We start from the raw sequence: 54352 nt of genomic DNA on the forward strand, positions 1-54352 counted from the left end.
GCCAACCAACGATGAGCCGGTGGGAAAATGCGCCGACCACACGCGAGTTGGCCAGGATGATGTCCGCGATGATCGACATCTACTGCGCCAGTTACGATTGCAAGCGCCTACAGATACAGGCGGTTGTAGAGGTGATGAACACTTCGACCGTACCTTTCGCGCTCGCGGTCGATGACGTCCCGATCATCCTGATGGACATGACGCTGATCCTGGAGGACGCCGGCTTTCGCTGTCATGAGGCGATGGACGGCGATACCGCGATCGTGCTGCTGGAGGAGCAGGCCGACAACACCATCCTGCTGTTCTCCGATGTCGAGATGCCGGGATCGATCAACGGCTTTGCGCTGGCGCGTCATGTCGCACAGCACTGGCCCTGGATCGAGATCGTGATCGCCAGCGGCAATATCCGTCCCAATCCGGGTGACATGCCCGAGAAGGCGACGTTCATCCCGAAGCCCTTCTCGGCTGCGATCGTCCACGAGCACCTCCGCAGGACGCTGCCTGACGGCAAGAAGCCCGCGCCGCTGAAGAATGCGGTGACGACGCCGGTTCAGCCGGGAGCCTGAGCCACCCCTGCCGAGGCGAGCAACTGCGCGTCGGTCGCGTCGCGGTTGTCGATCCACCATTTGGCGTCCGCGATGCCGAGCAGCGCCGCGCCGGTTTCGACGCTATCGAGAGGTTGATCCTTGCGCAGCAAGGCGATCCGTTTCGCGCGAATGGTCGTTGCCCAGCTGACCTGTCGTTCCGAGCCGTTGAGCGGCGCCAGCGACAGATGGGCAACGGCTTGTTGCGAGGCCGCGGCGTCGCGCTCGTTCTCTTCCTGGCGCTGCTTGCGGTAGCACGCGCCGCAGACCGTCGTGCGCAGCCAGGTGGCCTTGCGCTCCTGCTGCGACGCGAACCCGGCAATGAAATGGGTTTGCTCATGGCCGCAGGTGTGGGTGATGCGATGGTCCATGACGTTCAGCCTGTCATATGGGCCGGATTTGTTCCAGCGGGATTGAGTCGAGCCGTTCGGTTCCGGCGACCGATGCTCGCGGCATGAAGATGGCGATCACGACCCGAGTGGGCTGCTCATCACCAGCACGGTCGCGCGCGCGATCGGCGCCGGCGCTACGCCGGCTCTGAAGGGGGCGACCGCCCCCCACCGCAGCGACTTGGCGACGGGGCGATAGCTGACCGGATGGATGCCATCCCGGCTCGGTTGCGCCCGCAGCGGGATGACGGTGTCGCCGAAACGTGCCGCGATCGACGTGACAATGGATGACGCGCGCAGGTCGTAGGGGGCAAGCCAGGCCACCTTGACGGCGGTGGTTCGCCGCCTGAGCGCAAGAAGGTTGGTTGGGAGCGCCGGACTGGCGGCATCGTTCGACCCGAGTGCGATGAGGGCGACGGTGGCGGCCGAAGCGCCCCTCACCCGCCGCTCGATCTCGGCCGAACCGGCACCCACGCGCGCATGAACCTCGCAGCGTATGCCCTGTGCTGCCAATGCCTGCGCCGTGCCGACCGCGGTGCTGTCGCCCAGGATCAGGCAGAAGGGAATCATGGCCGACCAGCCTGATGGGCAAGCGGTTTTCGTGGAGTGGTCATGTCGCCGTAGGCAAGTAGCCCGAAGATGGCGACAGCACAGCCGGCGATGCCGAACGCTGCGCGTGCCAGCCCGATCAGCCGCGCCTTGCGACCCTTGCGAAGGTGGTTCCACCCTCGATCGAGCGAGGTACGCCAGGACAGCCAGCCATCGCCGATATCGCTCGCGCCGAACATCGCGATGGGGATCGCGACGGCCAGCATGATATGCCGGATGTCGGCGCGGGCGATCACGATGGCGAGAAAGGTCGCGACCAGAATGAACAGCGCGATGGCGTTGATGACGCTGTAGAGCGGGCGCAGCCGAAAGATCCGACGCGAGGGCGCAGCGAGGTAGCGCACGATCGGACGGCGGCAGGTGTCGCAGACCAGCATGTGCTGCCCCAGCGGCCAGCGGCGCATCGCCTCATGGCAATACGGGCATTCGGGCCGGGGCAGGCTGATCATATTCATGCGACGTGGCCGACCCTGATCGCATCGGGAAGTGCAGCCCGGATCACGTCGGCGACGTCGGGCACGCAGATCCAGTTGGAGAATCTCGGGTTCCAGATCGCCTTGCCCTTGCACAACGCGGAAAGAACCTCCCTGCCGATCTCATCGTCGCGCGCGGCCCTGAATGCGATGCGGCCATCTGGCAGTGTCCGCTCGACGATCCCGGCGCATACCTCGATAGGTGCGCCCGCCTTGACGGGAACCGCCTTGGCAGGGGGCGATACCTCCAAAACGGTGCATTCAACCGCTACCGATGTGGAGGGACTTTGCGCCGGATGAACAGTGACAGGCTCTGCCTCGACGTACGGCGGCAATTCCGGCACAGACGCGGCCTGGACGATGGGCATGTTGATCGGCCCAGACGGGTCGCCGGTATGAGACGTATCGGCGGCGTCCGTGCTGTCAGGAACGATGCCGAGGCGGGTATAGATATCGCCCTCCTGGACATGGTCGGCGATGAGCTGGTCGGCGATCTCGACCATCTGCGCGGCGGTGACGCCGGTCGAAAACATTCGTCCCAGGGGCGATGACCCGCCGAACGGCACCCAGGCTTTGTAAAGGTTGTCGCATTTGTAGATCGGCTCGTCGCTGCCGATTTTGGAACGGTCGATCATCGCGGTGGGCGGAACGGACACGAATACGCCGACCTCCGCGAACGCCCTGTCATGCCCTTTTCGCTTCAGCCACGCCTGCAGCACCTTGCGTTGTCGTTTGGCCTGTTCGACCGGATTGGGGATGTTCTGCGGCTGACGTTGCGAGCGATACCAGACCATCCATTCGCCATGCTCGTTCTTCGAGATCCGGCCAGAGTAGTTCTTGGATTCGAAGATCGAGGCGGTGCGCGACGCCCGCGACAGCAGGATATGATCGAACTGCGCGAACCCGCCCTGCCCGTCCGGCAGGCGCAGATCGTGGATAAGCAGGTTGCGGTCGTTGTCAGGCCCGAATTGGTGATCGAGCATATAGGCGGTCTCGCGCTCGCCCCGCATCCCCTGGCGATGGTTCCGCACCGTCGATCGCACGCGCTCGGGGAGAGCCGCGAACTCGTCGGACGCCATCACTTCGTCGGCAAATGCGATCTCGGCCGCGCGGGTCGATTTCTTGCGGATCATCGTTTCGGCGTTCCCGGATTTGGCTGCGGCAGCGGTTGAACCGCCTGCGCCGGTAGCGGCGCGGAGGCGGGAGGCACCATTGCGGGCGGCTTGGCCGGCACCAGCCTCGCCTCGAGCCGTGGCCGTGCATCCTCGATCAGCTTGCGGAACGCATCGAGCGTCGCCAGCGTGGTGATCTTGCCGATGTCGGTCGAGGCGTAGCTTCCACCGAGCGCACCCACGCCAAGGCCGAGCAACAGCCCACCGCCCACGACGCCGATATCCTTCTTGCGCGCCGACCCGCTGGCGACCGCTTCCTGGATGCCGGTGTTCACGTCGACCAGCGTCATCAGCACCTGGCTTTCGAGTGTCTTCGACTTGAGCCCGACCGCCCCGCCGAACACACCGCCGACCCCGCCCCCGCTCTCACGCGACTTGGCGTCGGAATAGACCACCTTCACCTCGATCAGATAATCCGCCTTGGTGACAGGCCGGGTTGTGGCAGTCCCGCCATTGATCGCGCGTTCGCGTTCGAGCGCGCTGAACGCCTCGCCGCGATCGGCGACGCGGAAGCAATTGGATCGCGCGATCATCAGCTTGACCAGTGGCAGCGCGTCGACGCGCGCGGTCGAACCGCCGTTCTGCATCTCCGCCATGCGCATGAGCGCCTGCAGTTGCGGCGACAGGCCATCGGCCGGGTTGGCGGCCTTCTCCTCAACCAGCGCGGCAACGCCGAGCGGCACCTGGCATTGCGGCACGGCGGTCGTCTCGTCGACGCCGGTGCCGCCCTGCCCCAGCTTCTGGGCGTGGGCCATTGAAGGTGTGACGGCCGCGAGCGCGGCCGTCACGACGAGCATGCGGGTGCGATCAAGCACCGGCGCCCGCCTTCTTCGCATGCGCTGCGGGATCGCAGATCCCGGCACGCTCCTCGTCCGCCGCAACTTTCTTCGCGGCTTCGTCACAGTCCTTGCAGTCGGGACAGTCCGCGCAGTCCTTGCATTTGCCGTTGTGAAGCGCGTGCGCGCGATAGCGCGCCTTCTTCGCCTCGACCTCGCGCGCGGCATCGGTGCCGGCATGACTTCCGGCGAAGCTCGCCATCGCGAGCAGGACCGGCGCCGACGACTGCGCGCTGGCGGCCGACGGCAAGGCCACGGAGAGGGCGGCAAGCCCCAGCGCGGCGATCATCTTCAGTTTCATCGTGTGTACTCCTTCCCTGGCCGTTTTCAGAAGAAACCGTTGCGTCGGCCGTCGCGACGGTCATCGTGGCGGGCGCTGCTGTCGCCCAGCGCCGAGCGCCGGACCTCCAGCTCAACCCCGTCCCCCTTGCGGCGAATGCGGACATCCTGCGGGGCGATGTTGTTGCGCTTCGCCCAGCGGTCTGCGTCGGCATCCGAGCCGAACTCGCCCATTTCCTCGAAATCCCAGTTGCTCATGTCTCCTGTCCCGGTTGATCGCCGTGCCGGCGCGCGGGGGCCGGTCCTGGCGGTGCGATGCGAAATCCCCGCGCGTGGATGAAGGACAGTGTCACTGGATCGAGGCCGGTTTGGCGGCGATGCGCCGGACCACGAGATTGCTGTCGGCCCCCAGACGAAGATCGAGCGTGTGCCCGACCCGTCGCGTGAACAGCATCACGCCGGCAACCTCGTCGTGCAGCGTGCCCTTGCCGAAGAAGGTCCGAGAATCTGCCCATTCGCGGCCGTGGATGAAGCGGACGCGATATTGGCCGAGCGGGGCTGGCACGGTGACACGCTCGAAGGCGCGGACATAGACCGACAGCCGGTTCTTCGCCGTCGCCGGATCGAGCAGCTGGACGATGCTATTGTCTGCCGCACCCTGAATGGTCAGGTGGCTTCTGACGGTTCGCAGGTCGACGCTGGAGGAGACGGCGACCGTTCCCGATTCCGGAAAACCGGTGTTCGTCCCCACGATTGACGCGAACAGGCTGGAGGTTGCGCGCTTGATCTGGCCCTGCCCGGCCCAGGCCGCAAGGACCAGTGCGATGGCAACACCGACGCCCAGCGCCTGCCAGTAAGGGGCCGGCGTGAAGCGCGGGCGGGGCCGCCATCGACCGCGCTGATAATCGTGGCCCCTGTTCCTGGCTTCGAACCACGACCCTTTCGATCCGCCAGATATCCAGCTCGCGCTCCCCAGCGGCACCGATTTCCTGAACCCGAAGCGGTTCAGCTCGACCCGTGCCTTGCGATCGTTCCATTGCGTCGCACCGGGATCGAGCCCCTGCCGCTTGCGGTAGCGATCGCGCATATAGTCGCGATCATCGATGCCCATCGACCACCTCCATCGACTGCGAGGGGAGAGCCAGGGGAAACACGTCCATTCTGGACAGCATCGCGTGATCGCGCAGCGAGGCCTCGACGGCGACAACCTCGCTCGAAGTCAGTCCAGGTTCGCGTCGTACGAACAGGATGGTCGACGCCGATCCTGCCAGCCAGCGCGCGATGGAGATCCTGGGCATCAGCCGGTCGTGGTCGGCGAAAGCGTGGGTCGCTCGTCGCACGCCGGCCAGCACGGTCATTCCCCAACGCAGGGCGTGACCGTTTCCAGAATCGTGTCCCGCCGCCTCTGCGACGGCTTCCGGCGGGAGATCCCGTATCAGATCGCGGACGGCCGAAAGGGTCGCACCAGGTTCATCGCCGGCATGCTGGATCGCGCGGAGCAGCACATAGCGCGAAGCGCAGGTGTAGCCCGAGCAAACGTCAGGATCGTCGGGAAGGAACGCTTCGATCGCGGACGAGCGTGCATAGTCGCTCGGATGGTCTGCGAAGAAGTCCCAGTTGCCGCGCGCGGGGTCGATCAGCTGGTCGCGGACCTGGTCGGCGAGTTCGGCGATCGCGTCGCCATCGCCGAATACCGCGAGCCGGCCCCCGTCACCGGCGCGGACCGCTTCAAGCGCCGCTGCCGTCAGATCCGCGGTTTCGGCGATCGTGAGGGTCGCGTGCGTCGGCTCGGGTTGGCGCCGGAAGCGAAAAGGGAAACTACCGTCCACCGGGCGTACCTTGGGTTGCGGGCGGAACGAAAATTCCACCATCGGTGTGAAGCGACGCGCTGACGATTCCGCATCCGACCGCCCAGGCGAAGGTGAAAGCCGCCACCGCGGCCGCCAGGAGTCCCGCCTGACGCAACCGGCGCGTCAGCGGGACGATCATGCGTGGTGCGGTTGACCGTGGCTCCACGGGCTTCCTGCGGGCCTGATGGCCATACTCGGCCGTTCCCTCGATCGCGTCGCAGGGCGGCGTGTCGAGCCGCGAGGTCCGACCGATGCGGGGAGGCCCGTGCATATAGTCGCGGTCGGCGAGGCTCATCGTGCTGGCTCGGACCGGACCCGGAGGGCACGCAGCGCGCGGGTGAGCGGCAGGAGTAAGACGTAGGTCAGGCCGAAAATCGCGGCCATCGCAAGCGTTTCGCCGCCCCAGTCGAGCGCATCGTCGCGCCGCGCGAGCTGGCTGCATTGCGTGAGCGTATGAGTGTCGAGGTCGCAGGCGTGCCAGTGCTTGGTGGCGATCACCTGGTCCCAGGTCGGTGATGATGTGGTCATGCTCATAGCTCCAGTCCGATGTCCTTTTCGGGGTAGGGAAGTTCAGGCCCTTTGGGCTCGACCGGGACGCTGAACCGGGAGAGGTCGAGCGAGGGATCGGTGCGGATGTCGATTTTCCCGCGCGGCTCGGATCGGTCCGTACTGGGGGTGGCTTCGCCGCCAGTCTTCTCGGGTGCGCGATCGAGGTCGGGCGGCAGGGTCGGATTGAAGGTCTCGCCCGCGCCGGCTTTCGTGGCTGCGCCGGCAGCGCCGCGATCGGGGTCGATCGACAGCGCGCCGGTGGTCTCGAGCGCCGAGGTCTTGTTGCCCTCGTTGCGCTCGATCGCGGCGGTCAGCTTCTCGCGGTCGTCGGTGAACAGCTGGATGTCGTCGCGGACGCGCGTGACGGTGACGTTGAACAGCCGCTGGTTGGAGAGGTTCGATTCCCTGTGGCTCATCACCGCGATCGCGGTGTCGGTGGTGATGCCCTGCGCCGCGTGCATGTTGAGCGCGTAGGCGAGGCTGATCCGCTCCATCATCGGATCGCCCGCCTTCAGCTCGTGGAGGGTGCCGTCGCTCGCCTCCACCTTGATCCCCGACGGGTCGGCCGAGACGACGCGGGCGATATCGTTGTTGTTGAGGCCGCGGTCCTTGTCGTTCTGGGTCCAGCGGATCTTGTCGCCCTCATGCAGCTTGATCTGCTCGCGCTGGGCGAGCTGCATCGCGTCGGTCTTGTCGACCGGCGATATCTTCTGCGGATCGAAGGTCCGTACCCGGTTGCCGATCTGGACCTGAACGCGCCCCTTCGCGTCGACGCCGAGCACGTCATAGGTGCCGGGGCTGAGGCCGAGCTCGCGCATGGCATGGCGCAGGTCGATCACCTGGCCGGGCTTATAGGTATGCGCGTAGCGGAGTTCCTCGCGCGTGACGTTGACCTTGTCGAGGACCGGGGTGACGACGCCGTCCCCTTTCAACGTGCCCTCCGCGGCGAGGCCGTCCTGGATGCGCACGTTGAGCTCTGCGCGCGCGACGCGGCCCGACGAGAACATCGCGGTGGTCTCGCGCTGTTCGGGGGTTAGGCCCAGCCAGTGTTCGGCCGCGGCCTTCACATGCTCGGGGTTGGCGGTGACCTTGTCGCCGAGCATCGCCATCGCCTCGCGCACCTCGCCGCGGTTGGTCAGCGCGGCGACGGTGCGCAGCTGCTCGGTGCGCTGGCGCAGATTCTCGTCCATCCGCGCCAGCGTGATCCCGCCGGCCTGCGCGAGCGCGAACGCCTTGCCGGCGTCGACCGCGGTGATCTGCTGGCGATCGCCGATCATCAGGAAGCGATCGACGCCGAGCGCATTGGCGATGCCGACCAGGTGCTTCATCTGCTCCGAGCCGACCATCGAGGCTTCGTCGAGGATGAGCGTGGTGCCGGCGAGCGCGTCTCGCGCGCCGTCATAGCCCGCGCCCTTCCCAGCGAGCGCGTGGCGGGCATAGCTGTGGACGAACGAGGACACGGTGCGGCTCTCGATGCCGGCTTCGGCGCCGAGACGATCGGCGGTCGCCTTCATGAGCGCGAGACCGACCACCTTGCCGCCTTCCTGCTCGACATTGCGCGCGACGCTCGCCAGCATGGTCGACTTGCCGGCGCCCGAGACGCCCTGGACCGCGACGATGCGATCGGCGGAAGTGAGCGCCATCGTCGCGGCCGCCATCTGCCCTGCATTGAGTTCCTTGTCGCCCGATGCGGCGTTGATCCGCTCGATAACGGTGTCGGCGGAGACGATCACCCGCCCCTCCCCCTTGCCGCGCTCGATCTCTGCAAGGATGCCGCGCTCCGTCGCGAGCGCCTCGGGCGTCGTGACATGGGTGACGACGCTGTCGATCCGGTCATCCTTGCCCGGAATCAGCTTCTCGTTGCGGATGAGCTCGGAGACGCGCGCGTCGACATGCGCGGCGGTGACACCCTTCAGCCCGAGGTCGAGCGCGGTCCTGGTGATGTCCGGCACCGCGAACGCGGCTTCGCGTTGGGCATGGATGCGGATCGCGGAGGCGACGGCGTGCTGGGCGCGCAGATCCACCGGCGCGATGCGCAGCCGGTCGAGGCCGCTGGCGACGAGCGGATCGGCGGGTCGGAATAACTCGCCCAGGCTTTCGCGGAGATTGGCCAGGACGTCACCGAGGCGCTCCATCGGTCGTGGCTGGGCATCGAGGCCGCTGGCGCCAGCACGCTCGCGCGCGGCATCGACCAGCGCCTTGCCGTCGAACCCGAGCGCGGCCGCCCGGTCGCGCCACTTCTGACGCAGGGCATCGCGATCCTCGACGTCCAGCTTGGCGTCGCGGGTATTGTTGGTCACCTTGCGCAACGCCTCGGCGGAGGTGACACCGAGTTCGCCGGCTTTCGCCAGGATATCGGCGCGCCGCTGGCTGAAGGTGTCGATCACCTGCTTGGGCACGCCGGCGATCTCGAACTGGCCGTGCTTGCCGGTGACGCTGGTCTCGTAGCCGATCTTCGCCAGCTCGGCGCGAAACTGCGCGTGGTAGGCCGCGCCGATGGTCGTGTTGTTCTTCCACAGCTGCTGGTTGTGGAGCGCCTGCCATGCCCCGTTCGCCATCTTGGTCATGTTGGCGATCAGGACATGGATGTGGCCCTGTGGATCGAGCGCGCGACTCGTGTCGTGCTGGAACAGCGCATAGACGAGGTTGCCGGTTCGCACCGCATCCCCTGACCTGGACTGATCGTAGGTGCGGCCTTCGGCGAAGGTCTTCTCGACCCATCCCATCGTCGCCTTTACGGCGTTCATATGCGCGGTGAGGACACGGGTGTCGCCAGCGACATAGGCCATTACGCTGGCGGACTTCGGCATCGAGAAGGTCAGGTCGACACCGAGCCTGCGACCCTCGACCTGCCCGACCTTTTCGCCATCGGGCATCTCGCCGTTGAGGATCTTCTCGAAGTCTTCCTTGGTCACCTCGCCCTTGAGGCCAAGGTCGGCCGCGCCCACCCCGCCCCAGGCGGTCGCCTCGGACGAATGCTCGGCGGTGTAGTAATCGTCCTTGGCGAAATACTGCGCCGCGCCGGAGGCGGACTTGACGGAAGCGACCGACAGCATCGGCTACATCCCCATGTCCATGTCGTCATCGATCTCCGGCGAATGATCCGGGCCGTGATGACGATGGTGGTGATCGGGGTCGCGCTGCGTCGCAAACCCATCGCGCAATTCGCGGGTCGCCTGGTCCTCGTGGCGATCGGCATCACCGCGATCGGACCGGCTTTCCGGGGCATGGCGTGACGCCTCGCCGCGCGTCGGATCCACCCCGCTCTGCGGACCCGCACGGTTCTCGATCAGGGACATGCCCATGCCGCCGAGTTGGGCATCCAGACTGGATGAACCTCCCGTCACAGGCTTGGAAGGTTCGCCCCCGACCCTCGTTGCGGCATCCGACGCGCGGACGGCATCGACGCCGGTCGGGCTGCTGGCGACGCCCTTGCCGGTTATCTGATCGATCACCACCGGCAGCGACCCGGTGACCTCCATCGCCGCAGCCGCCTTTTCAGCCTCGCTACGCGGCTTCTCGGGCTGCGAGGCGGTCAGGTCCGGCTCTTGCCTTTCCTTCGCCTCCACGCCCCCCACAGGCCGTGTGGGGGTATGCTCGCGGCCACCCTCACCCCCCTCATCCGCGCCATTGTTCCGGGTGTTCTGACGACGCCGGTCTTCCGGCGAGACGTATTCGGTAGGCTTGAAGTTCTTGCGGGGCACCGCCCCCGGCGCGACCTCGGCATAGGAGCGGTATTTGAGTTCGATCCGCGCAGCAGGAAATCCATCGGGAAACTTCACGAAGCCGTGGAGCGACGGCAGGTTGTTGATGTCGTCGGGGATGACCAGCGGCTCGATCGCCGTGCGAGGCGTGAGGGTCGAGGCGTCGCGGGTGTTGTTGTAGCCGTAGCTGTAGGCCTCATCCATCTGGCGGACCTCGCGGCTGCCGATGAACTCGGAGCACTTTTCGGCTGTGGTTCGATCGGCGGTGGCGAGGATCAGCTTGGTGCGCGCAAGTCCGGTGAGCGCGGTCGCGTTCTGCAAGCCATAGGTCGCGACCAGCTTGTCGAACGAGTGGATCCCAAGGACGAACGCACCGCCGAAGTTGCGGGCCGACTGGAGGCCATGCTCGATACCAGGAAGCGCGTGAAGCGCATGGACTTCGTCAAACAGATACCAGGTCCGCAGGTCACGGGTCTTGGGCAGGCGCATGAGGTTGTTGACGGCCAGATCGATCCACAGCGTGAACAGACCGCGGGTCATCTCGAGGTCGTTGTACGAGCCGGTGATGAACATGATCGAGCCGTCGCGATTGTCGGTCGCGATCCAGTCGCGGATCGAGAAGGCGGGCGGGCCGCCCGGGACAGGGTCCGGCATGAAGCGTAGCGCCTGTCCGTTGACGTTCAGAACCGAGCGGATCGATTCCGCCATGCGGGCGGCTTTCTCGGTCGTCAGCGGGGCGGCGATGGTGTCATCGAGCTTGGCGTTGATCGACTTCAGATCGGCCTGCATCAGGTGGTGCGCGATCGCGGCGTTGTTCGCCTCACCCATCTCTTGAAGCTTCAGGCACATCTCGATGAAGAGCATCCGCGCGGCGTTCTGCCAGAACGGTTCCTTGTCGTCGGGATGCGAGGGAATGAGGGCCGATGCGGCCGAAACGAAGTCGGCATAGTTGCGGCATTCGTCGAACAGCGTCCACGGCGCGCAACGCTCGTCCATAGGGTTGAGAATGACGTCCGTTTCTGGGTTGTAGAACGTCTCCACGAACACGCCGGTCAGGTCAAAGATGACCGCGCGATGACCGCGCGCGCGAAGCTGCGAGACGTGGCTGCGCAGCTGGGTCGTCTTGCCGGTGCCGGTGGTGCCGATGAGCATGGTATGGCTCTGTTCGAGCCGCCACGGATAGGGGATGCCGGCGATCGTGTATGGAACGTGGATGCCCCGGTCGATCCGATCGAGGATCGGAGCCTTGGCGACGAGTTCGGGGACGTACGGCGGATCGTGTTCGGCGCACTCGGTGCGGAACTTGCGCCGGTTGTGGCCGCTGACAGTTTTGACGAGCACGTCACGCTCGACCAACAGGGCGCCGCGGTTGTGGCGTTCCTGGAGCATGTCGCTGCCGCGCTTGTTTGCCCACATGATGAACCACATGATGATCGGTGCTGCGATGAAGGCCGACATGACGAGTGTCGTCAGGAAGATCTTGACCGTCTTCGCCCAGGCATGAACGACATGGGGTTCGTAGGGGACGTAGCCGATCGGAACCTTGGTCACGATGCCGTTTCGCAAGGTCAGGTTGATGAGGTGGAATTTGTCCCCGCCGACCCACGTCCAGATGGCGGAATAGAGCTTCATCAGGTCGAGCTGGAACTCATGCTCGGCGAGGCCCAGCCAGACGAAGATATTGAACAGGACGATGAACGTCCCCAGCCATATCCAGATGGGCACCTGGAGGCCCGCCCAGGTCATCTTGTACTGACTGGCGAGAAGCTGCGAACCGCGGGTGAAATTGCCCGAGTTGCGGGTGATTCGCCCCCGCGCGGAATGGTGCTTTACGGTCGCCGCCTGACCGTTGAACCGGATGTCGCCGCTACGCATGGAACGTCGCCAGGCGCTCCTTCGCGGCTTCGCGAAGCTGGGGTACGACGTCGCCGTGATCGCGTGTGATAATCACGTCGATCGCCGCCTGCATGTACTCGAGAACGAGGACCGCACGGGTGATGTTGAAAGTATGCTCGGCCTCAGCGAAACGGATACCGAACATAAGCGCAGTGCGCGCGGCCTCAGACCGGGAGCACGACCGTTTCGCGGCTACACGATCAAGTGCCGCAATCTCTTCAGACGAAAGTCTGAAGGCTATCGTCGAGTTAGACATTCACCACCCACTTGAAAGTGGCTGGTGGGGTTTTCGGAGAGTGGAAAATACTACAGCCTGGTCCCGAGGTATAGAGTGAAAACGCATTCACTCTGCAAACAGGGATTTTCGCGCGTTCTCAAGCGCTTAGGGGAGAACCACCAAGGCGTTTGCAGGGGCAAACATGTTTGCCCCTGCAAACACCGGCAATTACAGACACTTAACCTGCGGCGTGCCGCGTACGGTGTGCAAATCCTTAGGGACTGTCGCGGTGGTGGTGGCATCATGGCTGGATGTCCGATCATTGGACTGGGTTCCGGGAGAGTAAGCGCCGCAGGCAGGCGACCACCGGACTGGACCGAAGGGTATTGGGCGGAGCAATCCCGCCCCACGACGGACCTGGCCGAAGGGCAGTGTCCGTCGCCTCATGCTGGTCCGGTAAAGCCGGACCAGCGAGCGATTATGAGTGTCGCTATTGTGCCGGTGGAGCGGTGCTGGCATCGTGGGAAATGGAGGCCGATCCACGATCAGAAAAGGCAGGTCATATGGCACGGAGTATCGAGCAGGAACGGGCACAGCTTGAGGCGGACGAACAGCGGCTCAACGAACGCCGCAAGCAACTGGCCGATCGTGAGCGTTCGGAGCTGCTGAAGGAGGTGGAACGGTCGGGGTTGATGAAGGCCGATCCTGCCCAGTTCAGCGCGATCATTGGAGCGATCAAGAAACTCGGGATCGCCGAGACCGTGAAGCGCCTGACCGCGTAAGCGGGTCAGCGCGAAAGCGGGCTCAAGCCCATCATGCAAATAGAAGGGGAGCTGCCGTTAGGCGCTCCCCTTTTCAATGCTTGGGCCGAGTTGGCGAAGCTTCGGTCCATTCAGGCATAAGAATGGGGAGCATCGAGGCGAAGCCCGATGCTCCCCGACGCGATGGCGACTGGAGGGAGGCTATCCCCAGACCATGCGTATCCCTTCACTGGTGTCGGCCTGAGCAGCGAGGGTGTCGAAGCGTTCGAGGTAACGACCATCGAGGCGACCAAGGTCGCGGCGAACATAGGGCTGGCCGAGTGTTTCGCGTAGTTGCCCGATGGGCATGCTGCCGCAATTATCGTCCGAAAGTCGTAGCGCGTCGAGGACGTGGAAGGCGTTGCCGTTCGCGAGATTGATCTCCGCTGCGCCGTCCGGGGTGCTGGCGACGCGCATCGTGATCGTGCGGGTCGCGTCATCGTGCCAGAAGCGCACGTTGAGGCCACGGAACTGGGCTTCCTCGACCACGGCGATGACACCCACATCGTGATCGAAGATCGCGCAGATCGACGCGAGCGACCAGGGGCAGACGCGAGCTTCGAACGAGCACGACACGAGCGGGTCATCATCCTCGTCTTCGAGCAGCTGGCCACGTTCGCGGGCGAAGGCGCGGAACGCGGCAAGCTGGCGGGCGGTGATGACGGCGGGCGCGGCGTCGGCTTTGCGATCGACGCTGAGGAAGAAGGTGATCGACATGGTCTGTCTCCCATTGGAACCATCATCTCCGGTTCCCCTCCCCCTTCCGATCCGTCAGGATCGGCATGGTCGATCATCCTGCCACGGGGTCGGTCCGCAGGACCGGGTGCCCGAGCGATGCGTAGCTGGTGCTCGCAATGCGCAGGCATTGCGGCACCGCGAGCGAGCCGGGCTTCGGTCGGACCGCGCCGGTCGATGCGTAGCGAGCGCGACACGCGGAGGCGTGGCCGCGATGCGAGCGAGACGGGCGCGGTCGATAAGCTAGCGCGATCGCCACCGCGATGCGTAGCGAACCGGCGATCCGAAGGGATCGCCGTGAAGCGAGCGAGCCGTGCCGGTCAGCTCCTGCGCGATGGCATCGGCACGGTGCGATGCGCAGCGGCAGCGCAGGCGATGCGACGGCATCGCCGCGCCCGCCAGCGAGCCGTGCCGATGCGGCAAGCGACATGCCGGGTGAGACGCGCCGGTCGATGCGTAGCGAGCGCGACATGCGCAGGCGTGGCCGCGATGCGAGCGAGACGGCGTGGCCGATCAATGGGTGCGATCGGCACGGCGCGATGCGCAGCGGCAGTGCAGGCGATGCGACGGCATCGCCGCGCCCGCCAGCGAGCCGTGCTGATGCCGCAAGCGTGACGCCGGTTGAACCGCGCCGGTCGATGCGTAGCGAGCGTGACACGCGCAGGCGTGGCCGCGATGCGAGCGAGACGGCGCGGTCGATAAGCCAACGCGATCGGCACGGCGATGCGTAGCGAACCGGCGATCCGAAGGGATCGCCGTGAAGCAAGCGAGGCGTGCCGATTGGTGTTCAACGACGATCGCCAGTCGTATCGGCCGAGGCGTAGCGCGCTGGTCATCGCATTCAGCGATGACCGCAAAGCGAGCGAGGCGATGCGACGGGTGTCGGTATCGACCCCGGCACCGGCGAGGCGTAGCTGGCAGTGGCAATGCGACGGCATTGCCCTGCCGCGAGCGAGCCGTGCCGAGCGGGCAACGTGGCGTGATCGACCGATAGGTCAGTCCCACGCGGCGCGATGGGGCTCGATGCCCCGGAGCGCCGCCCAGGGCGACGTAAAAAAGGGGAAGGACTCCGGTTGCCCGGAGCCCTTCCGTGGGTGCGTCAGGCGCGGCGGCTGCGCTGGCTCGGCTGCACCGGTGCCTGTCCGTCCTTGCGGAAGACGTGGAGCGGTACGCCGGCGGTACGCAACTTGCGAGCGAAGTCGATCTGGACGCCCGATCCTTCGCAGACGATCGCTTCGACGGGACGCAGCGAGGCGATGCGGTCGTTGCGGAGGAACCCGCCCCGGTTGCCGTGGCGCTTGTCGAGGAACATGCGCACCAGCTTGACCTCGCGCGAGGCCGCCCACGACGCTGCGATGGCGTCGGCACCCTTGTTCATGGCGGTGGTCATCAGGACCATCGACGGGATGCGACGCTTGATCTGGTCGAGGCGTTCGAAGAGCTGCTCGTGGTCGTGCCATTCCATGCCGCCCGAGAAGGCGACAATCGGGCCGCTCGGGTTGTGCTCGTCCCGACGCTTTGCCGCGCGTGCCGCCAGATAGTCGGCACCGTCGATCATCGAGGCGGTCAGCTTGGACGACACCCTGCTGCCGCGGACGGTCGAGAAGGGCCGTCCGGTCTCGACGCGATACACGTTCCCGGCGTGGTCCCGCATGCAGCGCATCGCCTCGGCGCAATTCTCGAGGGTCTGGCAGAGCAGCTGGGTCTCTTCGAGCTCCACCGCGTAGATCTCCGAGGGGTCGTAGCTGCGCACCAGGTCGCCAAGTTTCTTGGCGGCGTCATCCTCACGGCCCTCGATGCGCTTGGCCACCATGTGGAAGCTGTTGACGAAGCCCCATGCGAGGTCGGCGGCGAACTCCTCCATGCGAGTGTCGCGGAACACGTCGAACATCGTCGCCAGCATCTGCTCGACGGCGTGTGCGGCCTGCTCCGGGTCGGGCATGTCCAGCTTCTCGGCTTCGCTGACGATGGAAAGCTTCGCCATCTCGCTCGCCTCGATGAACGCCCCCTGATAGGTCTCGGTGGTGTGCTCGTCGGCGCGGCGCTCGTTGATCGCGCGGCCCATGTCGTTGAAGTTGCTGTACTTGGTCATGATAGCCTCCATGAGTTGAAAATCTCACCTTCTCTCGGTGAGGAATCTCATCCGGCATGCGGCGGTCAGGGCGGTCAGGGACGTTAACCGGGAAGCCGCGGCCCGCAGGGTCGCGGACCCCGGTTAACGCTCGCGCGCGGGGGAGCCGATTTTCTCGTGCCCTGGAGGCGGAGCGAAGCGGAGACGGAAGGGTGCGTGAAAATTGGGGGGACCGCGCGTCCTTGACGGCCCGCCAACCCCGCATGCCAGACTTCCTCATCACAGAGAGAGAAAATATTATGTTGTGGTGGGCACGCCGGGTCGGACCGAGCACGGGCGGCGGTGATGCGCCGGCACGGCGCAGCGCCGTAGAGGCAGCGCCAGTGAGCCCGAGAGGGCGAACCAGCTGCCGTCGCCCGCGCGCAGGACGCCCGGCGCCGGCATAGGGATCGTCACCCGCAGGGCGGAGACCCCGCCAGGGGGCTCCGTGAGGCCCGCCAGGGCCGAATAGAGCCCGGTGCCGCCCACAAGGCGGGACGCCCCGCCCTGCTCTCCTACGACGCTCTCGCAGCCATCACAGCAGGCACAGCAGCACAGCAGCACAGCAGGATCAGTCCCAATCATACTGACCGCCGTCATCCCCGATATCATAATCCGGCATTTCCTGGATTCCCGGATCATCCGGGTCGCGGTTGGCATCGGCGTCATCGCCGTGCGGGTCGGTGATTTCCGGCTCGACCGCGCTGTCATCGTCTAGCCAGCAGGAACGCGGACACTGGAGCAGCTGGTGACCACGATGGACGAAGGGCTGGCCGTTCATCAGGATGGGTCGCTCGGCGAGACGCCGGCAGGGTTCATTGCGACGGTTGCGGAAGCCGCACGGCACCGCCAGCGGGGCGAGCGCGACGGCATTGCCGTCGTGGTCGCCGCCGGCGGGTGCCGGCTCGTCGACCCGAGCGACCGGGTCCGGTGCCGCAGGTATCGGCTCGGGCGCGAACGGGTCGCCGTCGAACATGTCGCGCTGGACGGTCATGGTGCCGGACCTTTCAGGTGAGCGCGCGCTGGCGCAAGGCCGCGGTGCGAAGCACCGTGGGCGAGGCGTCCTGCGCGGGCGATGATGAAGCATGCGCGAAGGGCGACGCCCGCAGGCGCCGCCCGGTTCGCTGGCCGGTCAGTAGAACTCGGCGCGATCGGCGATGATCTCGCAGCCGTAGCGGTCGTTGCCGTCGCTGTCCTGCCAGCGGGTGTAGTGCAGGCGTCCCTCGATGGCGATGAGGTCGCCCTTCTTGCGGTTGCCGGCGATCGCCTTGGCGAGGCCGTTGAAGCAGGTGACCTTGTGGTATTCGGTCTCCTTGACGGTGAAGCCGTCGTCGCCTTTGTAGGTGTGGCCGTCCTTGTTGAGCTTCGGGCGATCGGTCGCCACGAAGATGGTCGCGACGCTGGTGGCGCGATTGACTTCGCGCAGTTCGGGGGTGCGGGTCAGGCGGCCGACGAGGTTCACGTTGTTCATGGCATTGCCTCCTTGGGTTGGTCGGCGGTCCGTCCGCCGGTGTCACCTGAAGGGCGTCGCGGTTCGGGGCGTCGCACCGGAGGGCGAGCTGGGCCGGCGCGCAGGCGGCGGGCCTGGTCGACCGGAGGGGAACCCCTTTTGCAGGGGTGGTGCGGGCAGCCGCGCGAAGCGCGGCAACACGGCCCTGCCAAAGGGGTTGCGAGGCCCCGGGGCGCGGCGCAGGTGACACGAAACGGCGGATGGGCCGTCGATCAGCCCAAGGTTCCCGCAGGCATTGCCATGGACAAACCTCGTGAACCGCTCATGTCGGTCGCCTGACCCGTACCCCCGAACGACCCGGCGCGAAGGCAGGCGTGCCGCCAGCGTCGCTCGCTGACCGACGTGGTGCCGCTCCGAAGCTCGACAAGGACGGCCGCGCCCGGGCGACGACGCACCGGCAAGGAGACCGGATGCCGCAAGGTCGCCCGACGGCCGACCCTCGCCAGGGCGATCGCCGGCAACCGCATCGGACCTGGGCGTCCTCATCGCCATCGGGGTTAAACGCCTGCCGATACCCGCTGGCAGGACAGCGACGGCTTTACGCGCCGCCCGGCTGCGAGATCATCGCCGATTGTGATGATCTATCCGTCCGGTCAGCGAATCGGGCGGCGTCTGCGGGCGTCGTCCTTCGGGTTGGCGAGGATCGATCGCCTACTCGGTTCGCCGGGTGGGGGTGATCCGATGCTCGACGATCAGCGCCGCGACACGTTGTACGATGCGGCTCGGCACCTCGGCGATGATGGTGCTACCGTCGTTACCGGCGCGAACGTCGGGTCCGACCCATGCGAAATCGTTCACGTCGTCCCACACGATGCGTGATCGGTCATCGAGGCCGAAGGCCTCAATGAATCGCGGCGGCAGAGGGACGGATGCAGCCGGTGAATAATCGCGCGTCGTCAGTGGCACCATCAGGACACGGAGCCTTCCGGCTGAGCGATAGCTGCCAACCACCATGCAGGGGCGGAGTTTCGAGCCGTCCTCGTCGCCCCGGTTATGTTCATGCCGCCAGAGGTAGAAATACCAGATCAGGTCACCGGCTTGCGGTTCAATCGACGTACTGATCGTTCTGGACGGACCCGGCGCTGGGCGTCGCGGTCCTGATGGCGTGGATGGCTTCATCGCTCAACTCCTGCGGCGAGAGCGCGAGGTGATCGAGGCGGGACAAGCGTTCGAACTCGGAGGCGGGTAGCATGACCACGCGGGCAGCGCCGTTGCGCTCGATCGCGATCGGATGCGTCATCGCCTCGTCGTAATAGAAGCCGAACCGCTTCGACACGTCGGTCGATCTGGCCTTTTCGATTGTAGGGGTCATGGTTTCCCTCATCTTTCGTTACGCGGCCGGGGATCGATTAAGCCCTGCGTCCGTCCAGGATGGGACCCTCATCTGGTCCTGCCAATGTTGTAACGGCCATCTTTCTGTTACATGGGAATCCGTATCTTCCGTAAAACGGAAGATAATCCGTACACCACGGACCGCGCGGCTGCAACAGGCACTAACGGCAACAGGGACCGCTTCGGCGATGAAGCGATCCCCGTCGAGGTGGCGATACGGGCGACGCGTCAGCGCCGCCCGATGCCGGTCAGACCCTCTCGTCGACCGGCGCGGTGCTGGCACCCAGCCCGTCTCCGGTGTCATCGCCTGCGCCCGAGGTCGCCACGTCACGGCCATCGGCGGTGAAAGGCAGCGCGGGTTCGCCATCGTCCGCCTTGACCCCGAGCGCGGCACCGACGTCGCGGCGCTTCTGGGCGCGCTGCCACACGACGTTGTACGAGCCGTCGTCCTGGCGGAAGGCCGAGACCTGGAGCGGCGCGGCGAGCGACGGATCGTCGATGCGGCCGTTGAGGAACGCCTCGCCGGTGTTGTTGGAGGTGAGTTCGAAGAACGCCCCGACCTGCACCCACGTCCGGCCCGGGGTGAGCGCATGGATCTCGTAGCGCGGGGCGCGCGGATTGGACGACTGGACCGGCTTCAGCGCGATCGTCATCGCGACCGCGAGGGTGGAAATGCGGCCCATGAAGATGCCCGCGTCGTTCTGCTTGATCTGACCGATGTTCATGACGTGTCTCCTGATGTCGTGCTGGACCCCATGTCCTCGACACCGATCTTCAATCCTCCTCCCCTCCCCGGCCCTTCGGCCGGGCAGGGCGCGATGAGCGCCCCTCACCGACCGCGTTCTTCACGCGGACGGTGGTGCGTGCGGGACGCGGATCGGGCTAGGTCAGGAGGATGCGCCGATGGCGCTGTTAGCTATCGGTCTCAGGCTTTCCCGGGACGATGGAGAGCGCAGGCGGTTTGAAGCCACCCAACCGGAAGTGCTCACCGATCGCGGCGAGGTCACCTAGAGCATTGTATTCCTGAAGCGTCAGCACGACGCTTTCGTTGTCGTCGGCCGAGAATATCGCGCGCGGACCATGACCTGGCCAGACCCGAACTTCGGGCGAGAACGACCCGGGCGAGCCTCCCGACCACGTCCTGAACGGAAGGTCGTTGGTGCAGCAGAAGTCCTCGATATCCTCGATATTGCCGTCCTGGACCTCGTGAGCATGGAGGCGCAGGGGTTCGCCGGATGTAACGGATTCAAGCGGTTCTCCCCCCCATTCGGTCGAGAGGCCGTAGAAATCGGCGAGTTTGTACAGTTCGGGCAGTCGATCGGCGGGAAGTTTCCCTCCGATCGTAATGGAGACGGAAACGCGGTCGGCCATGTCGGGACCTCGGGATGAAGTGGACGAGCCGGTCCCGCGAGCGGTGTCATCACCATTCGCCCGGCTATCCATTCAGCACCCCCTTCCCTTGAGCGTGGCCCAGGTTCGAACTGCGATAACCTGTGCTTATAGGGCGATAAAGCGAAGGAATAGCTAAATTATCGATCCGATACGGTGTTGAATCGGGACTGGAGCCCATGAAGCAAAAAAAGGGCGACGCCGTGTGCCGGCGTCGCCCCGAGTTTCGGCGTGCGGGAGCGAAAGGGGGCGCGCCCGTGCGCCATGCGGTGCCGTGAGGGAGTGCACGGCACCGGGGGTGGATCAGGCGTCCTCGGCGACGCGCTGGCGGCGACCGCGGCCCTTGCCGACCGGCTCCTCGACCGGGGCGGTGGTTTCGCCCAGTCCGGTGTCGGTGGCGGCCGCATCGGGGCCGGGACCGTTGTCGACCGGGCCGCCATCGGCGCCGAACGGCGGCGACAGATCGTCATCCGCCTTGACGCCGAGCGCGGCACCGACGTCGCGGCGCTTCTGGGCGCGCTGCCAGACGACGTTGTACGAGCCGTCGTCCTGGCGGAAGGCCGAGACCTGCAGCGGCGCGGCGAGCGACGGATCGTCGATGCGACCGTTGAGGAACGCCTCGCCGGTGTTGTTCGAGGTGAGTTCGAAGAACGCCCCGACCTGCACCCACGTCCGGCCCGGGGTGAGCGCGTGGATCTCGTAGCGCGGCGCGCGCGGGTTGGACGACTGGACGGGCTTCAGTGCGATCGTCATCGCGACGGCGAGTGTGGAAATGCGGCCCATGAAAATGCCCGCGTCGTTCTGCTTGATCTGACCGATGTTCATCGTAACGTCTCCTGATGTCGTGCTGGACCCGATGTCCTCGACACCGATCTTCAATCCTCCTCCCCTCCCCGGCCCTTCGGCCGGGCAGGGCGCGATGAGCGCCCCTCACCGACCGCGTCTTCACGCGGACGGTGGATCGTGCGGGACGCGGACCGGGCCTGCCGATCATCGGCCGATCTTGTCGGTCAGGGCGGTGCCGATATCGGCGTGTGCCGCGGCGAGCGCGCCGATCGCGCGGCTGACGACGTCGGTCGCCTCGTCGCTCGGATCGATGCACCAGCATTTGCCGGCGTGGCGGATGTCGATCAGCCGGTCGGATTTGTTGTCGATCCCGAAGGTGTAGCCGTGACGCTGGTCTAAGCCGGCGACGGTGACGTCGGTCGTTTTGGCCTTGATCGTGACGACGGGCGCGACCGCGGGGGTCAGCAGCACGGTATCGCGCGGCGTTTGCGCCTGTGGGACCAGCGCGGGTGCGGGCGGCTTGCCGAGCGACGGCATCTTCGGGATCGGCACGAGGCCGTTCACGGCGTCCTGCGCCATGTCGGCCGCCATCGCGGTCGCCATGAAGATGGCGGTGCGCGCCAGATCCTGGGCGATGGCCTCGCGGTGCGGCTCGGTCAGCGTGGGGAGGAGGTGGCAGAGTTTGGTGTCGAGCGCGAAGGCGACGGGCTCGGCGTTGGGATCGATGCACATGATCGTGACCTTTCGGCAAAATGCCCGGACCCCATGTCCAGGATGCCGATCCGGTCCCTCTCTCCTTCCGGCGCAGCCGGTGCCGGCATCGTCGCGAGGCGATGCCGTGCCGTTCAGCGAGGCGGTCGCGGATGTCGCATGAGGCGCTTCCGGGCGGCCGACAGATGATCGATCGAGCGTTGCAGGAAGAAGGCGTGCGCGCTGTCGGATTCGAGTGTCCCCAACCGGCGTTCGAGCGCCGTGATACGGTGGTCGATCGCATCGATCGTCAGCATGATATCGTCGAACGAGAGCGCGACGACGGTCTGCGGATAGGGATAGGGCAGCGCCGGCGCGACGAAGGCGAGGAAATGCGGCTGCACGGGCAGGTGGTGTAGCAGGGCGATCGCGACCGCGCGGCGGATCTGGCAGGCGTCGTGAACGAGTTCCGTCAGTAGCGTGTCCATCGCCATCGGGCGGACAATCCTCAGCGCGCCGGGGTCGAGGGTAACGGCGATCGGATCGGTCGAGGCGAGGCCGATCACGCCTTCCGACAGGATGGCGAGAACGTCTCCTTTCTCGATGCAGGGACCGTCATCGAGACAGGCGTCATGCGCGGCCTCGCTGGTGTCGAAATAATGGACGCGATACATGGGCTGGTCCCTTTCTGCTGGGTCAGGAATATTCCGGGCGACGTGCGGGAAACCGCGTGGGCGGGAGGCCGGAGAAGCTGAAGGCGCGGAAGCGTCCGCCGGTGTAGGCAGCCGAATCCACCGGCGGGCGATGCCGCTGCAGGCGCTCGAGCAGCCGGTTGGCGCGGCGCATCGCCGCGATCGCGGCCTCGTCGTGGTAATGGAGGGCGATCACGCGGACGAAGGTGCCGGTGTCGTACCACCATCCCCCTTCCTCGGGGCCGCCCCAGGCACGGTCGATTTCGTAGAAGGCGAGGATGCTGCGCATGGGGTCGGCTCCGGTTGTCACCGGGTCGGATGATCCTCCCGGTTCATAACAGCCGGTCCCCCTTCCCCTTCCTCAGACGTCCGGTGCTTCGTCGGGACGCTGGTGGCGCAGCGCACGCGCGAGCGCCCGCTTGCGGGCGGTCGCCGCGGCGCGCGACGGATAGGCGCCCGAGAGGCGAGAGGGGTGTGACAAGCTGTTGTCGAACACGACCCAGCCCGTTGCGGTATGGGCGACGTGCATCCCGTCGCTGCGCGAGGGGGTGGTCATGACGGGCGCGCCCGCCTGATCGCGGCCTCGGCGATGAGCTGGCCGGCAAGCGTGTTGCGATGCGACGCGATCCGGCTGTCGGGCGCAGCCACGACTTCGGCCGCGCGTGTCAGCAGCGCAGCGAGGTCAATGTCCGACATCGGCGCCGGGTTGGTCGCGGATCGCGCGGGTTCTTCCCCGGCCTTGTCGAGCATCAGCACGAGGATCGAGGGCTTGATCTCTTCGTCGAGCGGTCGACTGTCGGCGACGAACTTGCCGCCACGCGTGATCGCGAACGCGTTGAAGGTGGGTGATACCCCGTTATCGGCGTTGGGGATCGTGGTGCCGCGGTCGTGGAACTGGATGTCGATGAAGCGGGGCGGGCCACCATAAGTGGATTCGAGAAAGCAGAAGGTGACGCGGCGACCCTCGCTGGTCTTCGCCGTGATCGTGAACGCGCCGTCGGGCACGTCGATTGGTTTGTGCGGCACGTCGTTGTAGCCGGCGAAGCCCGCGGCGATCGCGTCGGCGCGCGTCATGACGGGGAGATCGGTGATATCGGGCATGATGAAAGCTCCTTGCTCTGGATCAGGCGGCACGCTTCAGCGCGATCAGGTCGGAAAAGCGGTCTCGCACCGCGCCGGCATTGGGATAGAGATCGGCGAGACCGTGCCGCGAGAGGATCGGTGCGCGGGACGCGGCGATGATGCCGGCCTCCTCGATGGTGGGAATGCGCGGCGGCCAGCCTTTGACGTAGCGCAGGTCGGGCGGCATCGCGGCTTCGAGCCGTCGCCGCTCGGCGGCATCGGCCTTGGCGAGGGAAATCCGGTTCCTCAAATTACCCGGTATGTGACGCGGTGCGACGTCGGCGAGCCAGCGTGCGGGCTGGAACGAGAAGGTTGAGGTCGCCTCGAGGCCGACCAGGTGGAGCAGCGCGGGACGGTTCGCCGGTGCCGAAGCCGATGCCTGGGCGTCGCCGAGCGATTGAAGGACGCAAAAGCGGCACGACAGTCGTGACGATTGGTAGCAGGTGTAGGCGACGTGCAGCGGGATGCCGAGCGTATCGTGCGCGGCGAAGACCTGCGGCGTCGTCCAGTGTGCGATCGGGTTCCACAGCATCATCGCGGTCCCGTGGGGATTGCCGGCGGCGGCGTAGCGGGTGTCCGCTTTCCATTCGGGGGTGCTCGCTCGCGCGATGCTCTCGTCGCGGCGCAGCCCCAGCACGTTGATGACAATCTGACCGCGCAGCAGCCGCGCCAGATGCGGCCCGATCACATGGGCCTTCATCTCCGACGTGCAAAAGCGCAGCGCGGAGGATGACCAGGGGCCGATCAGATTGTAGGTTTCGAGCGCCTCGTAGCGCGCCTTGCCGTTGGCGAAGCGCGTGGCCCAGCGGTCGAACAGGTCCCCGGCGCTGCGCCGGACGATCGTCAGCGGCACGCCGGCGCGGGTCGCGAGATCCTCGACCGTGGCGGGCGTTTCGTCCCATTCGGCACGGCCGAGGTCGGCGTGAATGGCGATACGCCGCTCGCGCGGATGGCCGAGCGCATCGAGGATCAGGTTGACCGCGAACATCGCGGCCGAGCTGTCCTTGCCGCCCGAGAGGTTGAAGACGATCCATGCGCCGCGTTCGACCGCGTCGAGGATGGCGGGCGGCAGGGCGAGGGCCGGAAGGCCGGCGACCAGGCCGCGTCCGATGTCGATGAACATGGCCGTTCAGGCCGCGAGCGGCGCTGGCAGCGCCAGCCACTCGGGTTCGTCGTTGGCGATGACCGGATCGTGTGCGCGGGCCTCGGCTTTCGAGAACACGGTCGCGCTGGCGAGTGCCCCGAAGCCGTCGTCGTTGTTCCAGAAGACGGCGTGGCCGTTCTGGTCGCGCGAGGCGAGCACGAAACCGAAGCGACCCTCGTGACCATGGGTGTCGGGATCGGCTGCGGCGCTGCGCGCGGCGCGATCGAGGATGTCCTGGGTGCTGTGGAACGTCAGCCCCGCGTCGGTAATGATGACGCAGCCGCCTCCGAACTCGCCGGGGCGCAGCCGGTCGCAGTCGGAGATCCATGCGAACCCGCAGGGGAGCGCGGACTTGCAAGCGCGGAAGATGAGCTGGGCGACCTGTTCGACGCCGAATTGATCGCCGCTGAAGAATACGCGCGCGTTCCCGTCTTCGCCTTTCCAGTCGATGTCGATCGCGCAGTCGAGATAAGGGAAATGCCAATCGTCGAATATCTCGAGGAAGCTTTCGAACTTCATCGGCCCCTTCGCCGGGAACACGGCGTGAAACGCGGGATCGAGCGCGTCATATTCGTGGGCGAGGTCGGCATCGTCGCCGTTGGTGTCGAGGATATCGACTGCCTGTTCGGCAATGGTTAGCAACGCCGCGTCGGCGTGGCTCATGGTCAGCGTGAACGCGGCCTTGGTGTAGGTGTTCGCCATGGGAATGCTCCGAAATGATGGGAAATCGCTCTGTGCGGTCGCGCTCAGGCGTCCGCGGCCTCGGCGAGACGCGCGTTGGCGGCCGCGGCCTCGGCGGGGTAAGCCTGCGTGAGATTGCCGTGCAGGACCGCGAAATCCGGGATCGGGAAAAGACCGTTCGGCCCGGGCCGGGTAATCAGCAGCGCGCTGATGACGGCATCGGCCGGATCGGCATGGACGATGGTGGGCGTCTCGCCGTTATACTCGACCGGCGCGGTGAAGCCCGCCTCGCGCCAGGTGGCGAGTCCCTCCTCGACGCGTGTCGCATAGTCGGCGACGGCCTCGTCGAGCTCGTTCTCGATATGGAGGACGAGTTCGACATAGCGACCGAAATCGTGTTGGTTGGACAGGCCGGCGAGGCGGCATCCCGGGGGCGGCGGGCCGTAGCGTGCGATCAGCGCGGACTTGTAGACCGCGATTTCGAGGCGGTTGAGGCTGTCGAAGTTGGGCGACTGGCCGAGTTGCGCGCAATCCTCCTCGGCGGGACCGGCACCGAGATCGATAAAATATGGCATGGGGCTCTCCGTCGATCGTCATTGATCGACGCGCCCCATCCCCCTCCCCTTTCTTGTCGGGTACTCAGTCGCCGAAGAAGCGGCGCTTGATGGCGATCTGCGCCTCGCCATCGGACTGGCCGAGGGTCATCAGCCGGTCGGTCTCGAGCGTGATCGCGAGATCGGCGGGAAGATCGGCCCAGCGTGAGGCGATGGTGACCGCGGCGGCCGCTGTGGTCAGCTCGCCGGGGTGCGCGCCATGCCATGCGACGGTTTCGTCCTCACCCGTGAGATGCGGGTGCGGGCGCAGCACCTGGACGAAGAAGGTGCCAAGCGGGCGGTCCCACCCGATGCTGACGCTGGTGCCGGGTTCGATACCGGGAAACTGGTGGCGGCTCATGGCGATCCTTTCAGGGTCAGTGCAGCGAGATCCACTCGGCGTGCCAGGGGCGCGGGTGCGGGTAGAAGCGAAGAACGCCTGGAACATCGGTTTCGCCGCTGGCGAGGCGTTCTTCCAGCCAGAGGATGTAGAGCGTGGCGTCGGCGAGATCGCCGGCGAGCAGATCGTCGAGCATCGCGGCCTCGCGCGCGGTCTGTTCGTCGAGCGCGGACCAGTCCAGCGCATCGAGGAAACGGTCGCGTCGATCGGTGTAGCGCGCGATGCGGGCAGCGTCGGCCTGGACGCTGGCGATGGCGAGATGGATATCCACGGGCGGTGCTCCTTCCGGCATGTCGGTGACATGCCGCCCGCTCCCGCTCCCCTTCCCTCGCGCCGCTGGCGCGGGGATCATGCCGCGAGGATTTCGCGGATCGCGTCGCTCCGGCGCGGATAGGCAAGCCGGGGCAGATCGCGCGCGGTGCGCCGGGCGTCGCGCGTCAGCTCGAAGCAATAGGTGAACAGCGGGCTTTGCCGGTGCGGGCGGAGCAGATTGTCGGCACGGAGCCGCGCGAGCCAGTCGGCGGGGTGTTCGTGCGCCTCCGGCCTCGGCGCACCGAGCCGCACCAGCTGGTCGATCGCCCCGGCATGGCCGGATTCGAGGTTGCGGATCTTCGACAGCGTTCTCTCCGAGATCGTCTCGCCGGCGATGCGCAGCACCGTCCGCGGCCTCGTGCGGCCGCGATAGGCGCCCGACAGCGCGGCATAGACGACGCCGCAATGGCCGAAGGCGGGATCGGAGAAGCTGACGACAGCGTCGATCCGGGGCTTGGCGAGGCGCAAGAGGCGGAAGGCGCGCGACGTGAAGAAGCTTTCGCCGTTCGCGGCGACCGAGGGCAGGCAGATGAGCCGTTGCAGTACGCAGCCCCGAGCGGGATCGGCATAGCCGGTGTGCCGGGTGATGACCGCGCCGGTCGCCGGCACGCCGAACACGATGAGACCGACCAACGCGGATCTGCCCGGGTCGCCCGGACCGAACAGCCCGCAGGCGAGCTGGGCGGCGGGATAGCGCGGGAGGTAATGATGGTCGGCGAGGAATGCGCGGGCAGTATCATGGGCGACGACATCGACGGCGTAGCGGCGCGGGTCGATCACGCTGTCGCCGGCAACGAACAAGCTGCGCCGGTCGCGCCAGCGCTGGGAGCGGTCGGTGAGCATGGTTACCTCCGTCAGGCCGCGTCGGCGTAGATCTCGGCCGCCCAGGTCTCGATCCATCCGGTGGTGATCTCATCGTGATCAAGATCGCCGCTCTCGATCAGGGCGCGGATCTCGGCGCGAGCCTGCGCGATCGCGCGTTCCCAGGGGTCGGCGGTTGGTGGCGGTGGAGTAGACGCCGCGGCCTCGGGCAGGTGTCGCGGTGTTTCGAGCGTTCGCGCGCATTGCGTGCGATACCAGCGTTCCATGAAGTCGGCGCCGAGCGCGTCCGTCTTGGCGATGCGATGCCTGAGCGCGTGCTGTCGCACGCCTACGCCCCATCCCTGGCTGTCTATCGAGGCGATCCAGCGTGCGAACGGCGTGAGGTACGGCAGGGCATCGCCTTTCACCCCGAAGAGGTGCGCCTTGACGCCGATCGGCAGGATGCGGGTCAGCCGCTCGACGACGGCGATCAGCCCTTCGGGACCGTGGATCGGTCGCCGGCACATGCTGCCGATGCCGACGACGGTGCCGGGCAGGATCAGACCGCCGATCGCGTCGAGTGAACGGACGTAGTCGTCGGGCACGCGGCCCTGCAGCACGGGCATCAGCCGGTCGCGGATGGCCAAGTCGTCGGCGCGGGCAAAGCATTCTCGGTTGGTGGCGGTGGTGCGCGCGATGCGGTCGAGCACTTCCTCGCGGTCGTGGGCAACGCCCTCTTCGCAGCAGTAATCGGCCGACGAGATGCGCCGGAACGGCCATGACGCGGCGAGTGCCATGTAATCGGCGATGCTCCAGGGAAGTCCGCGATAGCGGACCATCATGGTGTAACCGGCGGAATCTAGGTCGACACTGGCGAGCGGTGCCGCATTGGCAAGCGTGCCGGTGCGCCATCCCGACCACTCGCGCCAGCCATCGGCCTTGCGCCAGCGCGACAGACAATTGGCCGAGATCAGCACCGGCGCTTGCAGCATGACCGCGCGCTGAAGGATAGGCCCGTTTGCGAGATGCGGCAGGCCGAGGATGATTTGGATCGCCATCGTCTAGCTGCCAGCTAGCGGATAGCTGGCGGTCATCCTGACAGCAGACATCACATATCCTCGTGCAGCATGAGCGTGAGAACGCGGCGCGTGATGCTGGCGTCGGCGGGGTCTTCCGATCCCCATTCCAGCGCCACGTCATAATAATCGATACGGAAGTGTATCGTCTCCCCCGACACTTCGAACTGGCCGCGATCTCGCTCGGGGCAGTCGGCCGGGAAAGTGTAGCGGCGCAGCGCCTGCAGGACATGCGCCTGAGCAACGGCTTCCGAGGCAAGTGTACCGTTCGACAGCGCGCCGAGGCACGCGCGCGTCATGACGATCTTCGCGGTGCGGTCGAACCCCTGGCGGCAACGGTCGTTGAGCCGGGCCACGGCTTCGAGGCGCGTTTCGGTGGCGGTCGAAATCATGTGATGATCCTCCGTTTGGTCGATAGCGATGGTGGCGGGGACTTCAGGCGGCGAGCGCGTCGCTTCGTCCCCGGCCTCGTTCGGGAAAGGCCGCATGGAAGCGGTCGAGCCAGTCGCCCATCGTCGGGCGCTCGCCGAGCGGGATGACGGCCGCGACATCCTGGAACCGGATGAGGTCGAGCGGCGCATCGCGGATGATCCGGTCGATCTCGTCAGCCGGCAGGAGGTGCTCGTCGCGGATGAAGGCGGTCATCGATCCCGGGCGCGCGCGGGTCGATCTGCGCCACAGGCCCTCGACCGTGTGCAGTCGCGGGGCGGCGCGTGCCTCGACCAGCACGATGAGTCGCAGGCACCATTGCGGGAGGCCGCGGATTTCGCTCGGATGGTTGGCGATGCACAGCCAGCACGCCGATTTGGGTGGCACCGGCAGACCCTCGGCCTGGATGCGGGCGACGCAGTCGGGCCGGTCCCATCGCCATTCGCGCAAGGGGTACTCGCAGTCGTACAGCGGATCGTCGATCGACAGCGCATGGTTGGCGCGCGCGGTGTCGCGCGGTCCGGCGTCATAGCCGATCAGGCGAACGACGCGCTGCCCGCGCGCCCAAGCGTCGACCGCTGGTTGCCAGGTCGACAGGAATTTGTCCTGCGGCGCCTTCTTGTATTTGAGGCTGCAACTCGATCCGCCGAGCGACTTGCTCGGCAGCGTGGCATTGGTCAGGCACATCTCGAGGATGCCGTAATAGGGCGGCCAGTGCTTGAATCGCTTCGGGACATAGCTGACCAGCTCGAAACGGATACCGCGGTCGCGCATCCAGGGCCGGATCACGTCGAGATATTCGTAGGTCGCCGGTTTCTCGACCGAGGTATCGGCGGTCAGCACGAGGTCAGGCGCTTCGCCGCGCGCGTGCTTCTCGATCAGCAGCGCGGTGCTGTCGACGCCGATGCCGTAGGCCAGCACCACTGGTGGCGGCGGCGCCAGCGGCACGACCGGAACTGGCGCGCCGGTCATGGCGCCTCCTCCGGTTCTAGATAGGTGTCATAGGGCGCACCGGCAGACTCGATCCAGCTACCCTCCTCGTCGAGATTCTCGATCCGTGCGAGCAGCGCCGCCTTCAGCTGGCGCGCATCGACGTCGTGGCCCTTGTCGTCGTTCGAGACGAGGCTGAAGGCGAGCGTGTAGGCGTGGTTGTAGCGCGCCATGTCACGCGTCCTCCGCCGCGGCCTTGGGCGCGGCGGGAACCGCGCGGGGCGTGATCGTCACGTCGAGCCGGTCGCGATTGATGACGACGGTGACCGTCCGGTCCTCGGGGACGAGGAAATAATGCCCCGCCAGCTTGTCGCGAATGCGGTTCTCAAGCGCGGCATCGTCGCCTTCGAGCAGGCCGATGATTCGTTCGGCGGCATCGGCCTGGAAGCGCTCGAGCTGCGTATCGTAGCTGTCGGCATCGCTGTCGTCGCTGGCATAGAAGATCGCGCTTTCGAGGATGTCGGCGACGCCGAGCGCGGTGATTTCGCTGCCCCGGCGGACGAAGACGGACGTCTCGTCGACCGAGTTGCACGACCATTGGTCGGGTGCGAAGGCGACATCCGCGTCGGTCGATACCTCGATGAATGCGCCGGCGTGGCTCATCGTCGCCTCGAGCGTGATAGCCTCGACCCAACCGTTTTCCGCCTCGGCGGGCGCTTCGCGGCTGTCGGAGACGATGAAGGTGCGGTCGCCCTGGGTGACGCGGAACCGCATATCCTCGACACGGGCGAGGATATCGTACCAGCCATAGCCCTTGAACGCGTCCTGGGCCTCGACCAGCGGACCACCGAACGGATTATGCTTCGCGATCGCCGCCTGCGCGGGTTGGCCGATCAGCGCATCGAAGTCGGGCATCAGCACCATGCCGGTGTCGGTCACGCGTGCGCCGCTCTCGTAGTTGCGCGAGCTGTCGGCCGCATAGGCGGTCCATGCGAACAGATAGGGCTCGGCTTCGGGTAGTGCGATACCGAGCGAGCGCGCCTCGCGCCAGTCATGCGCCGACAGCCGGTGCGTCCCCGCGGCCTCGATCGCGCGGTAGATCGCGAGCCGGACCGCATCGCGCAGGGCGGCGATGCCGGTGTTCTCGACCACTTCCTTGCGCGCCGGGAGGACGAGCTGGATTTGCGGCGCGTCGAAGATGTCGACCCGCGCGATCCAGTGGCCGCCCCGGTCGACTTCCTGAACATACGGCAGGTCGCACGGGATGGTCAGCCCGTGGAAGTTGAGGCGTCCGTCGCGCGAGGAATAATGCGAGGGGTGTTTCTGGAACACGCCGATGCGCACGCCGTACCATTCCTCGACATGGACCGCGTCCTTCAGCCAGTCCTCCTGCGGAAGGACCGCGCCGTTCCAGGTCACGGGAACCGGATAATGTTTGGCGGCGCGGGCCACGTCGCGCTCGAGCGTCTTCAGCCACTCGTCGGGCACGCGCACGGTGATCGCGGTGCCGCGCATGATCGGATCGGGTTCGATCGCGATCGGGCGGCTCGTCTCCCACGCCGAGGCCGGGATATGCGCCATCCAGCCCTGGCGGTCGGGTTTCGAGAAGGAGCGGATGATGACGTCGCGGCCTGCGAGGCTGAACACGCCCATGCCGGCGGGATCTTCGGCGCGGCGCGTCTCGTCGGACCAGCCCGAGCGGCCGAGCGTGACGATGCTCACCGGATCGGCGATGCCGTGGCCGTCATCGGTGATGTGCAGGAAGTGCTCGGCGCCGGCGCCGTTCAGCGCGAGCGCGACGCCGGTCGCACCGGCGCGGCGCGCGTTCTGGAGGAGTTCGCAGATGACGTCGAACGCGGTATTGTTGAACAGGCGCGTGACCTTGGCGATCGTCTCGGGGGCGACCGCGGTCGCGATGGTGGCGGGAATCATGGGAGTGCGCTCCTGGAAAAGGGCTCAGGCGTCCGTCACGCCTTCCCTCCCCGCTCCCTCTCTCCTTCATCGGCGCATCGGGCCGAGCCCTGGTCAGCCTGCCTTGCCGTCGCGGAACGCGCCGACCACGGTGCCCGCGTCCCAGTGACCGCTGAGGATACCGCGACGCGGGACCGAGTTGATCGCATAGCGCCGCGCCGCGAGGAGGCGGGCACGCCGGGTGTCGCGGTCGATCGGCGCGCCGGTTGCGATATCGCGGGCGAGGCGAAGCGGCGTCATGGCTTTTCCTCATCGATTGTGCCGGGGATGGCAACATGGTCGGTGACGCCCGTTCCCGAAGGATCGAGCGCGATAATTTCGGCGAGCGTCCAGGGGGCTGCGCGGCGCGGGCGACGCGAGAAGCGAAGCTCGTGCTTTTCGGCATATTTGTGGACCGCTGGATATTTGCGGCCGATCGCTGCCGCAACATCAGGCAGCGCGACGCCGAAGTCGTGCGCGATGCGCAGCGCCCGGATCTCCTCTTCGGTCCATTTCCGGTGATAGCCGTGGACAAGGCCGAGGATGTTCGCGCGCGTGAACAGCGAAGCCTTGGTGCGACCCATCTTCGTCGCCAGGGCGTCCATCGGCATCGTGCCGTAAAGGTCGCGCAGCCTTTCCAGATCATTGTCGCTCCACGCCGGCCCGCCCCGGAACCCGTCGCGGTTGGCATGTGTGCCGCGCAACCCGAGATAGTCGGCGCGCCAGCGGATAGAGCATTTCGTGCGGCCGAGCCTGGTCGTGAGCGGGGTCAGGCTTGCCCCGTCGGCATAGGCGCGGATGAGCAGTGTGTCTTCGTCAGGGGTCCAGTTGCGGCCCCATCCCCGGCCATAGCCGAGCTTGCGCAGGTGCGGCCCGAAGCCAGCCTTGGTCCTGCGCGGAAAGCCCTCTGTGGCGAGAATGTCGATGATCGCGATATAACGAAGCCCCTCCCCGGCCAGCGTCAGCGCCCGCGTCGCCTCGGCCTCGGTCCAGTCAGCGGGCTTGTTGGGATGGCGCAAACCGAGCGCGTTGGCACGGGTCGCGGTGCCGGACAGCGGGCGTCCGATCAGCGTGGCGATCTGTGCGATCGGGATCGCCTGCGCGTAGCCGGCGCGCAGCTGGGCATCCTCCCAGTCGCTCCATTTTGGAGGATTTCCTTCGGTCAGCCCGAGCACGCCCGCGCGGGCATAGACGCTGGTGCAGGCGCGGCCGAGATCTCCAGCGAGATCGGCCGTGGGGCGAAGGCCATATTCGCGGGTGAGCCATGCGTCTTCGTCGGTCGACCACGGACGCGACGAATTGCGGCGCAGGCCCAGTTTGGCGATCTTGTCGCGCACGCCGGCGCGGCCGCGACCGAGCGCGGCGACGATGTCGTCGATCGCAGCGTCGTCGCAGAACATGCGTTCGACCGTGGCGATCTCGTCGGGGGTCCAGGCATCGTGCCGGAACGGCATCTCGCGCAGGCGCCCGCACGGCTCGGGCAGCTTCGGACACGCGACCAGCTCGACGATATCGGGCGCGAGGTCGGTCACAGCGACACCACGGCGACGTCGCTCAGCCGCGCGCGCAGCCGTGCATGCATGCGGGCGATGCGGTCGTCGCCCTTGGGCATGGTGTCGACCGCGGCGATCGCCGACAGGAGGTTGAGCGCGCGGTCGGTGCGCTCGGCGTCGAGCGACAGGTGCCGTGCGAGGTCGCGCGCGGTGCTGGCGTTGGGGGAGATGCGCTTCAGCGCGTCCATGATCGCGGCCGCGTCGGTCGCAGCGGGATCGAGCAGGAACGCGTCGAGCGCGCGCGTGCCCTTGAGGGCGATGGCGGGGCCGTGGTCCGCGACCTCGGCCAGGCCCGCGAGATCGAGCAGCTTCGCCGCCTCGTCGGCATCGACGGACGCGGCGGCACGCAGTTCCGGGGTCTTGCCGAGATGTTCGGTGATGGTGGGATCGATATGCGCCAGCACCGGGGTTGCCGACAGCGCCGGACCCATCGCGAAGAAATCGCCGGGGGCGAGGTTGCGCAGCAGGTCGGCGTCACGCGCGGGAAAGCCGAGCAGGTCGGCCGCGCGCGCGATGTCGCGGTCGAAGACGTTGAGCCCGACCAGCACGTTCTGCAGCTCGGACACGACCGAGGTGGAGAGCTTCGCGAGGCGCTGGGTGGCGATGACGGGGGCGAGACCGCGCTTGCGGCCGCGCGCGCACAGGTCGGTCAGGGTGGCGACGCCGAGCCGGCGGGCATCGGCATCGAGCGCGGAACCGGCGACATGCGGTGCGAGCAGATGGCCCTCGTCGATGCACACCAGCATGGTATGCGCCCAGTCCTCGCGCGGTGCGCCGACCAGGCCGGCAAAGAACGCGGCTGCCTTGATGATCCGCTGGTCGGGATCGAGGTCGGTGAGGTCGATGTGCATCGACAGCCGATGTCGCCGGCTGCGCGTCGCCGCGGCCGTCAGCCCGTCGGCGGTGAGTTCGACCGCGCGGATCGTGGTCGCGCCGATATGGCGGGCGAGGTTCTCGAATTCCCCCTCGGGGTCGACGATCGCAAGCGTCGTATAGTCGAACGCCTCCTCGATGATCCGGCGCAAGGTCCTGCTCTTGCCCGCCCCGGAGCTGCCCTGGATGAGCAGGCGTCCGGCAAGCAGGCGATCGAGGTCGAGGCTGAGCGTGCCGGTCGAATGATGGCCGAGCGGTACGCGATTGTCCGCGGCCTCGGGCGCGCGAATCGGGGTGACACAGGTCATGGCGTGGTCCTCCGGGTCAGGCGGCGTCGGCATCAGGGGGCGCCGGATCGTTGGCTGGGATGGCGGGAGCGTCGGGATCGGGAGCGGGCGCACCATCGAGCGTCCGCCATTCGAGCATGTCGTCGCTTTCGCGCTCGCAGTCCTGGCAGGTGGTGGAATCGTAGGTGCTGAGCAGCACCCAGGCCTGTTCGGGCTCATCCCAGGCCGCGACGGCGTCCTTGGTGACGTTGTCGCTGCCGCAGTCGTCGCACACCGGCTTGACCCGGGAGGCGGCAGGCGAGCACAAGCGATCCCCGGTGCAGATCGACCAGTCACCGTAGAATTTGCCGTCGTAGGGCAAGCAGTCGCCGGCGAGCTGAATGGCGTGTTCGCCGTAGCCGTCGTGGAAATGAATTTCCGAATTCGGGAAGAACTTTTCCAGGACCGCCTTCGCGCCGCGGATCTTCACCTCGCTGCCATAGGTGGTGTGGACATAGTCGAGCGGTCCGATCGCGGGGCCTTCGCAGCCCCAGTCTTCGACGTCCTCGTCGGGCGTGGCGCGGCCGTGGAACAGATAGAGATAGACGCTCATCGTGGCGGTCCTTTCAGGCGCTGGGGAGGAGGTGCGCGAGCGCGCTCGCGTCGACCTGTTTGGAGATCGGGGCGGTGCTTTCGACGCGGACCGCGTCGAGGCTCTCGAACGTCTCGGGCATCTGGCGGCGTTCGTAACGGTCCTTGTCGACGAGACCGTGGATCGGCGCGCCCTCGTGGCGCGCGAAGCCGAGCGCATCGACGCTGACGACACGGCGGAAGACGCAGCCGACCTTGCCCTCGGGCACCCAGTCCGCCCAGGAACCCGACGCCGAGACGCTCTCGTACTGGCCGATGATCACCTGATAGGCGGCGCGGCGGCGGACGACGTGGCTGTCGTGGATCGACACTTCCTCGCCGGTCAGCGCGGTCCAGCGGTCGGGATGCCAGCAGCGCACCGAACGGCGCGCGTTCTCGACCTGCAGGGCGATGCCCGGAATGGGCAGGCGGCGAAACTCGCTGCCGAAGGCGTAGAGCACCAGCGCGTAATCGACGTCTTCCTCATAGTAAGGATCGTCGCGGCGCAGCGCCTCGGGCATCGCGGCCTGGCGTTCGTCCGACAGGACATATCCGCCATGACTGGGTGTCGATACGCGCCAGATGCCGGGCAGGACCTGGTCAGCGCGGTCGGGTGCGTCCCAGGGTGTCGTCTCAGGGCGTGGGCTGGGCTGGAACCGGGTCATCTGTCGTCTCCCTCAATGGATTCGACAGATTCCCTCTCTCTCTCCTCCCCCTCGGCAGACCGGGATGATGGCGGCAGGCAGGGTCGTTCATGGTGCAGCCGTGACTGGCCGCACGGATCGCGCTCACGCGCAAAGTGTTCTCAGTCCTGATATTTCACGACAGGAGATCGATCATGGGTGAAGCAACCGACAAGCTGAAGGCGGCAGGCAACAAGCTGGCCGGCAACGTCAAGGAAAGCATCGGCAAGGCGACCGATAACGCCAGTCTCGAAGCCGAGGGCAAGGCGCAGAAGGTCAAGGGCGCCGGTCAGGACGTCAAGGGATCGGTCAAGGGCGCGCTCGGCGACGATATCTGACCCCCCCGACCTTCGATGACACGATCGGGCCGCTTCGGGCAACCGGGGCGGCCTTTTCCTTGCGCGCCGGGAATCCGGGATTTCGAGCGCCACCTTTGAAGATCGACTTGAGGCTGCGCGGGCGCTCGGCTAGCCGTGCCGCGACCACGGTCATCCAGATCGCATCGCACCCCGTGGACGGCCTCGCGCCGCGCGCCTGATTGCAGCGCAGATGCTTCAGCAGGCCGTTCGACAGCGATCGCCGTCCACCCGCGCTGCGCAGCGTGACATGGTCGAACGTCGGGTAATCGGGATGATGGCGGGCGAGGCGCCGCGGGCTCGGCAGGGGCATCCCGCATCCGGCGCACAGCGACGACTGCGCCCAGCGCAGGATCCGCCGCTGGTTTCTGGCTTGGGTGGTCGATGCCATGATGCGAGAATGGTGGCCCTGGATTAAATTCCTGCCAACGACGTCATCCGATGTGCAGCTGGTCAAGCACGGCGGTTTCGAGACTGTCGCCTTCGAGATCCTCGGCATGGATCGTCACGACGGGGGCGATCTCGCGAAGTTTCTCGACCTGGCGCAGCTTCAGCCCGAGCGCATCGGCGTCGTCGCCGGTGACGACCTCGAGCGCCGCCTCGATCACCTCGCCGGTGGTGAAATCACGCAGGTCGAGAAGGAGGTCTGGACGCATCTCGCCGATCGACGTCGCGATATCGAACAGGAGCCGCTTGAACCCGACGCCGATGCCGCGCCGGCGAAGCCGGTACTGGAGATCGAGCAGGCCGACGATCGTCTTGCGTTCGGCGAGATTGTGGATCGCGACGAAATTGGCGGGGCGCGCGATCGGCTGCGCATAGGCGCGCAGGCACGCATAGCCCTCGCGCGGGTTGTGCTCGCCGACGACGGCCAGGACCAGATACGGCGGTCCGATGTGGCGCTGGTGGACGCCGATGTGGCGGATGCGGTTCTTGACGATCAGCTCGCGCCCTTCGGCAAGCGTGATGGTCGAGCCGGAGACGTCGATCGCATACAGGAGGAGGAAGGCCTGCGGGGCGTGCTCGCTCGGCCATTTCTTCGCCGCCTCGCGCAGTTTCGCGAACACGACGCCGCGTTCATAGGGGTCGATATGGGTGTAGAGATGGCGCGCGAGCGGGATGCCCGGTGCGATCTGGACCCGCTCGGCCGCGGCGCGCATCGCCGCGAACTCGCTCGCCATCGATGTCGTGCGCGGCTCGCCGACCTCGAGTGGTTCGACGACGTTGACCTGCGCCATTTCCATCAACTGCCACAGCAGGCGCGCGAGGCGCGGGATCGCGACGCCGCGGGTGCGATCGTCGGGTTCGCTGTCATCAGGGAGCTGCGCCAGCTTCTCGGGGGCGAGCCGGTGCGCCGAGAACAGCCCGTCGGGCTCGTTGATCGTGCGCGGGGTGGTGGTCGCCTTCTCGCGGATGCGGGGCGGCGCCTGCTCCCGGAAGAACGGGCAGTCGACGTCATGTTCGGGGCGACGCTGGCGGATGCTGGTGAGCCGGCGCAGGTAATAGGTTTCGGCTTCGGAGAGATAGGCCGGCGAGAGTAGCGGCGGGTCCGTCCCCTCCCCCAGGCAGTCGCAGGCTATCCACTGGTGATGATCGCGTGCCTTGACCACCATGATGACCGAGGCGCGGTGATCGCTGTCCTCGCCTTCGCCTGTGTACCAGCGCACCAGCGCCTCGCGCACCACGTCGGGTACGGGCGAGCGCAGGGTAAGACCCCGGGTATCGCGTGGGACGAGCCACATGGTGGTGAAGCTACTCCATAATGCTTGCCTTGTCGCCTTTGTTCACGTTACGTTCAATGAACAAAGGAGCTGGCCATGAAGCGTTCGGAATTTATCGGAGAGTTCGACCTCGATGCGGTGCTCACCGAATTGTCGGTCGATCTGGATATTCGCGTTACCCGGCGCATGCTCGCGGGGGCGTGCATCGGCAGCAATCCGGAGGATGCGTATCTCTCGGCGCGCGAGTTGCGGGAATCGCTCGAATGGATCCACGAGGGCGAGAACGAGGGCAAGGTCAAGCTGACCACGATCCTCAGCACCGCGTGCGACGATTTCCAGCGGTGCCTCTATTATTGCGTCGCCGGCAAGGGCGTCGTGACCATGCTCGACGATCTCGTCTGGCTGGAGAAGCTGCTGGAGGCGCGCGGTCGCATCGCCGGGCACATCTATCGCAACAAGCTGCCGGTGAAGCCGCTGGTCAATCCGTATGTCGCGGCCGAGCCGGATGGTCCGTTGGGCCGCTTCGACCCCGCGTTCGCGATCGGCGCGTCCTGGTCGCATGACCCGGGACCCGATTACGATTCCGACGATCGTGGCCCCGGTCCGAAGCTCAAGGGCTGACGACAAAAAGAAAAGGCGGTTCGGCAAGGGAGCATGCCGGACCGCCTCTTCCAGGGGGGGATATCAGTAACGCGCCTCGCACGCGAGCCGTTCCCCGCGCCGCCAGCGCGCCGGATCGATGAATTCTCCCGCATAGGCGCCGCGGCCCGCTGATCGCGCCTGTTCGGCCGCAGCGACATAGCGCGCGGCGCGCTGCGGATCGCCGCGCAGATATTGCGTCGCCGGCACCGCCAGACCCTGCAGGATCAGTTGCTCGCCCAGGTCGTAGCCGTCGACCGTGACGATGGCGATCGGACGGCCGTAGCTGCTCGCGCCGGTCATGCGGATCGTGGCGACACTGCTCTTGAGGATACGCGAGGCGGAATCCTGCGCGAACTTGCCGCACGGATAGCAGGCACCGTCCTTCGAGCACATCTGCTTGCGCTCGAAGGCGTCGGCCCCCGACAGGCGGAAATCGACCGAGACCGTGTCGCCGTCGATCGCCCGCCCCTCGCCGGTGATCGTCGCCCCGTCGCGGCCTTGGGGTTCCCCTGCCCCGCAGGCGGCGAGCGCGGCGATGCCGAGGAGCAGGGCGCCCCTCATGCGTAGCGCAATTCGACTTCGACGTTCGGCCCGTCGACGATGACCGGGAGGACGCGGAAGGGTTGCAGCGGATCGCCGGTGCGCACGATCGAGACCTGGCGTGCGCCGGCATCGAACATCCGCATGGCGACGCGCTGGGCATGGGCTCGGCTGCAGAGCTGCGACCGCTTCGGGCTGGGTGTGACGGGCGGATACGGGGCGGACATGGCGATGATCCTGACGTGGGGGATGTCGGCGATCAACCGAACACCGTCTTGTGGACGCGAGTTTCGGGCTTGGGCGGCACGAGTGTCCACGCCCATTTGCGAAGGTTACCGATCCGATATTTCGGGTAGCTGTTGCCGGGGATCGCGAGCGAGATCTTGCGGCCGCGCTTGTGGACGATGAACTCGTCTCCCTCATAGCCGTCAACGAAGGTGACCTTGCTCGGCAAGCGGATGTGCATGCCGTGTTCGAGCGGGCGTACCGGGGTCGCGAGCCGCTCGAGGCAGCGTCGGCGCCAGTCGAGCGCACCGGGATCGTCGGTATCGCCGAGCAGCGAGAGGATGCGCTCGGGGCATTCGGCCTCGCAAGGCCCGGCGTGTTCGGTCATATCCTTGTAGGCGAACACGAATCCGTCCTTGGCCCGCGGATTCCAGCTGACCAGGCAGACGGCCGCGAAGGCGGGTTCGTCGGTGCCGTCGGTCGACGGCACCACGGCCGCGTACCAGACCTTGTTGCGCAGGCAGGAAGAGGCGATGACGCGCAGCGCCTTGCCCTTCCCGTCGGCATCGCGGTTGTCGTAGGTGAATTGCGCGTCGAGATAGGCTTTGGGGCCTGTGTGCGGGAACATCGACGACAGCGGCATGCTTAGCCAGCCCATGATGGCGGTCCTTTCGCGTGTGTGGACGGGTGATCGATCAGCCGAACAGGCTGACCGGCTCGGCGACCGGCGGTGTGAGCCGCAATTCCTTGCGCAGCCGCACGGCGAACCGCTCGGGCGCGAGCAGGTCGCGGATCGAGGCGTAGCAGTCGCGCTCCCCGAGGTGATCGTGACGACCGCTGACGCGGCGGTAGATGACCTCGCGGTCGGCCATGGTGCCGTGGAGCGATAGCTGCATCCACAGCTCCTCGCCGTGGAGGGTGATCTCGCCGGACCGGGAGGCGTGGCTGCGGTTCGAGCGAAGGTCGTAGTGCGCGGGGTCGAGCCCCAGCGTTTCGGCGAGCCGGCGCAGCGCCTTGCGTCCGTCGCTGTGGAAGCGATCCTTGGCGGCCGCATCGTGCGCGACGCCGCGCACCGCGAGCGTCAGCAGCGCCGGGTGCTGTCGCAGCTCGGCGATACGGTCCATGCAGCGCCGCTTGAGGAGCGCGTCTTCGGACTGCCGCGCGGTGACGCTTGCGAGATGGCGGGCGAGCAGGATGACCGCGGGATCGGTCTCGAAGGCGATGCCGGCGTTGCGGCAGTCGTCGATCGCGCGGGTGATGGCGTGAAGGCTTGCTCCAATCGTGACCAGCGCGCTCGGGTCGAGCGCCTGCTGGTGGCGGAAGGCGACATCGTAGGGCATGAGCGATCTCCCGAGCGCCTCACGCGCTCAGAAATTCGCTCCCCCTCCCCTTCACGATAACCAGTTACGTAATTGCTCCGGTATTTCAGGATCGATGTCCTCGCCCGGTTGCATAGGCCGCAGACCCTGCTCCGCATCGACCGCGGCCTGCAGATGACAGGCGGCAACGGTCGCTCCGTCGTCGGTCGCGTCATAAAGCGCGAGCGCCTGCCGCATTAGCGCGAGCCGTATATTATCGCTCATGCCAGTCTCCCACTACGGTCTGCCGCCATGATTGCGTTCGGGGCAAACGAAAGCAGGCCCATAATGGTTGTAACGGCCGTGCGCTCATCGCAGCCTCCATCGGCCGACAAGGTCGACCATTGCGTCACGATAGCCCCACGCATCGGGATAGATCGCAGGCTCCTGCGCGAGCCAGGCCATGACAATTAGCATGTCCTCGGAAATGATCGCGTCGCAGTTGCTGAGGTGGAGGATGGGGAAGTGGCCGTTGTCGTCACCATTCCACCACGCCAGCAGGAAGTCCGCGACGCGCGCGGCCTGCCCGGTATCGGACGAGGCGACATCCACGAGGCGGCCGATCGCGGCGCCGACCTCGTCGAAGGCGAGTGCGCGGATGAGGGGGCGGCGTTGCGGTTGCATGGTGCGTATCCTGTCCTATCGGGTGGAAGCTGTCATGCGATCAGGATGGGGCGTGCTTCCCGGCCTGGGCGATCATCACGGCGACCGCCTCGTCGAGCGCGGCGTCATCGCCGTTGACCATGCGCGCCGACGGGGTGAGGCGTTGCACGCCGGCGAACACGATGGCGGGTGTCCTGCCCTTGAGCCGATAGCAGAACACCTGGTCGCCCTCGATCGTCACCAGCTTCGTCCGGCATTGCCGGCGCAGCCGCTTCGCCTCCTCGATCCGGGTGATGAGCGCCGCCACCTCGAATTCGAGGCAGTGCGGCATGACGCTGTCGCCGAGCCGCGAGACGGGCCGGTTGGCGGCGAGCCAGGCATCGACCGCCTGTTCGGTGACGCTGCCGACGGCATGGTAATCGTCCGCGGCGCCATGACCGCGGTTCGAGGCGAGGAAGGCGCGCTGCCCATCGATCCAGATCTCGGCCGAGTAGCAGGTCGTTTCCTCGGACAAAGCGTCGACCACCTTCAGCTTGCGCAATTCGATGTGCATGGTGCGATCTCCAGGTCATGCTGCGAGGGCTTCGGGTTGGTCGATCCCGGGCGCGCCACCCGCGGCGGCGTTATGGAGCCAGGTCACCGCCTGCTCGGCTTTCGCCGCGGCCTTGATGATCGCGCTTGAATCGCCCTTCAGGATCTTCAGCCAATGATCGACGTAGCTGGCGTGGTTGTCGTGCAGCTCGCCGGGCAGATTGAGGTCGGCGCACACCAGACACTGGCCGATGCAGGCGACCAGCTCCTCGAACGCATAGGCGTTGTCGCCGAACTTCTTGCCGAACTCGCGGTTGAGGCGCTGCGGCGCGCCCGAATAATGGACATATTCGTGCGCGAGCGTGCTGGCGTAATGATCGTCCGAGCGAAACGCGCCGCGCTGCGGTAGCTGGATATAGTCGCCGATCGGCGAATAGAATGCCTGATCGCCGCCATGCCGCACGGTCGCCGGCAGGCCTCCGAAGAAGGCATCGATCGCGGCGCGGTGCCGGCTCTCGATGCGCGGTTCGGGCGGTGCGGGCACCGGATAATAATACGCCGGGAGACCGTCGATCTGATCGACGTTGAACACCGTGTACGAGCGCAGGAACCGGATATTCTTCGTCGCCGCCTCGCCGGTGACGCGGTCCGCCTCGGTTTTCGAGAAGGTCGAATAATAGACGCTGTGCGCGCCATGCTCGCCGCGCCGTACCTGTCCGCCCAACTCGGTCGCCTGTCGGTAGGTCATCCAGTTGCGGCCAGAGAACCCCTGGGCGTCGCCGATCGCCCAGAGATAGAGCGCGTTGATGCCGGTGTAGGGCGTGCCGCAATGCCGCAGCGGTCGCCCCCCTGCCCCGGTCAGTCCCCAGGGGCGCGACCAGGGCAGGACGCCGGCTTCAAGCTTGGCGATTATGAGGTTGGTGATCTCGGCCGCGACATCGCGGCGTGGCGCAGTCGATTTGCGGTGAAAGGTCATGGGAAAGCTCCCTCGATGCGCGGGCCACGCGTGACGGTCCGCGGGTAAAAAGAAGGCGGCCGCCCCGGTGAGGGACAGCCGCCAAGGTGTGCCCGGGAGACGAACGGGCCGGGGGTATCGGGGGGCTATTCGGCCGCGATCAGCGCCTCGTCGCTGTCGATCCCGGCATCGTCGGCACCGAGATCATCGGTGTCGCCGTAGTCGTCGTCGTCGAAGCCCTCATCGCCGGGCTCGTCGTCGATTGCCTCGTCGGCACCGGCGACCGACACGAGATCGAACCGCATCGCGTCGGGCACCCAGGCCAGCGCCGCGTCCTTGGTCTCCGCCTCGGTGATCGCTTCGCCGGCGAACAGCTTCTCGCAGCTGGTCGAGATCTCGCCCTTCTTCGAGGCCATGTAGCGGGCCGCGAGCGGCGCGCCCCCGACGTTGGTGAGCAGCGCCAGCAGCGTACCCTTCGACACGCGGTCGAAGAAGTTCGCCGAGGTAGGGCGCCACCATTTGGCGGGTTCGATCTCGAGGATCGAGGCGAGCCGCGCATGGAGCGGGTTGGTGGTGACCGAGCTGTAATCGGGCTTGGCCTCGAGCGAGGTCGCCACCACGACCGCGAGCCAGGCCGCCTTGGCGTCGTCGCTGAGCGCGCGGAACGCCTCGAACCGCTCGACCGGGTTCGACCCTTCCGTCCACGACGTGTCGAGACCCTCGCGGGCTTCGGCGATCGCGACCTGCGCCTGCGTGGCGGGCTGATCCTTGGGCATCTGCGGGTCCTGCGGACGCCCTGCCCGAACCGTCGTCCCGTAGCGGCCGTAGCCGTGGCTGGGGTCGGCGAGGCAGAACAGCATATAGTCGAGCGCGAGCCCCGGATCGCCGAGGATCGAGGCGGCGAGGATGTCGCGGCGCTGGACCGCCAGTTCGTCATGGAGCCGCGCGCTGAGCGGCTTGCCGCCAGGAGCGACCGCCTCGGGCGGCAGGTCGGCGGTGCGACGCGACGACGGCGACGACGGCAGCGGCCGATCGTCCCCGGGCAGGCGGATCGGCGTTTCGCTGTAATAGGTCGTGTCGAGCGTCATCTTGCCGTCGCGGCCGAGCGTCAGGAAGACGCCGACCTGGCCCTTGACCTCGTCGGTCAGCTCGGGCGCCTTGTCGTGGATCGCCTGATATTCCTCGCGCAGCCGATCCGATTCCGCATCGAGCGCGGCATAGGTGTCGTCATCGATACCCTCGTCCTCCATATCGCTCTCGATGACCTGCACGCGCTCCTCGATCTTGTCGCAGCGCGTCTGTTCCTCGTCCGTCAGCGGCGCTGCCGGCAGCGTCACGCGGTGGAGGTCGGACGTGATGCCGTAGAGGCTGGTCGTGGCGACGGGGCGCACCCATGCGACGCCCAGTTCCTCGCCGAGCCGCTTGGCCTCGGCCTCCATCAGCGAGGCAGCGAGCGTCTGCGCGAGTTCCGGGTCGGTCCAGCGGTCACCGTCCTCGCTGAACAGTTCGCGCTCGATGCGGCCGCCCGCGGCGACATAGGCATCGGCACCGACCAGGATCGCGATCGGATCCGTCGCCTTCATCGTGTCGTTGGCGATCGCGCGACGGATCTGGTCGGCGTTGACGTAGGACGAGTGACCATACTGCTCGAACACGCGCTCCTGCTTGGCCTTGTCGGCCGTCGAGCCGTAGGCCTTGGCCATCTCGTAGGAGATCTTGCCCGCGGCCAGGGCTTCGAAGATCGGTTCGGCAAGATCGGCGAGGCGCAGCCGTCCCTCGATGAAGCGGCGGGTCTGGCCAAACCGTTTGGCGACCGCGTCGACGTCACCGTCGGTCTTGAGGAAGTGCTGGAACGCGACGCATTCCTCGGCGACGGTCATCTGCTCGCGCTGGAAATTCTCGGTCAGCGACACCTCGCGCAGGTCCGCCTCGTCGCCGGTGATGATCTTGACCGGCACGTCATAGTCGGCGGCAACGATCTCGCCGGCTTCGGCCAGCATCATCGCACCGAGATAGCGGCGATCGCCGGCGATTATCTCGAACATGCCCTTCGGGCGGGCGGCGGTCACCAGCAGGTTCTGCATGATGCCGCGAGCGCGGATGCTGGCGGCCATCGCCTCGATATTCTTGGGCGGGGTGGTGCGCACGTTCTTCTCGGAACGCTTCAGCTTCGCGAGTTTGACGGTCTGGGTCATCTATCGTCTCCATGAGCGGGAAAGTGTCCGGTGCACGGGTGTTTCCCCCGACCCGGACACCCCCCCCGCTCCTTCTCCCCTCTCGTTTCCCGCTTGGGCGGGAGGGCGACTGGGGCTCGCCGACAAGCGGCTACCTTGCTGCTAGCTGGCTGTTATCGTGCCGGTCAGGCCATCAGCTTTGCGAGAACCGCATCGGCCGTCTCGACGGGGATGAAGACGCGCGTCTTGTAGGCGATGATCTCTGTGAAGCAGCCGATCGACTTGAGCCACGCGAGCTGGTCGGCCGGTGCGCCGCTGATCTCGATGCGCGGCTTGGCGTTGACGCGTACGCGCTTCACCTCGCACACGAACGGTCGCCGGATCGTGACCGTCCCGCCCTCCATCGCGGCGCGCGCGACCTCGGCCGGGCTGAGCACGTCGTTGCTGTCGAGGCCCATCTTCGAGAACAGCGCCGGCACGTCGCCCGGGAACACCATGCGCCCGAGCCAGGAGCGACCCTCGGCATCGACCACGCGGTTGACCACGAGATGGTCGCTCGGCAGCGCCGACCAGATCGGCAGCAGAAGGCCGGTCGCGAGCCGGATCGTCTCGACGTCGAGCTTGCCGCGGATCTCGTCGACCTCGGCCGACCATTCCGCCTCGAACCGTGCGCGGCTGCATTCCTCCCAGGCCGTCTCGTAGAGATCGTCGAGTGCGAGATATTCGTGCCGGGTCGGACGCATCAGTTCGATGCGCGACACCGCCACCCCGTCCTCGGTCAGCCAGGAGCGCGCGTTGGTGCGCAGCGCGACCTTGCCCGACTTGCCGTTGCGCACGAACACGGCGGTCTGGTCGGTATCGGCGATGCGCAGCACGCGCTCGAGCGACATGGGGTTGCGGCGCCGGGTCACCTCGATCGTCAGCAGGTGCGAGGTCGCCTTGCTGACCGGGTCGGTGCGCAGGATCGTATCGTCGAGCACGGTCGCGGTCTCGACCGTCATCGTCTCGACGCCGACATCGAGTGTCCCCGCCTCGCGCGCGGCCGCGACCCGTGCCTCGACCAGCGCCAGGAATTCGTCAAAGATGCAGTTCTGGAGCCCGATCGGCAGCGCCAGCAACCGGTTGAGCCAGCGCTGGATGGGCGGGAGATCCTCCTTCAACACGCCGTCGGTATCGAGCAGTTCCAGGCCGGTGCGATGCTGGAAATCGGTGAGGTTGGTGCTGGTCAGCTTCCCCGCGACGAGCAGGTGATACCAGCTGATGAGCGCCGCCTTGGCGTAGTCGCTTTCGAGATTATCGGCCGGGTCGAACAGATTCTGCCCCCCGGTCTGGCGCTGGCCGCGCGTCAGAGCGCCGAGGCTGTCTAGACGCCGCGCGATGGTCGAGGTGAACCTGAGTTCGCCCTTGCAGTCGGTCGTGACGGGCCGGAACAGGGGCGAGCAGGCCTGATGCGTGCGGTGGGTACGTCCCAGGCCCTGGATCGCGCGATCGGCCCTCCAGCCCGGCTCCAGGAGCAGATGCGCGCGTTGCTGCTGGTTCTTCGCATCGAGGCTGGCATGATAAGACCGCCCGGTCCCGCCGGCGTCGGAGAAGACCAGGATGCGCTTGGTGCCTTCCATGAAGGCGGCGGAATCGGCCTGCGTGGCGCGGGCCGAGCGCGATTCGAGCTTCTGCCCTCCCCCGCTCACCGTGATGAGGCGCTTGGTGCGCCCCGTCACCTCGGCGACCATCTCGGTGCCGAACCGGGTGATGATGGCATCGAGCACGGCCGCGATCGGCGGCAGCGCGCAAAGCTGCTCGACCAGATTGTCGCGCTCGGCTTCGGCTTCGGGGTTGGTGACCGGGTGGCCGCTCTCGTCGAACAGCGGTCGCGAGCGCACCTCGCCGGTGTCATCGCGGAAGAAGGTCATCTGCTGGACCGGGAATGCCCGCGTCAGATAGTCGATCACGGCTTCTTTGCAGTCGCAGTTTATGTCGAGCGTGGCGGCGGGAGGCGCAGGTTTCCTTCGGTTTTCCATGATTTCACTCCAGATAACTACGGTTCCGTCGACCTCAGCAAGTCGAAGGAGCCAACATGCGAACACGATCATCACTGCCGTTTCGGACTGCCCCGCTCAGGGTCGAAGACCCGCCCAGTCACGGCGCTCTTCTCACCGCATTCCTCTCCTCTCTGTCCCTCGACGAGAAGTCAGGCTGTGCGGTTCTGTATGGCGCGGCGGTCCGCCATTTCCTGCATTGGCTGGAGCGGCATAGGACCGCGATCCGCACGATTGACGATCAGGTTGTCCGGCGGTTCGAGAAGCATCGGTGCCGGTGCCACCGGTATTCGGCGCAGCAAGCGCACTACAAGGCTGACCAAGCAGCAAGGGTCAGGCGCTTCGTCCGGTTCCTCGAAGATCAAGGCTACGTCGAAGTCGACGACGGGATCGACGATCTGCCACGGCACCTCGCCGACTATTCCGATGCGATCGGCCGCCTGCAACTCGCCGAGGGACCCGTGCAGGCCTATCGGTCCGAGGCCGAGCATTTCATGGCCTGGCTTCGCATTACGCGACGCCAATGGATCGATATCGACGACACGATCATCGACCAGTACGCTGCGCATGATTGCCGATGCCCGGTATGGCGCAAGCGCGGCAAGCTGGTCGCCACGGGCACGAAGCGGCGGCGGCGATGCGCACGGCACTTCGTCGAGTTCCTGCGAGGCCGCGGTGTCATCCCATCGGTTGAATCGGTGGCTGACGATGACCCGCACATGTCGGCTTACCTCACGTGGCTCAAGCAACATCGCGGCGCCACCGATGAGACGATCCGGCGCTACCGGACCGATATCAGACGGCTCATGCCGATGCTGGGCGAGCCTTCGCAATGGGATGCCGCCGAACTCAGGAGCGCATTTCAACGACGAAGCAAGGAGACGCCGGGCTCGGCATCGCTGCTCGTCACGATAATGAGGAGCTACATCCGGTTTCTGGTCGTGCGTGGCGAGTGCCGGCCTGCATTGTTGCATGCAGTTCCATCAGTGCAGCGCTACCGCCTTTCGACGCTGCCGCGCCACGTCGACCCGGCAACGATCGAGAGGATCATTGCGGCCTGCCCGACAGATCGTCCGGTAGAAGTCCGGGACAAGGCCATCATTCTCCTGCTCGCCAGGCTCGGCCTGAGGGCTGCCGATGTTCAGGACATGCGTCTCGACGACATCGACTGGCGGTCCGGCCACCTGACGGTCAAGGGCAAGACGCGTCGACCGGACCGTCTGCCATTGCCGCAGGATGTCGGCGACGCGATCTTGGCATATCTTGCGGCAGCCCGCCCGGAGGCCGCCGAAGAGCATCTGTTCCTGCGTGCACAAGCACCGTTTCGGCCATTCCGCTCGTCCGCCGAGATCGCGGGCATCGTCGCTCGAACGCGCGACCGCGGTGGGATCGAAGGAGTGCCGACCGGGTCGCACATATTCCGGCATTCGCTTGCCACCAACCTGCTGCGCGCGGGCGCAGGCCTGGAGTCCGTTGGGACCATCCTGCGTCACAGCTCGCCTGAGACCACTGCCATCTACGCCAAGGTCGATCTGCCGATGCTCATGAAGATCGCGCAGCCATGGCCGGGAGAACCGTCATGCTGAACATGCACATTTCCAGATACGTCTCGCTCCATCGCAGCTTGGGACGGAAGTTCTCCGAACAGGAACGCTTGCTGCGCCAATACGCCGATTTCGCCGGCCGCGCCGGTGACCGGCACACCCAAGTGCAGCGCATTTACGACTGGTGCCACACGGCAAGCTCGCAGAACGTGGCCCGCCATAGGTTCGACGCCGTACGTAACTTCAGCCTTTTCGCTCATGCTGAGGATCCAGCTCACGAGGTTCCGCCTGCGGGCGTCTTCGGTCGGGGCAAGCGGCCACGCCCGACCCCGACCATCATCGAACCGGAACAGGTCCGGGCGATCATGACCGCGGTATTGGACGTTGCGCCCCAAGGCACGATCAGCCCGTACACGTATCATTATCTGTTCGGCCTGCTGGCGGCGACAGGTCTCCGGATTTCCGAGGCCCTCGCTCTTCAATGCAACGATCTGGTCGAGGATGGCCTGATCGTCCGCAACGGCAAGTTCGGCAAGCAGCGGCTGATTACCCTGCAGCCATCGACCCGTCAGGCGCTCGAAGCATATCTCGCCACCCGGGCAAGGCTTGGCGCTACGGGCAATGACCTGTTCGTGACCATTCGGGGGAGGGCACCACACAAGGTGCGCGCCCACGTGGTGTTCGTCAGGCTGGCCCGGCAGCTCGGATACCGCGGACCGACCGGAACGGCCGGGATGCGGTTACACGACCTGCGGCACACTTTCGCCGTGCGTTCCCTTGAGTCCTGTCCGCGCGACAGGGAAGCCATCGCACACCACGTGGCCGGACTCAGCGTATATCTGGGGCATGCGTCGGTCGCCAACACCTATTGGTATCTCGAGGCCACTCCGGTGCTGCTGCGCGATATTGCTGCCGCCAGCGAGCAACTTTACCGGGGAGAAGCGGCATGACGGCACTCGCTCCGCATCTCTCGATCTACCTGCGCGAACATCTGCCGCGCGAACGTGCTGTCAGTCCGCACACGGTGAAGACCTATGCCAATTGCTTCGTCCTCCTGGTCCAGTTCGCTGCCGATCGGCTGAAGCGTCGGCCGACCGATCTCGAGATCGAGGATCTCGGCACCGACATGATCATGGCCTTCCTTGACCATGTCGAGAACGGTCGCGGCAGCTGTGTTCGGACCCGCAATGGCAGGCTCGCCGCGATCCGGTCCTTCTTCCGCTACATCGAGTATCGTATTCCGGCCTGCCTAGATCAGGCCCTTCGCGTCAGATCGATCCCTACCAAGAAGACCGACAAGGCGCTGATCGACTACCTCGACCGGGCAGAGATCAAGGCTTTGCTCGACGCCCCGGATCCCCGGACACGCCTCGGCACCCGCGATCGCGCAATGCTGCATCTGGCCTATGCTGGCGGGCTGAGGGTGTCGGAACTCGTAACGCTACAACTGCGCGATTTCCCGGACCGCTCGCTTTCGACCGTGCACATCTTGGGCAAGGGTCGGCGTGAACGGGTCCTCCCGCTCTGGAAGGAGACCCAGTTCGCATTGCGCGCGTGGCTTGCGATCCGCCCCGAAGCCGAGGTCGCCGAGATATTCCTCAATGCCAACGGGCAGCCGATGACACGCGACGGGTTTGCGTTCCGTTTGGCCGAGCACGTCAAGACCGCGGCAACGAAGCAGCCGTCGATCCTTGGAAAGCGCGTGACACCGCACGTGCTGCGCCATTCCTGCGCAATGCACACGCTCGCGGCGACAGGGGACATTCGCAAAGTCGCATTGTGGCTCGGCCATGCCAGCATCCAGAGCACCGAGACCTATTTGCGCGCCGATCCCGAGGAGAAGCTGCAGATTCTCGCGGCGCACGGCGCTCCTGCCATCAAGCCCGGGCGCTTCAAGCCGCCATCCGATGCCCTGATCACGATGCTCACCGACGTTCGAAGGCGGGCCTAGCCCGGCTCCGGACAACCCCCTGGCACTCATATTATCTGGAGTGAAATCATGGAAAACCGAAGGAAACCTGCGCCTCCCGCCACCACGCTCGACATAAACTGCGACTGCAAAGAAGCCGTGTAATGTTGAGCTCAACATTAGATGTACTCGCGCGGGGAGAGATCGATGTCGAGGTCGGCGCGCTCGTCGGGCGACAGTTCGCCCAGGCGGCGGTCGAGGATCGCCTCGGCGGTGCTGACCAGCTGCAGCACGACCGACTGATCGGCCGCCAGATGCTGTTCGATCGCCGCGATGACGGTCGGGAGCTTCGCTGACAGGAGGAGCGCCCCGAAGAACCGCTGCTTGCAGCTTTCGAACCGCGAGCGCGCCGCGGCCTTCGCGCCCGAGTTGAGCGTCTTGCCCTCGTTGCCGTCGACGACGCCGGTGAGTTCGAGCGCCTTTTCAAGGCCGCGATGGATGATCGCCCAGGCATCGGCATAGGTGTCGTACACCGCGATCTGTTCAGGCGTCAGCTCGTGGCGGAGGATGTCATATTCGACCCCGGCGAAGCTCAGCGCGCGCGCGGTGTAGAGGCCGGTCGCCTTGAGATCGCGCGCGACCAGTTCCATCGCCGCGATCCCGCCCTGCCGGATCTGGGTGATGAACGCCTCGCGGTTGGCGAAGGCGGTCTCCGGCCCCCACAGGCCGAGCCGCACGGCATAGGCGAGGTTGTTCACCTCCGACGCGCCGGTCGCCGAGGCGTAGAGCACGCGGGCGTCGGGCAGGTGGTTCTGCAGGAGAACGCCGGCGATGCCCTGCTGCGAGCCCTTCTTGGTGCCCATCGACCCTTCGCCACCCGCGACGCCGCCCATCTCATGCGCCTCGTCGAACGCGATGACGCCGTCGAAGTCGGCACCGGCCCAGGCGATGATTTGATCGAGCCGGGTGGCGTCGCCGCGGTTGGAGCGCAGCGTCGGATAGGTCACGAACAGGACGCCCTCGTCCATCGTGACGGGCTCGTCGATCTTCCAGCGCGAGAGCGGCTGCACATCGGCCGCGAGACCGCCGAGCGCGGTCCAGTCGCGGATCGCGTCGGCATGGAGCGCCTCGTTCTTGCTGATCCAGATGTTCTTGCGACGACCCGCCAGCCAGTTGTCGAGGATGACGGCCGCGACCTGCCGCCCCTTCCCTGCCCCGGTGCCGTCGCCCAGGAAATAGCCCTTGCGGTACGCGCGTCCGTCGTCGGAGAGCACCAGCCCCACGCCCTCCTTGTCTGGCTTGCTCAGGCCCGGGATATACTGGGTCCAGGCATGGCCGGCGTAAACGACGGTCTCGAGCTGCGAGGAGGACAGGAGGCGTTCGGTGACGGTGCGTTCGGGCAGCGACGGAACATGGACGGGGATCGGCGCGGGGATCGAGCCCATCGCGATCGATTCCACCAGCGCGGTCGGATGCTCGCCGGCAGCGTCGAACACGATACGGCTCGGCCGATAGGGCAGATAGACGCCGGACTGCTCGGCGAGTGGCGCCGGCGTCTCGAGTACCTGGTAGCCGACCGGGAGAACCTCGTTCCTGGCGAGAGCGCGGAAGATGCGCGGGGTGGCAGCGGGCTTCGATCTCACGCTGCGCAGGAGGGACAGCCCCCCGCCCCGCTTGACCGGCGCCGGAGTGGCGGCCTCCGGGATCAGATCCTGCCGGGGCGGGATGACCAGCGCCTCGACCAGGTCGCTTACGGCGCCGCGCTGGAGCGTGACCGTCGTGGTATCACCCACCGTCTTGTCGATGACATAGAGTCGCACCGCGACTCCGGTGCCGTGCTTGCCATAGGCATGGGTCAGCCGGATCGAGGTGCGCAGCGCGACGCTCGCCAGCGTCGTCGACCAGATCGTGCCCATGCGCGCGGAGTTGAAGAACCAGTCGGGCATGATCGCGACGACGCGCCCGCCAGGCCGCACACGCTTGATCGCCGCCTGCAGGTGGCGGACCGCAGCGAGCGCGTCGGCACCGCGGCCGAGCGAGCGCGAGAAGGGCGGGTTCATCAGGATGAGGCTGGGGCGCTCCGCGGATGCCATGACGCTGGCGATCTGCGCGCCGTCGTGGCCGGTAACGCTGGCTTTCGGGAAGGTGGCCGACAGCCGCTCGCGGCGCGCGGGATCGATCTCGTTGAGCTGGAGCGCCGCGATCGGCGGGAGGCCCGCTACCAGGAGACCGTTGCCGGCGCTCGGTTCGAGTACGATGTCATCCGCGCGTGCGTTCGCGAGCATGACCGTGATCGTGGCGAGATCGAGCGGGGTCGAGAATTGCTGCCAGTCGATCTGCTCCTCGCTGCGCACGGTCTGGGTAGGAAGGCGCGCCATAAGCCCGATCGCGGCGTCGACCGCCGGCGTGGTGCCTGCTGCGCATACCGCCAGCGCGGTCGCATGCTCCAGCACCTCGAAGCTCTCGCGCTGGGTCCAGTGACCATCGGCGTCGGTGCCGCCATAGGCGCGGATCATCGCGTCGTTGAGCATCGCTCGGGTGATCTTCGCGTCGCCGGCGATCGCGGGGAGCAGCAGGCGGGCGGCAGCGGTGGCATGGTCGGCGCGCGCGGGCGCAGGGTCGAACAGGTCGGTCATGGGGGTCTCCGGGTCTGTGGCTGCTCGTGCAGCTCACGACCCCGACCCCCCTTCCCTCTCAGGCTCCGGGTTTCACGACGTCGGCCCAGTCGCCATAACGTGAGGGTGGCGGTATCCGCTTCAGCGTCAGCCCGCGCGGCCGATAGGCGGCCCACGCCTTGCGTCGTGCGCGTCGGCCCTCGAAGTCATTGTCCTCGGCGAAGATCAGCGTGGTGACGCTATCGGGGATGTGGACACGGTCGAGCCGCGCCGCGCCGAGCGTCGCCCAGCACGGGATGCCGTGGATCTGGGTGAAGGCGGCCGAGGTCTCGAACCCCTCACCAAGCGCCAATGTGTCGGTGACGCGCATGCCCTGCCAGGTCGCACCTCCCGGCGTGCCGAGCGTCGCCTTGTCGAGATAGCCGCCATGCGCGAGGTCGAGGAAGATGCGCTGAATCGAGCGCAGCGTGCGCCCCTCCCGCGCCGCGATCAGCAGCGCCGGGAGGAACCGGGTATGCGGTTTCGGTCCCCACGGACAGCGCGGGTGGTAGCTCAGGTCGTCGAAGGCGCCGGTGATGCCGCGAAAGCGGAGATAGGCTTCCGCGGGCGTTCCGGCGATCGGCAACCCCTCGTTCCACAGCCGTTCGATGTTGGCGGGTCTGCCGGTGCGCTGTTCAGCGGGTGGGTCGTAGGTGCGTCCGGGTCTGATGCGCGCGATCTCGCGGAGCACGTCCTCGGCGGTGCAGCCGGCGAAGCAGTGAACGAGGATGCCGTCATGGCCCTGCCGGATCGAGAGGCTGGGATCGCTGTCGGCGTGGGCCGGGCAACGGCACATGGCGTTGTAGCCGTGCCAGGTGCCGCCGAGGGCGCCGACGATGTCCACGATGGTCTGGGTGGGTTTTAGCGCAACGAGGGGCATGACCGATCCTTTCTCGCTGCCTCTGACCCCCTTCTCTCTCTTCCTAGGTGACTCAGTAGCTGCTGGCTAGCAGCTAGCGGAAGATCCCCGTGTTAGCAGTTAGACCTCCGCTATCTAGCGTTGAGATGGCTGGTATCTAGCGGCTAGCTACCTTTGAGCTAGCAGTTTCTCATAAGCGT

64 protein-coding genes are annotated in these 54352 nt (G+C 66.5%); 7 read left to right on the forward strand and 57 right to left on the reverse strand.

What is annotated here, in order from left to right:
• Positions 1 to 197 precede the first annotated feature (197 nt).
• Complete coding sequence (locus BMX36_RS18010; protein ID WP_231472265.1) at positions 198 to 566, forward strand: response regulator; 369 nt, start codon at positions 198 to 200, stop codon at positions 564 to 566.
• Here BMX36_RS18010 and BMX36_RS18015 read toward each other — a convergent pair.
• The 13 genes from BMX36_RS18015 to BMX36_RS21815 form a co-directional block, all read right to left on the reverse strand.
• On the reverse strand, positions 551 to 955 hold the full coding sequence (locus tag BMX36_RS18015) for a hypothetical protein (protein ID WP_010409157.1): 405 nt from the start codon (positions 953 to 955) through the stop codon (positions 551 to 553). The genes BMX36_RS18010 and BMX36_RS18015 overlap by 16 nt on opposite strands.
• A gap of 96 nt (positions 956 to 1051) precedes the next feature.
• Positions 1052 to 1543: a hypothetical protein gene (locus BMX36_RS18020; protein WP_010409155.1), complete on the reverse strand. Its 492-nt coding sequence runs from the start codon at positions 1541 to 1543 to the stop codon at positions 1052 to 1054.
• A complete protein-coding gene (locus tag BMX36_RS18025; protein ID WP_010409153.1) occupies positions 1540 to 2037 on the reverse strand; it encodes a hypothetical protein in 498 nt (165 codons plus the stop codon). The genes BMX36_RS18020 and BMX36_RS18025 overlap by 4 nt, the downstream gene beginning before the upstream one ends.
• Positions 2034 to 3065: a nuclease-related domain-containing protein gene (locus BMX36_RS18030; RefSeq protein ID WP_241527278.1), complete on the reverse strand. Its 1032-nt coding sequence runs from the start codon at positions 3063 to 3065 to the stop codon at positions 2034 to 2036. The genes BMX36_RS18025 and BMX36_RS18030 overlap by 4 nt, the downstream gene beginning before the upstream one ends.
• A 119-nt stretch (positions 3066 to 3184) precedes the next feature.
• The gene (locus BMX36_RS18035; RefSeq protein WP_010409149.1) at positions 3185 to 4042 is read right to left on the reverse strand and encodes a CsgG/HfaB family protein; all 858 of its coding nucleotides are present in this window, start codon (positions 4040 to 4042) and stop codon (positions 3185 to 3187) included.
• A complete protein-coding gene (locus BMX36_RS18040; protein ID WP_131818623.1) occupies positions 4035 to 4352 on the reverse strand; it encodes a hypothetical protein in 318 nt (105 codons plus the stop codon). The genes BMX36_RS18035 and BMX36_RS18040 overlap by 8 nt, the downstream gene beginning before the upstream one ends.
• A gap of 38 nt (positions 4353 to 4390) precedes the next feature.
• The gene (locus BMX36_RS18045; RefSeq protein ID WP_010409146.1) at positions 4391 to 4600 is read right to left on the reverse strand and encodes a hypothetical protein; all 210 of its coding nucleotides are present in this window, start codon (positions 4598 to 4600) and stop codon (positions 4391 to 4393) included.
• Positions 4601 to 4691: 91 nt separating this feature from the next.
• A complete protein-coding gene (locus BMX36_RS18050) occupies positions 4692 to 5453 on the reverse strand; it encodes a hypothetical protein (protein ID WP_010409145.1) in 762 nt (253 codons plus the stop codon).
• Positions 5440 to 6171: a type IV secretion protein gene (locus BMX36_RS18055; RefSeq protein ID WP_035386407.1), complete on the reverse strand. Its 732-nt coding sequence runs from the start codon at positions 6169 to 6171 to the stop codon at positions 5440 to 5442. Before BMX36_RS18055 ends, BMX36_RS18050 begins: the two co-directional genes overlap by 14 nt.
• A 312-nt stretch (positions 6172 to 6483) precedes the next feature.
• Complete coding sequence (locus BMX36_RS18065; protein WP_093067852.1) at positions 6484 to 6720, reverse strand: hypothetical protein; 237 nt, start codon at positions 6718 to 6720, stop codon at positions 6484 to 6486.
• A gap of 2 nt (positions 6721 to 6722) precedes the next feature.
• Positions 6723 to 9797 carry a MobF family relaxase gene (gene mobF, locus BMX36_RS18070; RefSeq protein ID WP_093067854.1) on the reverse strand — a complete coding sequence of 1025 codons (3075 nt, stop codon included), beginning with the start codon at positions 9795 to 9797 and terminating at the stop codon, positions 6723 to 6725.
• 3 nt (positions 9798 to 9800) lie between these two features.
• Positions 9801 to 12320, reverse strand: coding sequence for a type IV secretion system DNA-binding domain-containing protein (locus BMX36_RS18075; RefSeq protein WP_093067857.1), 2520 nt, complete (start codon positions 12318 to 12320; stop codon positions 9801 to 9803).
• The gene (locus BMX36_RS21815) at positions 12313 to 12486 is read right to left on the reverse strand and encodes a hypothetical protein (RefSeq protein ID WP_154651477.1); all 174 of its coding nucleotides are present in this window, start codon (positions 12484 to 12486) and stop codon (positions 12313 to 12315) included. Before BMX36_RS21815 ends, BMX36_RS18075 begins: the two co-directional genes overlap by 8 nt.
• 635 nt (positions 12487 to 13121) lie before the next feature.
• Between BMX36_RS21815 and BMX36_RS18080 the strand changes: the two genes are divergently transcribed.
• Positions 13122 to 13340, forward strand: a complete 219-nt coding sequence (locus tag BMX36_RS18080; RefSeq protein ID WP_010409132.1) for a hypothetical protein — start codon at positions 13122 to 13124, stop codon at positions 13338 to 13340.
• A 180-nt stretch (positions 13341 to 13520) separates the two neighbouring features.
• Here BMX36_RS18080 and BMX36_RS18085 read toward each other — a convergent pair whose 3' ends face one another.
• The 31 genes from BMX36_RS18085 to BMX36_RS18235 form a co-directional block, all read right to left on the reverse strand.
• Positions 13521 to 14075 (reverse strand): hypothetical protein, encoded by a 555-nt coding sequence (locus tag BMX36_RS18085; protein ID WP_010409130.1) that lies wholly within the window; start codon positions 14073 to 14075, stop codon positions 13521 to 13523.
• A 73-nt stretch (positions 14076 to 14148) separates the two neighbouring features.
• A complete protein-coding gene (locus BMX36_RS21415; RefSeq protein ID WP_143058616.1) occupies positions 14149 to 14751 on the reverse strand; it encodes a hypothetical protein in 603 nt (200 codons plus the stop codon).
• Between the two features lie 441 nt (positions 14752 to 15192).
• Complete coding sequence (locus BMX36_RS18095) at positions 15193 to 16185, reverse strand: SLOG family protein (RefSeq protein WP_037494485.1); 993 nt, start codon at positions 16183 to 16185, stop codon at positions 15193 to 15195.
• Between the two features lie 589 nt (positions 16186 to 16774).
• Positions 16775 to 17197: a hypothetical protein gene (locus tag BMX36_RS18100; protein ID WP_010409122.1), complete on the reverse strand. Its 423-nt coding sequence runs from the start codon at positions 17195 to 17197 to the stop codon at positions 16775 to 16777.
• A 138-nt stretch (positions 17198 to 17335) separates the two neighbouring features.
• Positions 17336 to 17674 (reverse strand): single-stranded DNA-binding protein, encoded by a 339-nt coding sequence (locus BMX36_RS18105; protein WP_010409121.1) that lies wholly within the window; start codon positions 17672 to 17674, stop codon positions 17336 to 17338.
• A 690-nt stretch (positions 17675 to 18364) separates the two neighbouring features.
• Positions 18365 to 18622 carry a hypothetical protein gene (locus BMX36_RS18110; protein ID WP_010409119.1) on the reverse strand — a complete coding sequence of 86 codons (258 nt, stop codon included), beginning with the start codon at positions 18620 to 18622 and terminating at the stop codon, positions 18365 to 18367.
• A 136-nt stretch (positions 18623 to 18758) separates the two neighbouring features.
• Positions 18759 to 19025: a type II toxin-antitoxin system Phd/YefM family antitoxin gene (locus BMX36_RS18115; RefSeq protein ID WP_010409116.1), complete on the reverse strand. Its 267-nt coding sequence runs from the start codon at positions 19023 to 19025 to the stop codon at positions 18759 to 18761.
• Positions 19026 to 19293: 268 nt separating this feature from the next.
• On the reverse strand, positions 19294 to 19770 hold the full coding sequence (locus BMX36_RS18120) for a DUF736 domain-containing protein (RefSeq protein WP_024310589.1): 477 nt from the start codon (positions 19768 to 19770) through the stop codon (positions 19294 to 19296).
• A 187-nt stretch (positions 19771 to 19957) separates the two neighbouring features.
• Positions 19958 to 20416: a hypothetical protein gene (locus BMX36_RS18125; RefSeq protein WP_093067859.1), complete on the reverse strand. Its 459-nt coding sequence runs from the start codon at positions 20414 to 20416 to the stop codon at positions 19958 to 19960.
• 321 nt (positions 20417 to 20737) lie between these two features.
• Complete coding sequence (locus BMX36_RS18130; protein ID WP_322788197.1) at positions 20738 to 21313, reverse strand: DUF736 domain-containing protein; 576 nt, start codon at positions 21311 to 21313, stop codon at positions 20738 to 20740.
• Between the two features lie 111 nt (positions 21314 to 21424).
• A complete protein-coding gene (locus tag BMX36_RS18135) occupies positions 21425 to 21952 on the reverse strand; it encodes a hypothetical protein (protein ID WP_197419142.1) in 528 nt (175 codons plus the stop codon).
• 113 nt (positions 21953 to 22065) lie between these two features.
• Complete coding sequence (locus BMX36_RS18140; protein ID WP_016510723.1) at positions 22066 to 22584, reverse strand: hypothetical protein; 519 nt, start codon at positions 22582 to 22584, stop codon at positions 22066 to 22068.
• 22 nt (positions 22585 to 22606) lie between these two features.
• Positions 22607 to 22891, reverse strand: a complete 285-nt coding sequence (locus tag BMX36_RS18145; protein WP_093067862.1) for a hypothetical protein — start codon at positions 22889 to 22891, stop codon at positions 22607 to 22609.
• Positions 22892 to 22963: 72 nt separating this feature from the next.
• On the reverse strand, positions 22964 to 23158 hold the full coding sequence (locus tag BMX36_RS18150; RefSeq protein WP_010409103.1) for a hypothetical protein: 195 nt from the start codon (positions 23156 to 23158) through the stop codon (positions 22964 to 22966).
• Positions 23155 to 23703 carry a hypothetical protein gene (locus BMX36_RS18155; RefSeq protein ID WP_035386550.1) on the reverse strand — a complete coding sequence of 183 codons (549 nt, stop codon included), beginning with the start codon at positions 23701 to 23703 and terminating at the stop codon, positions 23155 to 23157. The genes BMX36_RS18150 and BMX36_RS18155 overlap by 4 nt, the downstream gene beginning before the upstream one ends.
• A 22-nt stretch (positions 23704 to 23725) precedes the next feature.
• Positions 23726 to 24847 (reverse strand): phosphoadenosine phosphosulfate reductase domain-containing protein, encoded by a 1122-nt coding sequence (locus BMX36_RS18160; protein WP_093067865.1) that lies wholly within the window; start codon positions 24845 to 24847, stop codon positions 23726 to 23728.
• Between the two features lie 6 nt (positions 24848 to 24853).
• Complete coding sequence (locus tag BMX36_RS18165) at positions 24854 to 25570, reverse strand: hypothetical protein (RefSeq protein WP_037447337.1); 717 nt, start codon at positions 25568 to 25570, stop codon at positions 24854 to 24856.
• 44 nt (positions 25571 to 25614) lie between these two features.
• Positions 25615 to 26124, reverse strand: a complete 510-nt coding sequence (locus tag BMX36_RS18170) for a hypothetical protein (protein ID WP_093067867.1) — start codon at positions 26122 to 26124, stop codon at positions 25615 to 25617.
• Between the two features lie 64 nt (positions 26125 to 26188).
• Positions 26189 to 26503 (reverse strand): hypothetical protein, encoded by a 315-nt coding sequence (locus BMX36_RS18175; RefSeq protein WP_010409090.1) that lies wholly within the window; start codon positions 26501 to 26503, stop codon positions 26189 to 26191.
• Between the two features lie 16 nt (positions 26504 to 26519).
• Entirely contained in the window at positions 26520 to 26813 is a 294-nt protein-coding gene (locus BMX36_RS18180; RefSeq protein WP_093067897.1) for a hypothetical protein, read from the reverse strand.
• Between the two features lie 77 nt (positions 26814 to 26890).
• On the reverse strand, positions 26891 to 27697 hold the full coding sequence (locus BMX36_RS18185; RefSeq protein ID WP_010409084.1) for a Mom family adenine methylcarbamoylation protein: 807 nt from the start codon (positions 27695 to 27697) through the stop codon (positions 26891 to 26893).
• 11 nt (positions 27698 to 27708) lie between these two features.
• On the reverse strand, positions 27709 to 28713 hold the full coding sequence (locus tag BMX36_RS18190) for a deazapurine DNA modification protein DpdA family protein (RefSeq protein WP_093067870.1): 1005 nt from the start codon (positions 28711 to 28713) through the stop codon (positions 27709 to 27711).
• A 50-nt stretch (positions 28714 to 28763) separates the two neighbouring features.
• Positions 28764 to 29123 carry a DUF3768 domain-containing protein gene (locus BMX36_RS18195; protein WP_093067899.1) on the reverse strand — a complete coding sequence of 120 codons (360 nt, stop codon included), beginning with the start codon at positions 29121 to 29123 and terminating at the stop codon, positions 28764 to 28766.
• Positions 29124 to 29166: 43 nt separating this feature from the next.
• Positions 29167 to 30132: a hypothetical protein gene (locus BMX36_RS18200; protein WP_062126500.1), complete on the reverse strand. Its 966-nt coding sequence runs from the start codon at positions 30130 to 30132 to the stop codon at positions 29167 to 29169.
• Complete coding sequence (locus BMX36_RS18205) at positions 30129 to 30323, reverse strand: hypothetical protein (RefSeq protein WP_062126497.1); 195 nt, start codon at positions 30321 to 30323, stop codon at positions 30129 to 30131. The genes BMX36_RS18200 and BMX36_RS18205 overlap by 4 nt, the downstream gene beginning before the upstream one ends.
• Position 30324: 1 nt before the next feature.
• The gene (locus BMX36_RS18210; protein ID WP_062126492.1) at positions 30325 to 32022 is read right to left on the reverse strand and encodes an ATP-binding protein; all 1698 of its coding nucleotides are present in this window, start codon (positions 32020 to 32022) and stop codon (positions 30325 to 30327) included.
• A 93-nt stretch (positions 32023 to 32115) separates the two neighbouring features.
• Complete coding sequence (locus BMX36_RS18215; protein WP_024310655.1) at positions 32116 to 32301, reverse strand: hypothetical protein; 186 nt, start codon at positions 32299 to 32301, stop codon at positions 32116 to 32118.
• A complete protein-coding gene (locus BMX36_RS18220; RefSeq protein ID WP_093067873.1) occupies positions 32298 to 33572 on the reverse strand; it encodes a hypothetical protein in 1275 nt (424 codons plus the stop codon). Before BMX36_RS18220 ends, BMX36_RS18215 begins: the two co-directional genes overlap by 4 nt.
• Positions 33569 to 34774: a helicase HerA domain-containing protein gene (locus BMX36_RS18225; protein ID WP_093067902.1), complete on the reverse strand. Its 1206-nt coding sequence runs from the start codon at positions 34772 to 34774 to the stop codon at positions 33569 to 33571. The genes BMX36_RS18220 and BMX36_RS18225 overlap by 4 nt, the downstream gene beginning before the upstream one ends.
• Before the next feature lie 16 nt (positions 34775 to 34790).
• Entirely contained in the window at positions 34791 to 35345 is a 555-nt protein-coding gene (locus BMX36_RS18230) for a hypothetical protein (RefSeq protein WP_062126489.1), read from the reverse strand.
• Positions 35346 to 35358: 13 nt separating this feature from the next.
• Positions 35359 to 36027, reverse strand: coding sequence for a DUF7007 domain-containing protein (locus BMX36_RS18235; protein WP_035386547.1), 669 nt, complete (start codon positions 36025 to 36027; stop codon positions 35359 to 35361).
• A 173-nt stretch (positions 36028 to 36200) separates the two neighbouring features.
• Here BMX36_RS18235 and BMX36_RS18240 point away from each other — a divergent pair, with 173 nt between their 5' ends.
• Complete coding sequence (locus BMX36_RS18240) at positions 36201 to 36383, forward strand: CsbD family protein (RefSeq protein WP_016510257.1); 183 nt, start codon at positions 36201 to 36203, stop codon at positions 36381 to 36383.
• A 452-nt stretch (positions 36384 to 36835) separates the two neighbouring features.
• Here BMX36_RS18240 and BMX36_RS18250 read toward each other — a convergent pair whose 3' ends face one another.
• Positions 36836 to 38143, reverse strand: a complete 1308-nt coding sequence (locus BMX36_RS18250) for a hypothetical protein (protein WP_062126483.1) — start codon at positions 38141 to 38143, stop codon at positions 36836 to 36838.
• A 75-nt stretch (positions 38144 to 38218) separates the two neighbouring features.
• Here BMX36_RS18250 and BMX36_RS18255 point away from each other — a divergent pair, with 75 nt between their 5' ends.
• Positions 38219 to 38743 (forward strand): hypothetical protein, encoded by a 525-nt coding sequence (locus BMX36_RS18255; RefSeq protein ID WP_016510268.1) that lies wholly within the window; start codon positions 38219 to 38221, stop codon positions 38741 to 38743.
• Positions 38744 to 38806: 63 nt separating this feature from the next.
• Here BMX36_RS18255 and BMX36_RS18260 read toward each other — a convergent pair whose 3' ends face one another.
• The 10 genes from BMX36_RS18260 to BMX36_RS18305 form a co-directional block, all read right to left on the reverse strand.
• Positions 38807 to 39325 (reverse strand): thermonuclease family protein, encoded by a 519-nt coding sequence (locus BMX36_RS18260; protein ID WP_037447358.1) that lies wholly within the window; start codon positions 39323 to 39325, stop codon positions 38807 to 38809.
• The gene (locus BMX36_RS18265) at positions 39322 to 39567 is read right to left on the reverse strand and encodes a hypothetical protein (protein WP_079247040.1); all 246 of its coding nucleotides are present in this window, start codon (positions 39565 to 39567) and stop codon (positions 39322 to 39324) included. Before BMX36_RS18265 ends, BMX36_RS18260 begins: the two co-directional genes overlap by 4 nt.
• The gene (locus tag BMX36_RS18270; RefSeq protein WP_010408917.1) at positions 39564 to 40187 is read right to left on the reverse strand and encodes a DUF6927 domain-containing protein; all 624 of its coding nucleotides are present in this window, start codon (positions 40185 to 40187) and stop codon (positions 39564 to 39566) included. The genes BMX36_RS18265 and BMX36_RS18270 overlap by 4 nt, the downstream gene beginning before the upstream one ends.
• 37 nt (positions 40188 to 40224) lie before the next feature.
• A complete protein-coding gene (locus BMX36_RS18275; protein ID WP_010408914.1) occupies positions 40225 to 40869 on the reverse strand; it encodes a hypothetical protein in 645 nt (214 codons plus the stop codon).
• Positions 40870 to 40920: 51 nt separating this feature from the next.
• Positions 40921 to 41112 (reverse strand): hypothetical protein, encoded by a 192-nt coding sequence (locus BMX36_RS18280; protein WP_024310640.1) that lies wholly within the window; start codon positions 41110 to 41112, stop codon positions 40921 to 40923.
• Positions 41113 to 41196: 84 nt separating this feature from the next.
• Complete coding sequence (locus tag BMX36_RS18285) at positions 41197 to 41511, reverse strand: DUF7673 family protein (RefSeq protein WP_010408907.1); 315 nt, start codon at positions 41509 to 41511, stop codon at positions 41197 to 41199.
• Between the two features lie 40 nt (positions 41512 to 41551).
• On the reverse strand, positions 41552 to 42043 hold the full coding sequence (locus BMX36_RS18290) for a hypothetical protein (RefSeq protein ID WP_016510938.1): 492 nt from the start codon (positions 42041 to 42043) through the stop codon (positions 41552 to 41554).
• Positions 42044 to 42058: 15 nt separating this feature from the next.
• Complete coding sequence (locus BMX36_RS18295) at positions 42059 to 42997, reverse strand: ArdC family protein (protein ID WP_062126480.1); 939 nt, start codon at positions 42995 to 42997, stop codon at positions 42059 to 42061.
• Between the two features lie 125 nt (positions 42998 to 43122).
• Positions 43123 to 45171, reverse strand: a complete 2049-nt coding sequence (locus BMX36_RS18300; protein ID WP_037447387.1) for a ParB/RepB/Spo0J family partition protein — start codon at positions 45169 to 45171, stop codon at positions 43123 to 43125.
• Between the two features lie 164 nt (positions 45172 to 45335).
• A complete protein-coding gene (locus BMX36_RS18305; protein WP_050811008.1) occupies positions 45336 to 47060 on the reverse strand; it encodes a strawberry notch C-terminal domain-containing protein in 1725 nt (574 codons plus the stop codon).
• A gap of 164 nt (positions 47061 to 47224) precedes the next feature.
• Here BMX36_RS18305 and BMX36_RS18310 point away from each other — a divergent pair, with 164 nt between their 5' ends.
• Genes BMX36_RS18310 through BMX36_RS18320 form a run of 3 tightly spaced genes read left to right on the forward strand, consistent with a single transcriptional unit; the run spans position 47225 to position 50681 of the window.
• A complete protein-coding gene (locus tag BMX36_RS18310; protein WP_093067876.1) occupies positions 47225 to 48772 on the forward strand; it encodes a tyrosine-type recombinase/integrase in 1548 nt (515 codons plus the stop codon).
• Positions 48766 to 49680: a tyrosine-type recombinase/integrase gene (locus tag BMX36_RS18315; RefSeq protein ID WP_093067879.1), complete on the forward strand. Its 915-nt coding sequence runs from the start codon at positions 48766 to 48768 to the stop codon at positions 49678 to 49680. Before BMX36_RS18310 ends, BMX36_RS18315 begins: the two co-directional genes overlap by 7 nt.
• Positions 49677 to 50681, forward strand: coding sequence for a tyrosine-type recombinase/integrase (locus tag BMX36_RS18320; RefSeq protein ID WP_093067882.1), 1005 nt, complete (start codon positions 49677 to 49679; stop codon positions 50679 to 50681). The genes BMX36_RS18315 and BMX36_RS18320 overlap by 4 nt, the downstream gene beginning before the upstream one ends.
• 137 nt (positions 50682 to 50818) lie before the next feature.
• Here BMX36_RS18320 and BMX36_RS18325 read toward each other — a convergent pair whose 3' ends face one another.
• Both BMX36_RS18325 and BMX36_RS18330 read right to left on the reverse strand, forming a co-directional pair.
• Positions 50819 to 53275: a strawberry notch family protein gene (locus BMX36_RS18325; protein ID WP_024310636.1), complete on the reverse strand. Its 2457-nt coding sequence runs from the start codon at positions 53273 to 53275 to the stop codon at positions 50819 to 50821.
• A 58-nt stretch (positions 53276 to 53333) separates the two neighbouring features.
• Positions 53334 to 54173 (reverse strand): DUF7146 domain-containing protein, encoded by an 840-nt coding sequence (locus BMX36_RS18330; protein ID WP_037447391.1) that lies wholly within the window; start codon positions 54171 to 54173, stop codon positions 53334 to 53336.
• Between the last annotated feature and the right edge of the window lie 179 nt (positions 54174 to 54352).

It is taken from the genome of Sphingomonas sp. OV641 (assembly GCF_900109205.1).
GTDB lineage: Bacteria > Pseudomonadota > Alphaproteobacteria > Sphingomonadales > Sphingomonadaceae > Sphingomonas.

Bases quoted from the DNA above. Each gene is read 5' to 3' on its own strand.
- BMX36_RS18285 (WP_010408907.1), bottom strand. From the start codon at position 41,511: ATGCAACCGCAACGCCGCCCCCTCATCCGCGCACTCGCCTTCGACGAG.
- BMX36_RS18240 (WP_016510257.1), top strand. From the start codon at position 36,201: ATGGGTGAAGCAACCGACAAGCTGAAGGCGGCAGGCAACAAGCTGGCC.
- BMX36_RS18150 (WP_010409103.1), bottom strand. From the start codon at position 23,158: ATGACCACCCCCTCGCGCAGCGACGGGATGCACGTCGCCCATACCGCA.
- BMX36_RS18280 (WP_024310640.1), bottom strand. From the start codon at position 41,112: ATGAGCGATAATATACGGCTCGCGCTAATGCGGCAGGCGCTCGCGCTT.
- BMX36_RS18210 (WP_062126492.1), bottom strand. From the start codon at position 32,022: ATGATTCCCGCCACCATCGCGACCGCGGTCGCCCCCGAGACGATCGCC.
- BMX36_RS18080 (WP_010409132.1), top strand. From the start codon at position 13,122: ATGGCACGGAGTATCGAGCAGGAACGGGCACAGCTTGAGGCGGACGAA.
- BMX36_RS18270 (WP_010408917.1), bottom strand. From the start codon at position 40,187: ATGGGCTGGCTAAGCATGCCGCTGTCGTCGATGTTCCCGCACACAGGC.
- BMX36_RS18170 (WP_093067867.1), bottom strand. From the start codon at position 26,124: ATGCCATATTTTATCGATCTCGGTGCCGGTCCCGCCGAGGAGGATTGC.
- BMX36_RS18215 (WP_024310655.1), bottom strand. From the start codon at position 32,301: ATGACGCCGCTTCGCCTCGCCCGCGATATCGCAACCGGCGCGCCGATC.
- BMX36_RS18135 (WP_197419142.1), bottom strand. From the start codon at position 21,952: ATGTGCATCGATCCCAACGCCGAGCCCGTCGCCTTCGCGCTCGACACC.
- mobF (WP_093067854.1), bottom strand. From the start codon at position 9,797: ATGCTGTCGGTCGCTTCCGTCAAGTCCGCCTCCGGCGCGGCGCAGTAT.
- BMX36_RS18195 (WP_093067899.1), bottom strand. From the start codon at position 29,123: ATGATTTCGACCGCCACCGAAACGCGCCTCGAAGCCGTGGCCCGGCTC.
- BMX36_RS18295 (WP_062126480.1), bottom strand. From the start codon at position 42,997: ATGACCTTTCACCGCAAATCGACTGCGCCACGCCGCGATGTCGCGGCC.
- BMX36_RS18065 (WP_093067852.1), bottom strand. From the start codon at position 6,720: ATGACCACATCATCACCGACCTGGGACCAGGTGATCGCCACCAAGCAC.
- BMX36_RS18300 (WP_037447387.1), bottom strand. From the start codon at position 45,171: ATGACCCAGACCGTCAAACTCGCGAAGCTGAAGCGTTCCGAGAAGAAC.
- BMX36_RS18200 (WP_062126500.1), bottom strand. From the start codon at position 30,132: ATGACCGGCGCGCCAGTTCCGGTCGTGCCGCTGGCGCCGCCGCCACCA.
- BMX36_RS18160 (WP_093067865.1), bottom strand. From the start codon at position 24,847: ATGTTCATCGACATCGGACGCGGCCTGGTCGCCGGCCTTCCGGCCCTC.
- BMX36_RS18045 (WP_010409146.1), bottom strand. From the start codon at position 4,600: ATGAGCAACTGGGATTTCGAGGAAATGGGCGAGTTCGGCTCGGATGCC.
- BMX36_RS21815 (WP_154651477.1), bottom strand. From the start codon at position 12,486: ATGTTCGGTATCCGTTTCGCTGAGGCCGAGCATACTTTCAACATCACC.
- BMX36_RS18225 (WP_093067902.1), bottom strand. From the start codon at position 34,774: ATGACCTGTGTCACCCCGATTCGCGCGCCCGAGGCCGCGGACAATCGC.
- BMX36_RS18320 (WP_093067882.1), top strand. From the start codon at position 49,677: ATGACGGCACTCGCTCCGCATCTCTCGATCTACCTGCGCGAACATCTG.
- BMX36_RS18095 (WP_037494485.1), bottom strand. From the start codon at position 16,185: ATGACCAAGTACAGCAACTTCAACGACATGGGCCGCGCGATCAACGAG.
- BMX36_RS18120 (WP_024310589.1), bottom strand. From the start codon at position 19,770: ATGAACATCGGTCAGATCAAGCAGAACGACGCGGGCATCTTCATGGGC.
- BMX36_RS18100 (WP_010409122.1), bottom strand. From the start codon at position 17,197: ATGACCGTCCAGCGCGACATGTTCGACGGCGACCCGTTCGCGCCCGAG.
- BMX36_RS18125 (WP_093067859.1), bottom strand. From the start codon at position 20,416: ATGGCCGACCGCGTTTCCGTCTCCATTACGATCGGAGGGAAACTTCCC.
- BMX36_RS18040 (WP_131818623.1), bottom strand. From the start codon at position 4,352: ATGATCGCCGCGCTGGGGCTTGCCGCCCTCTCCGTGGCCTTGCCGTCG.
- BMX36_RS18085 (WP_010409130.1), bottom strand. From the start codon at position 14,075: ATGTCGATCACCTTCTTCCTCAGCGTCGATCGCAAAGCCGACGCCGCG.
- BMX36_RS18260 (WP_037447358.1), bottom strand. From the start codon at position 39,325: ATGAGGGGCGCCCTGCTCCTCGGCATCGCCGCGCTCGCCGCCTGCGGG.
- BMX36_RS18275 (WP_010408914.1), bottom strand. From the start codon at position 40,869: ATGCCCTACGATGTCGCCTTCCGCCACCAGCAGGCGCTCGACCCGAGC.
- BMX36_RS18110 (WP_010409119.1), bottom strand. From the start codon at position 18,622: ATGGTGCCACTGACGACGCGCGATTATTCACCGGCTGCATCCGTCCCT.
- BMX36_RS18205 (WP_062126497.1), bottom strand. From the start codon at position 30,323: ATGGCGCGCTACAACCACGCCTACACGCTCGCCTTCAGCCTCGTCTCG.
- BMX36_RS18290 (WP_016510938.1), bottom strand. From the start codon at position 42,043: ATGCACATCGAATTGCGCAAGCTGAAGGTGGTCGACGCTTTGTCCGAG.
- BMX36_RS18185 (WP_010409084.1), bottom strand. From the start codon at position 27,697: ATGCTCACCGACCGCTCCCAGCGCTGGCGCGACCGGCGCAGCTTGTTC.
- BMX36_RS18025 (WP_010409153.1), bottom strand. From the start codon at position 2,037: ATGAATATGATCAGCCTGCCCCGGCCCGAATGCCCGTATTGCCATGAG.
- BMX36_RS18105 (WP_010409121.1), bottom strand. From the start codon at position 17,674: ATGAACAACGTGAACCTCGTCGGCCGCCTGACCCGCACCCCCGAACTG.
- BMX36_RS18015 (WP_010409157.1), bottom strand. From the start codon at position 955: ATGGACCATCGCATCACCCACACCTGCGGCCATGAGCAAACCCATTTC.
- BMX36_RS18175 (WP_010409090.1), bottom strand. From the start codon at position 26,503: ATGAGCCGCCACCAGTTTCCCGGTATCGAACCCGGCACCAGCGTCAGC.
- BMX36_RS18165 (WP_037447337.1), bottom strand. From the start codon at position 25,570: ATGGCGAACACCTACACCAAGGCCGCGTTCACGCTGACCATGAGCCAC.
- BMX36_RS18145 (WP_093067862.1), bottom strand. From the start codon at position 22,891: ATGCGCAGCATCCTCGCCTTCTACGAAATCGACCGTGCCTGGGGCGGC.
- BMX36_RS18315 (WP_093067879.1), top strand. From the start codon at position 48,766: ATGCTGAACATGCACATTTCCAGATACGTCTCGCTCCATCGCAGCTTG.
- BMX36_RS18115 (WP_010409116.1), bottom strand. From the start codon at position 19,025: ATGACCCCTACAATCGAAAAGGCCAGATCGACCGACGTGTCGAAGCGG.
- BMX36_RS18305 (WP_050811008.1), bottom strand. From the start codon at position 47,060: ATGACCTTCTTCCGCGATGACACCGGCGAGGTGCGCTCGCGACCGCTG.
- BMX36_RS18190 (WP_093067870.1), bottom strand. From the start codon at position 28,713: ATGGCGATCCAAATCATCCTCGGCCTGCCGCATCTCGCAAACGGGCCT.
- BMX36_RS18075 (WP_093067857.1), bottom strand. From the start codon at position 12,320: ATGCGTAGCGGCGACATCCGGTTCAACGGTCAGGCGGCGACCGTAAAG.
- BMX36_RS18050 (WP_010409145.1), bottom strand. From the start codon at position 5,453: ATGGGCATCGATGATCGCGACTATATGCGCGATCGCTACCGCAAGCGG.
- BMX36_RS18250 (WP_062126483.1), bottom strand. From the start codon at position 38,143: ATGTGGCTCGTCCCACGCGATACCCGGGGTCTTACCCTGCGCTCGCCC.
- BMX36_RS18010 (WP_231472265.1), top strand. From the start codon at position 198: ATGACGCTGATCCTGGAGGACGCCGGCTTTCGCTGTCATGAGGCGATG.
- BMX36_RS18325 (WP_024310636.1), bottom strand. From the start codon at position 53,275: ATGACCGACCTGTTCGACCCTGCGCCCGCGCGCGCCGACCATGCCACC.
- BMX36_RS18020 (WP_010409155.1), bottom strand. From the start codon at position 1,543: ATGATTCCCTTCTGCCTGATCCTGGGCGACAGCACCGCGGTCGGCACG.
- BMX36_RS18310 (WP_093067876.1), top strand. From the start codon at position 47,225: ATGCGAACACGATCATCACTGCCGTTTCGGACTGCCCCGCTCAGGGTC.
- BMX36_RS18255 (WP_016510268.1), top strand. From the start codon at position 38,219: ATGAAGCGTTCGGAATTTATCGGAGAGTTCGACCTCGATGCGGTGCTC.
- BMX36_RS18155 (WP_035386550.1), bottom strand. From the start codon at position 23,703: ATGCCCGATATCACCGATCTCCCCGTCATGACGCGCGCCGACGCGATC.
- BMX36_RS18030 (WP_241527278.1), bottom strand. From the start codon at position 3,065: ATGCGGGGCGAGCGCGAGACCGCCTATATGCTCGATCACCAATTCGGG.
- BMX36_RS18230 (WP_062126489.1), bottom strand. From the start codon at position 35,345: ATGAGCGTCTATCTCTATCTGTTCCACGGCCGCGCCACGCCCGACGAG.
- BMX36_RS18140 (WP_016510723.1), bottom strand. From the start codon at position 22,584: ATGTATCGCGTCCATTATTTCGACACCAGCGAGGCCGCGCATGACGCC.
- BMX36_RS18235 (WP_035386547.1), bottom strand. From the start codon at position 36,027: ATGACCCGGTTCCAGCCCAGCCCACGCCCTGAGACGACACCCTGGGAC.
- BMX36_RS18330 (WP_037447391.1), bottom strand. From the start codon at position 54,173: ATGCCCCTCGTTGCGCTAAAACCCACCCAGACCATCGTGGACATCGTC.